Annotated in this window: 51 protein-coding genes and 3 pseudogenes (1 of these 54 cut by a window edge); 24 read left to right on the top strand and 30 right to left on the bottom strand. The window is 67.1% G+C overall.

What is annotated here, in order from left to right:
- Positions 1-93 precede the first annotated feature (93 nt).
- Both DVR07_RS21030 and DVR07_RS21025 read right to left on the bottom strand, forming a co-directional pair.
- Positions 94-1,059 carry an amidohydrolase family protein gene (locus DVR07_RS21030; RefSeq protein WP_115799288.1) on the bottom strand — a complete coding sequence of 322 codons (966 nt, stop codon included), beginning with the start codon at positions 1,057-1,059 and terminating at the stop codon, positions 94-96.
- Between the two features lie 963 nt (positions 1,060-2,022).
- Positions 2,023-3,258 (bottom strand): FAD-dependent monooxygenase, encoded by a 1,236-nt coding sequence (locus DVR07_RS21025; protein ID WP_115799287.1) that lies wholly within the window; start codon positions 3,256-3,258, stop codon positions 2,023-2,025.
- A gap of 143 nt (positions 3,259-3,401) precedes the next feature.
- Between DVR07_RS21025 and DVR07_RS21020 the strand changes: the two genes are divergently transcribed.
- Positions 3,402-3,866 (top strand): pyridoxamine 5'-phosphate oxidase family protein, encoded by a 465-nt coding sequence (locus tag DVR07_RS21020; RefSeq protein WP_205254586.1) that lies wholly within the window; start codon positions 3,402-3,404, stop codon positions 3,864-3,866.
- A gap of 185 nt (positions 3,867-4,051) precedes the next feature.
- Positions 4,052-4,948, top strand: coding sequence for an SDR family oxidoreductase (locus DVR07_RS21015; RefSeq protein ID WP_115799286.1), 897 nt, complete (start codon positions 4,052-4,054; stop codon positions 4,946-4,948).
- A 39-nt stretch (positions 4,949-4,987) separates the two neighbouring features.
- Here DVR07_RS21015 and DVR07_RS21010 read toward each other — a convergent pair whose 3' ends face one another.
- Complete coding sequence (locus DVR07_RS21010; RefSeq protein ID WP_115799285.1) at positions 4,988-6,352, bottom strand: methyl-accepting chemotaxis protein; 1,365 nt, start codon at positions 6,350-6,352, stop codon at positions 4,988-4,990.
- Positions 6,353-6,511: 159 nt separating this feature from the next.
- On the opposite strand from DVR07_RS21010, the gene DVR07_RS21005 reads away from it, so the two are divergent.
- Positions 6,512-7,390: a fumarylacetoacetate hydrolase family protein gene (locus DVR07_RS21005; protein WP_115799284.1), complete on the top strand. Its 879-nt coding sequence runs from the start codon at positions 6,512-6,514 to the stop codon at positions 7,388-7,390.
- A gap of 15 nt (positions 7,391-7,405) precedes the next feature.
- Here the strand turns inward: DVR07_RS21005 and DVR07_RS21000 are convergent, their stop codons facing one another.
- A complete protein-coding gene (locus tag DVR07_RS21000; protein WP_115799283.1) occupies positions 7,406-8,869 on the bottom strand; it encodes a DUF3179 domain-containing (seleno)protein in 1,464 nt (487 codons plus the stop codon).
- Between the two features lie 173 nt (positions 8,870-9,042).
- On the opposite strand from DVR07_RS21000, the gene DVR07_RS20995 reads away from it, so the two are divergent.
- Positions 9,043-9,747 (top strand): ABC transporter ATP-binding protein, encoded by a 705-nt coding sequence (locus DVR07_RS20995; RefSeq protein WP_115799282.1) that lies wholly within the window; start codon positions 9,043-9,045, stop codon positions 9,745-9,747.
- Between the two features lie 88 nt (positions 9,748-9,835).
- Here DVR07_RS20995 and DVR07_RS20990 read toward each other — a convergent pair whose 3' ends face one another.
- The 8 genes from DVR07_RS20990 to DVR07_RS20960 form a co-directional block, all read right to left on the bottom strand.
- The gene (locus DVR07_RS20990) at positions 9,836-10,885 is read right to left on the bottom strand and encodes a branched-chain amino acid ABC transporter permease (protein ID WP_115799281.1); all 1,050 of its coding nucleotides are present in this window, start codon (positions 10,883-10,885) and stop codon (positions 9,836-9,838) included.
- Complete coding sequence (locus tag DVR07_RS20985; RefSeq protein WP_115799280.1) at positions 10,885-11,766, bottom strand: branched-chain amino acid ABC transporter permease; 882 nt, start codon at positions 11,764-11,766, stop codon at positions 10,885-10,887. The genes DVR07_RS20990 and DVR07_RS20985 overlap by 1 nt, the downstream gene beginning before the upstream one ends.
- Positions 11,767-11,811: 45 nt before the next feature.
- Positions 11,812-13,071 carry an amino acid ABC transporter substrate-binding protein gene (locus tag DVR07_RS20980; RefSeq protein WP_115799279.1) on the bottom strand — a complete coding sequence of 420 codons (1,260 nt, stop codon included), beginning with the start codon at positions 13,069-13,071 and terminating at the stop codon, positions 11,812-11,814.
- Between the two features lie 205 nt (positions 13,072-13,276).
- Positions 13,277-14,383 carry a cupin domain-containing protein gene (locus tag DVR07_RS20975; RefSeq protein WP_193570298.1) on the bottom strand — a complete coding sequence of 369 codons (1,107 nt, stop codon included), beginning with the start codon at positions 14,381-14,383 and terminating at the stop codon, positions 13,277-13,279.
- Between the two features lie 109 nt (positions 14,384-14,492).
- Positions 14,493-14,663, bottom strand: coding sequence for a hypothetical protein (locus DVR07_RS22275; RefSeq protein WP_165881779.1), 171 nt, complete (start codon positions 14,661-14,663; stop codon positions 14,493-14,495).
- Positions 14,664-14,757: 94 nt separating this feature from the next.
- Positions 14,758-15,159: an acyl-CoA thioesterase gene (locus tag DVR07_RS20970; RefSeq protein WP_115799278.1), complete on the bottom strand. Its 402-nt coding sequence runs from the start codon at positions 15,157-15,159 to the stop codon at positions 14,758-14,760.
- Positions 15,159-15,866 carry an acetate--CoA ligase family protein gene (locus DVR07_RS20965; protein WP_115799277.1) on the bottom strand — a complete coding sequence of 236 codons (708 nt, stop codon included), beginning with the start codon at positions 15,864-15,866 and terminating at the stop codon, positions 15,159-15,161. Before DVR07_RS20965 ends, DVR07_RS20970 begins: the two co-directional genes overlap by 1 nt.
- Positions 15,859-17,229, bottom strand: coding sequence for a CoA-binding protein (locus DVR07_RS20960; RefSeq protein WP_115799276.1), 1,371 nt, complete (start codon positions 17,227-17,229; stop codon positions 15,859-15,861). The genes DVR07_RS20965 and DVR07_RS20960 overlap by 8 nt, the downstream gene beginning before the upstream one ends.
- Before the next feature lie 183 nt (positions 17,230-17,412).
- Between DVR07_RS20960 and DVR07_RS20955 the strand changes: the two genes are divergently transcribed.
- Positions 17,413-18,150: an ABC transporter ATP-binding protein gene (locus DVR07_RS20955; RefSeq protein ID WP_115799275.1), complete on the top strand. Its 738-nt coding sequence runs from the start codon at positions 17,413-17,415 to the stop codon at positions 18,148-18,150.
- A gap of 5 nt (positions 18,151-18,155) precedes the next feature.
- Here DVR07_RS20955 and DVR07_RS20950 read toward each other — a convergent pair whose 3' ends face one another.
- A complete protein-coding gene (locus DVR07_RS20950) occupies positions 18,156-18,785 on the bottom strand; it encodes an MBL fold metallo-hydrolase (RefSeq protein ID WP_193570296.1) in 630 nt (209 codons plus the stop codon).
- Between the two features lie 121 nt (positions 18,786-18,906).
- On the opposite strand from DVR07_RS20950, the gene DVR07_RS20945 reads away from it, so the two are divergent.
- The gene (locus tag DVR07_RS20945; protein ID WP_240147654.1) at positions 18,907-20,418 is read left to right on the top strand and encodes an SLC13 family permease; all 1,512 of its coding nucleotides are present in this window, start codon (positions 18,907-18,909) and stop codon (positions 20,416-20,418) included.
- Between the two features lie 54 nt (positions 20,419-20,472).
- Here DVR07_RS20945 and DVR07_RS20940 read toward each other — a convergent pair whose 3' ends face one another.
- A complete protein-coding gene (locus DVR07_RS20940; protein WP_115799273.1) occupies positions 20,473-22,014 on the bottom strand; it encodes a class I adenylate-forming enzyme family protein in 1,542 nt (513 codons plus the stop codon).
- Between the two features lie 187 nt (positions 22,015-22,201).
- Here DVR07_RS20940 and DVR07_RS20935 point away from each other — a divergent pair, with 187 nt between their 5' ends.
- Entirely contained in the window at positions 22,202-23,071 is an 870-nt protein-coding gene (locus tag DVR07_RS20935; RefSeq protein ID WP_115799272.1) for a UbiA family prenyltransferase, read from the top strand.
- A 38-nt stretch (positions 23,072-23,109) separates the two neighbouring features.
- On the opposite strand, the gene DVR07_RS20930 is transcribed toward DVR07_RS20935, so the two are convergent.
- Positions 23,110-23,877 carry an IclR family transcriptional regulator gene (locus tag DVR07_RS20930; protein WP_115799271.1) on the bottom strand — a complete coding sequence of 256 codons (768 nt, stop codon included), beginning with the start codon at positions 23,875-23,877 and terminating at the stop codon, positions 23,110-23,112.
- Between the two features lie 170 nt (positions 23,878-24,047).
- Between DVR07_RS20930 and DVR07_RS20925 the strand changes: the two genes are divergently transcribed.
- Positions 24,048-27,170 (top strand): FAD-binding and (Fe-S)-binding domain-containing protein, encoded by a 3,123-nt coding sequence (locus tag DVR07_RS20925; protein WP_115799270.1) that lies wholly within the window; start codon positions 24,048-24,050, stop codon positions 27,168-27,170.
- 64 nt (positions 27,171-27,234) lie between these two features.
- Here the strand turns inward: DVR07_RS20925 and DVR07_RS20920 are convergent, their stop codons facing one another.
- Complete coding sequence (locus DVR07_RS20920) at positions 27,235-27,792, bottom strand: helix-turn-helix domain-containing protein (RefSeq protein ID WP_115799269.1); 558 nt, start codon at positions 27,790-27,792, stop codon at positions 27,235-27,237.
- A 147-nt stretch (positions 27,793-27,939) separates the two neighbouring features.
- The gene (locus DVR07_RS20915) at positions 27,940-29,430 is read right to left on the bottom strand and encodes an aldehyde dehydrogenase family protein (protein ID WP_115799268.1); all 1,491 of its coding nucleotides are present in this window, start codon (positions 29,428-29,430) and stop codon (positions 27,940-27,942) included.
- A 1,374-nt stretch (positions 29,431-30,804) separates the two neighbouring features.
- Here DVR07_RS20915 and DVR07_RS20910 point away from each other — a divergent pair.
- A complete protein-coding gene (locus DVR07_RS20910) occupies positions 30,805-32,052 on the top strand; it encodes an orc1/cdc6 family replication initiation protein (protein ID WP_115799267.1) in 1,248 nt (415 codons plus the stop codon).
- A 132-nt stretch (positions 32,053-32,184) separates the two neighbouring features.
- On the opposite strand, the gene DVR07_RS20905 is transcribed toward DVR07_RS20910, so the two are convergent.
- The 3 genes from DVR07_RS20905 to DVR07_RS20895 all read right to left on the bottom strand — a co-directional run bounded on the left by DVR07_RS20905 (position 32,185) and on the right by DVR07_RS20895 (position 34,383).
- Entirely contained in the window at positions 32,185-32,553 is a 369-nt protein-coding gene (locus tag DVR07_RS20905; RefSeq protein WP_115799266.1) for a hypothetical protein, read from the bottom strand.
- Positions 32,554-32,678: 125 nt separating this feature from the next.
- Positions 32,679-33,515, bottom strand: a complete 837-nt coding sequence (locus DVR07_RS20900) for a universal stress protein (RefSeq protein ID WP_162829663.1) — start codon at positions 33,513-33,515, stop codon at positions 32,679-32,681.
- Between the two features lie 103 nt (positions 33,516-33,618).
- Entirely contained in the window at positions 33,619-34,383 is a 765-nt protein-coding gene (locus DVR07_RS20895; RefSeq protein WP_115799264.1) for an IclR family transcriptional regulator, read from the bottom strand.
- Between the two features lie 270 nt (positions 34,384-34,653).
- Between DVR07_RS20895 and DVR07_RS20890 the strand changes: the two genes are divergently transcribed.
- The 9 genes from DVR07_RS20890 to DVR07_RS20850 all read left to right on the top strand — a co-directional run bounded on the left by DVR07_RS20890 (position 34,654) and on the right by DVR07_RS20850 (position 44,624).
- A complete protein-coding gene (locus DVR07_RS20890; protein WP_115799263.1) occupies positions 34,654-36,297 on the top strand; it encodes an ABC transporter substrate-binding protein in 1,644 nt (547 codons plus the stop codon).
- Positions 36,298-36,323: 26 nt separating this feature from the next.
- Entirely contained in the window at positions 36,324-37,325 is a 1,002-nt protein-coding gene (locus DVR07_RS20885; RefSeq protein ID WP_115799262.1) for an ABC transporter permease, read from the top strand.
- Positions 37,325-38,269, top strand: a complete 945-nt coding sequence (locus tag DVR07_RS20880; RefSeq protein ID WP_115799261.1) for an ABC transporter permease — start codon at positions 37,325-37,327, stop codon at positions 38,267-38,269. Before DVR07_RS20885 ends, DVR07_RS20880 begins: the two co-directional genes overlap by 1 nt.
- A gap of 51 nt (positions 38,270-38,320) precedes the next feature.
- Positions 38,321-39,448, top strand: a complete 1,128-nt coding sequence (locus DVR07_RS20875) for an ABC transporter ATP-binding protein (protein WP_115799260.1) — start codon at positions 38,321-38,323, stop codon at positions 39,446-39,448.
- Positions 39,441-40,760, top strand: a complete 1,320-nt coding sequence (locus DVR07_RS20870) for an ABC transporter ATP-binding protein (protein ID WP_240147653.1) — start codon at positions 39,441-39,443, stop codon at positions 40,758-40,760. The genes DVR07_RS20875 and DVR07_RS20870 overlap by 8 nt, the downstream gene beginning before the upstream one ends.
- A gap of 64 nt (positions 40,761-40,824) precedes the next feature.
- Positions 40,825-42,237, top strand: coding sequence for an amidohydrolase (locus DVR07_RS20865; RefSeq protein ID WP_115799258.1), 1,413 nt, complete (start codon positions 40,825-40,827; stop codon positions 42,235-42,237).
- A gap of 73 nt (positions 42,238-42,310) precedes the next feature.
- Positions 42,311-43,054, top strand: a complete 744-nt coding sequence (locus tag DVR07_RS20860; protein WP_115799257.1) for a creatininase family protein — start codon at positions 42,311-42,313, stop codon at positions 43,052-43,054.
- The gene (locus tag DVR07_RS20855) at positions 43,051-43,884 is read left to right on the top strand and encodes a polysaccharide deacetylase family protein (protein WP_115799256.1); all 834 of its coding nucleotides are present in this window, start codon (positions 43,051-43,053) and stop codon (positions 43,882-43,884) included. The genes DVR07_RS20860 and DVR07_RS20855 overlap by 4 nt, the downstream gene beginning before the upstream one ends.
- 2 nt (positions 43,885-43,886) lie before the next feature.
- Complete coding sequence (locus tag DVR07_RS20850) at positions 43,887-44,624, top strand: SDR family NAD(P)-dependent oxidoreductase (RefSeq protein ID WP_115799255.1); 738 nt, start codon at positions 43,887-43,889, stop codon at positions 44,622-44,624.
- 325 nt (positions 44,625-44,949) lie between these two features.
- Here the strand turns inward: DVR07_RS20850 and DVR07_RS20845 are convergent, their stop codons facing one another.
- Complete coding sequence (locus DVR07_RS20845) at positions 44,950-46,101, bottom strand: cobalamin-independent methionine synthase II family protein (RefSeq protein WP_115799254.1); 1,152 nt, start codon at positions 46,099-46,101, stop codon at positions 44,950-44,952.
- Between the two features lie 398 nt (positions 46,102-46,499).
- Here DVR07_RS20845 and DVR07_RS20840 point away from each other — a divergent pair, with 398 nt between their 5' ends.
- Positions 46,500-46,697, top strand: a complete 198-nt coding sequence (locus DVR07_RS20840) for a hypothetical protein (protein ID WP_115799253.1) — start codon at positions 46,500-46,502, stop codon at positions 46,695-46,697.
- Here the strand turns inward: DVR07_RS20840 and DVR07_RS20835 are convergent.
- From DVR07_RS20835 to DVR07_RS20815, 6 genes and pseudogenes are all read right to left on the bottom strand, one after another.
- Positions 46,698-46,823, bottom strand: a pseudogene (locus tag DVR07_RS20835) (SDR family oxidoreductase); the annotation flags it as partial.
- Positions 46,824-47,041: 218 nt separating this feature from the next.
- Positions 47,042-47,905: pseudogene (locus tag DVR07_RS20830) on the bottom strand (ATP-binding protein); the annotation flags it as partial.
- 4 nt (positions 47,906-47,909) lie between these two features.
- Positions 47,910-48,512, bottom strand: a complete 603-nt coding sequence (locus DVR07_RS22445; protein WP_240318914.1) for a Vms1/Ankzf1 family peptidyl-tRNA hydrolase — start codon at positions 48,510-48,512, stop codon at positions 47,910-47,912.
- 161 nt (positions 48,513-48,673) lie between these two features.
- Positions 48,674-48,898: pseudogene (locus DVR07_RS22680) on the bottom strand (peptide chain release factor aRF-1); the annotation flags it as partial.
- Between the two features lie 242 nt (positions 48,899-49,140).
- Positions 49,141-49,341, bottom strand: coding sequence for a hypothetical protein (locus tag DVR07_RS22720; protein WP_115799252.1), 201 nt, complete (start codon positions 49,339-49,341; stop codon positions 49,141-49,143).
- Positions 49,342-49,492: 151 nt separating this feature from the next.
- Positions 49,493-50,704 (bottom strand): MFS transporter, encoded by a 1,212-nt coding sequence (locus tag DVR07_RS20815; protein ID WP_115799251.1) that lies wholly within the window; start codon positions 50,702-50,704, stop codon positions 49,493-49,495.
- A gap of 380 nt (positions 50,705-51,084) precedes the next feature.
- Between DVR07_RS20815 and DVR07_RS20810 the strand changes: the two genes are divergently transcribed.
- From DVR07_RS20810 to DVR07_RS20790, 5 genes are all read left to right on the top strand, one after another.
- The gene (locus DVR07_RS20810; protein WP_240147651.1) at positions 51,085-51,450 is read left to right on the top strand and encodes a nucleotidyltransferase domain-containing protein; all 366 of its coding nucleotides are present in this window, start codon (positions 51,085-51,087) and stop codon (positions 51,448-51,450) included.
- Positions 51,443-51,877 carry a HEPN domain-containing protein gene (locus DVR07_RS20805; RefSeq protein WP_115799249.1) on the top strand — a complete coding sequence of 145 codons (435 nt, stop codon included), beginning with the start codon at positions 51,443-51,445 and terminating at the stop codon, positions 51,875-51,877. The genes DVR07_RS20810 and DVR07_RS20805 overlap by 8 nt, the downstream gene beginning before the upstream one ends.
- Before the next feature lie 2 nt (positions 51,878-51,879).
- Complete coding sequence (locus tag DVR07_RS20800; protein ID WP_115799248.1) at positions 51,880-53,142, top strand: tyrosine-type recombinase/integrase; 1,263 nt, start codon at positions 51,880-51,882, stop codon at positions 53,140-53,142.
- A 440-nt stretch (positions 53,143-53,582) separates the two neighbouring features.
- A complete protein-coding gene (locus DVR07_RS20795; RefSeq protein WP_115799247.1) occupies positions 53,583-54,479 on the top strand; it encodes a ParA family protein in 897 nt (298 codons plus the stop codon).
- Positions 54,476-55,084 (top strand): hypothetical protein, encoded by a 609-nt coding sequence (locus DVR07_RS20790; protein WP_115799246.1) that lies wholly within the window; start codon positions 54,476-54,478, stop codon positions 55,082-55,084. The genes DVR07_RS20795 and DVR07_RS20790 overlap by 4 nt, the downstream gene beginning before the upstream one ends.
- A gap of 54 nt (positions 55,085-55,138) precedes the next feature.
- On the opposite strand, the gene DVR07_RS20785 is transcribed toward DVR07_RS20790, so the two are convergent.
- From DVR07_RS20785 to DVR07_RS20775, 3 genes are all read right to left on the bottom strand, one after another.
- Positions 55,139-55,321, bottom strand: coding sequence for a DUF7331 family protein (locus DVR07_RS20785; RefSeq protein ID WP_115799245.1), 183 nt, complete (start codon positions 55,319-55,321; stop codon positions 55,139-55,141).
- A 137-nt stretch (positions 55,322-55,458) separates the two neighbouring features.
- Complete coding sequence (locus DVR07_RS20780) at positions 55,459-56,583, bottom strand: sensor histidine kinase (RefSeq protein ID WP_115799316.1); 1,125 nt, start codon at positions 56,581-56,583, stop codon at positions 55,459-55,461.
- Positions 56,580-56,664 carry the final stretch of a bacterio-opsin activator domain-containing protein gene (locus DVR07_RS20775; RefSeq protein WP_115799244.1) on the bottom strand. Its footprint extends 1,520 nt past the window's final position, so 85 of the gene's 1,605 nt are visible here — the last part of the coding sequence; its start codon lies off the right edge, out of view; it ends in the stop codon at positions 56,580-56,582. Before DVR07_RS20775 ends, DVR07_RS20780 begins: the two co-directional genes overlap by 4 nt.

Raw genomic sequence — 56,664 nt, 5'->3', positions numbered from 1 at the left:
GTCACGATAGAATATGGCACAACACGTAACTTAAGTTTATGGGAGATTCCCGGAACGCGGCGCCGGCGGTCCGACCGGTCGGCGAGCGAACCGTTAGCCGAAGAGGTCCTCGAGGTTCCCCCCGAGGATGCGCTCGCGGGTCTCCTCGCTCGCGTCCATCTCCTCGACGGCGTCGAGCCCCTGCTCGATCCACGCCCGGCCACGGCCCGGCCCGAACGGGTAGTCGGTCCCGAAGACCACCTTCTCGTCGCCGAAGAAGCCGGTCGCGCACTCTTGGGCGAGCACGGACCCGCTGACCGCGGTGTCGACGTGGAACTCCCGGAAGTAGTCGCTCACCGGCTGGTCGAGGTCGGGGAGGTCGGTGTCGGCGTAGTTCTCGGGGTAGTCGAGCCGGGTCTGGTAGAAGGAGTCGATGCGGCCGCCGTAGAACGGGACCATCCCGCCGCCGTGGTGGGCGACGAGGTCGAAGTCGTACTCGTCGACGACGCCGCCGAACACGAGCCGCGAGAGCGCCAGCGTCGTGTCGAACGGCCAGCCGAACAGCCGGTGCTCCATGTACTCGCTCGCCCAGTCGTACCACTCGTGGAGCTGGGGGTGCATCCACAGCGGGGCGTCGTGGCGCTCGGCCCGCTCGAACAGCGGGCGGAACCGCGGACGGTCGATGGGCTCGCCCTCGATGTTCGAGAACATCTGGACGCCGGCCATGTCGAGGTCCTCGACGCACCGGTCGAACTCGGCCATGAACTCGTCGGAGACCCGCGGGATCGTCCCGACCGGGACGAACCGGTCGGGATGCTCGTCCGCGATGCTCCGGACCTCGTCGTTGGCCAACTGGGTGAGTTCGAGCGCGGTCTCGTCGTCCATCCCCCGCCACAGCGGCGGAAGCGCCAGGGTCAGCACCTGCTTGTCCACGCCGAACTCGTCCATGTCGTCGAGCCGGCGGTCGAGGTCCCAGAGGAACGACGGGTCGCCGCTCAGCCCCTGGAAGTCGTACTCCGCCACCAGCGTGTCGTAGAACTCCTCGGTCAGAACGTGGGTGTACGCGTCGATTGTTGTCATGAGAGCTTATCGGCCACTCCGTGGTTGTGCCGGTTCTTTATTAAAGATGCAGGTCGCTCGGCCGACGTCGTCCGGGTAGCAGTTCTCTCTGCGGTCGGAACCGACCGGGATTCCGACGCCTCCGGAACCACAAGTTTACGGACCACTCGATTCGCTCCGAATTGTCGGTAGTTGTACGATAATAGCCGGGCGAGAAATTACAGAGAGGGGCGTTCGTCATCACCGAACACGCCGGATATAGATATCTCGTTTGTATTTTAATAATATTTTTCGTGTTTTCTTTTAATAATTGTCGGTGGTATCCCCAGACCCGTGACAGAGATAGTGCTGTAACGCCCCCGTGAAAGTAGAACGGGCAGTAGAGTTGTGAATGAACTCCAGAACAAGGGACGAGAAATGGGAGATCGGCGCACTGGAGGGCCGTCCGAGCTGTCTCTAGGGAAGGAGGCAGCTGACGAACCGTGCGACGGCGTCCGGCTGCAAGGCGAGCTCCAAACCGGAAACCGATAGAGGGCGCCGGGGTAAAGTGGACTGTTCGTCGACAACGAACACATTCGGTCCAGAGATAAAAGGTAGACAGTCAGGGTCGGTACGCTTCCGCCCGAGCAGCTAATTGCCACGCGAACCGTCCGCAATCAACACGCCGGCCGAGGGCATGGACCAATACGTTCGTCATCACCGAATATTGGCTCTCAAAAACCAGAAACCGATAGATACCCATTTTGCGGTCGCTTCTCGGAACGGCTACCGAACGCGACCCGGACCGAAATGGAAGTTTCGTCCGCCGCGTGGGCTGAAGCGCGGTCTACGCCGCGCGTCGGTCCGACCGGTCGCCGAACGGTGAGTCAGTTCGACCGGCACGGATAACGGCGGAGGAACGGCGTCGAGCAGCGGGTCGACTGGTGCGGAGAACAGCGGGAAGATAGAGAAATCCGGGGTGCGCGGGTCGCGAGAGCGGCCGCGTCAGTACTGCCCGATGGTCACCGGCGGCCCCTCGTGGGGGCCGTACGGCGCGTCGTCGAGCCACTCGCCGGCCGGCTCGTAGTACTCGGCGAGCTCGGCGGCCAGCCGCTTCTTGGTCTTGGTGACGATGCTGTCGCCCTGGAGGTACTCGAGGGCCTGCCCGGCGGCGGCCCGGTTGTACTCGGCGGCCTTCTGGCGCCGGATGCCGTACTCGGCGATCTCGCCGGTCGCAGTCTCCGCGACGCCGGCATTGAGCGCGACGCTGATGGCCGAGGCGGCATCGTCGGCGTCCGCGACGCCCGAGTTCATCCCGCGGGCGCCGAACGGGGCGAACAGGTGGCCGGACTCGCCCGCGAGCAGCACCCGGTTGTGCTCGTCGACCATCCGGTCTGCGGTGACCTGCTTGAACTTGTACTCCGAGACCCAGGTGACCCGGTCGCGGTAGCGCTCGCCCAGGATGGTCGCCACCATCTCGCCGATGTTGCGGTCCTCGGCCATCCGCTCGGGGTCGTCGGACTCGCGGCACTGGATGTCGACGCGCCACCCGCCCTGGAACGGGACGAACAGCACGTTGCGCCCGCCGAGTTCGGGGTGGTCGTAGTGGAAGACCCGCTCCTGCCGCCGGGGGTCGTCCGGGTCCTCGTCGACGTCGGCGATGATGAAGGAGTTGGGCGATTCCGTGCCGTCGAACTCGGCGCCGATCTCCTTGCGGACCGTCGAGCCCGCGCCGTCGGCGCCGACGACGTACTCGGCGTTCCAGACGTCGCCGCCTTCAGTCTCGACCGTGACGCCGTCGTCGTCGGCGTCGACCGTCTCGACCGGCGAGTCCCAGTGGAGGTCGATGCCGTCGGACTCCGCGATGGCGTCGAGCATGTACTCCTCGGTCCAGACCTGCGGGAGGCTCGTGAAGTGGGGTAGGCCACCGTCACCGCCGCGGTCGGGGTAGGTCCGCTCGAACACCTCCTCGCCGCGGAACAGCGTGCGCCGGGTCGACCACGTGATGCCGTTGTCGACCAGCCGCTGACCGAGCCCGGGAGAGGACTGCTCCAGCGTCCGGAGCGTGTCCTTGTGGACGTAGATGGCCCGGCTCCCCGGCCGGTCCCGGTCCTCGGGGTCGGCCTCGAGGATCGTCGACTCGATTCCGCGGGCGTCCAGCGCCAGCGCCGCGGTCATCCCGACCGGCCCGGCCCCGGCCACCACGACTGGCGCGTCGGCTTGCTGCTCGGAGTCGCTCATCGTATTACAACGTAATGTTCTTCCGGGTATAGATATTTTTTCATTCGACTATTTCTGTCGAGGCCGACCAACAGCCGATAATCCGGAGGCGGGACGAACATGTTCGCGATTCGAATTAGGAGTCCGAAGGCCGACCTGTCAGTATGGACGTCTCAGACGCAGACAGTTCCGAGATCCGGGGTGAACCGATGGACGAGGCGACCGTCGACGCGTTCCTGCGCGACCAGGGCGTCGGCGTCCTGTCGCTGGCCGACGGGGGCGACGCCTACGGCTGTCCGGTGTCGTTCGGCTACGACGGCGACCGGCTCTACTTCGTCCTCCTGCGGTTCGGCGAGGACAGCGAGAAGCTCGACTTCGCCGCGGCGACCGAGACTGCGACGTTCGCGGCGTACGACTTCGAGGACGAGCACCGCTGGCGGAGCGTCCTCGTGCGCGGGCCGATCGAGCCGGTCCCCGACGAGCGCGTCGAGGCGGTCGACGAGGCGCTGTTCGACAACGCGCAGTTCGCCAGCCTCTACCCGCAGGGCGAACCGATGACCGAGCGGACGCGGTACCAGTTGCTACCCGAGGAGGTGACCGGCCAGCAGGGGCAGGGTCGGACCCTCTGAGCCGACACCGTCGCTCCGGGTCGACGCCGCCAGGGCTGCGGCCAAACATTTGAATACCGCGTCGCCGAACCCCGAGTCATGAGTTCAGAGATAGCGAGCGAACCGACTGCTACCGAGCGCGGCCGAGTCTGCCGGCACGGCGGCAGCGCGGCGACGACGACCGCGACCGATCCGCGGGGCGACCGATGACCGGCCTCGACGGGAAGGTGTGCATCGTCGGCGGGGGCGGCAACGGTCTCGGCGCGGCGACCGCCCGGGAACTGGCCGACCACGGCGCCAGCGTGGTCGTCAACGACCTCGGGACGTCGGTCCGTGGCAAGGGGAGCGACCCCGCGGTGGCCGAGGCGGTCGCCGAGGACATCCGCGACGAGGGCGGCGAGGCGACCGCTCACGCCGGCGACCTGACCGACTTCGAGTACGCCCGCGAACTGATCGCGGACGCGGTCGCGGAGTACGGGCGCGTCGGCTTCGTCGCGAACTTCGCGGGCATCCTCCGGGACGACTTCGCCACGAACCTGAGCGAGGAGGACTGGCGCGCGGTCATCGAGACGAACCTCACCGGCCAGTTCACCCTGCTGCAGGCGGCCTGCAGACACTGGCGCGAGGCGGCCGGCGAGGACGGGTTCGACGGCGAGCGATCGTACCTCGCGGTGTCGGCCCGCTCGGCCCGTGGCAACGCCGGGCAGGTCAACTACGCCGCCGCGAAGGCCGGAATCCTCGGGATGGTCCGAACGGTCTCGTCGGAGGTGCACCGCTCGGGCGTCCGGGTCAACGCGCTCGTTCCGAGCGGCTACACGCGGATGACCGAGACCGTACCCGAGGAGCACCGACCCTACACCCGCGAGGAGATGCCGCCAGAGCGGGTCGCCCCGCTGGCGGCGTACCTCGCGAGCGACGAGGCGTCCGACGTGACCGGCTGTACGCTCTACGCGGGCGGCGACCGCGTAGGTGTCTTCTCGGAACCGTCGCTCGACCGGGTCGGCGTCCGCCCCGGCGGCTGGACGCTCGACGAACTGGCCGAGCACTTCCGGGAGGACGTCGCCGGCGACGTCGACCTCACGAGGACGGACAGTTTCTTCTGATCGTCCGCAATCCGTGAGAAGCGAGTAGAACAGCGCGGTTCAGTCGTCTATCGTCGCCTCGAGGTCGGCCTCGACCTCGCGGATGCGCTCGCGGACGTGCCGGGCCGACTCGGCCTGGCGCTCGTTCTCGTCGCCGAGCTCGTCGATCCGCTCGACCACCTCCCGGAGGCTGTCGAGGACCTCGTCGAGCATCGTCGTGACCTCCTCCGTCGCGGAGGCCTGCTCGTCGGTCGCCTCGGCGATCTCGCGGGTGCCGACGGAGGCGTCCTCGGCGGCGTCGTGGATGTCGGCCTGGCGCTCGCGGACCGTCTCGATGTGGTCGGCGGTCTCCGAAATACCGCCGGTGGTGCGCTCGACCGCGTCGGTGGTCCGCGCGACGGTGTCGGTGACCTCCTCGATGGTCTGCTCGATGGCGTCGACCTCGTCCTGGGACTGGTCGGCGAGCGCCTTGATCTCGTCGGCGACCACCGCGAAGCCGCCGTTTTCGGCCCCGCTGCGCGCGGCCTCGATGTTGGCGTTGAGCGCCAGCAGGTTGATCTGGGAGACGATGTCGCTGATGACGTCGATGACCGACTCGATCTCCTCGACCTGCTCGTCGAGCTCCTCGCTCGTCCGGTCGAGGTCGCCGGCCGCGTCCTCGACGTCGCCGAGCACCCCGACGGCCTCGTCGGTCGCGTCGAGCGACTCGGCGGCGTTGTCGGCGACCGCGGTCGCCCGCGCGTCGACCTCGTCGGCCTGCGCGGCGATCTCCTCGACGGTCGCGCTCAGCGATTCGACCTCGCCGTGGATGGTCGCCAGCGCGTCGACCTGCTCGCTGGCGGTCTCGCCGATGAACTGGCTCTCGTCGGCGACCGACTGCGAGGAGTCGAGCAGTTCCTCGACGGTGGCGTCGACCTCCTCGCTGACCTGCTCCTGGGCCTCCCTGACCGCGCGGCGCTGCTCGACGAGCTCGGTCACGCGCGAGACGAACTCGAAGGAGCCGACAACCTCGCCGTCCGGGCCGTACATCGGCTGGGCCGCCGCCCGGACGTGCCAGCGCTCGCCGTCGTCGTCGACCCCCGACCGGACCTCGTCCTCCTTGACCGTCTCCTCGGTCCGGACGACCTCCTCGGCCAGCGTCTCGGTGACCGCCTCGGTCCCGACGACGTCGTGGGCGGCCTGCCCGACCGCCTCGTCGGCCGGCGTGCCGAGCATCTCGGCCTGCTCGGTGTTCCAGTGGGTGACCCGACCGTCGTCGTTGACGACCAGGACGGGCTCGGGGAACCGCTCGGCGAGGTCGTCGAAGAGGTGGCGCCAGAAGTCCCGTTCGTGCCTGAGCCGTTCGATCTCGTCGGCGTCGTCCGGCGGGTCGTACAGCCCGGCGCGTTCGCCGCCGGGTTCGGCGGTCGGAGGTTGTGATGTCATTGACAGACGCGTTTCCCCCCAACGGTATTAATAGTTCGGCTCGTTCTCGGAAATGAAATTCGCGCTCGTGCGAATCAAAGCGAGACGCGGCAATCCTTGCCCGACGGCGCCGGTCGCGGAAGGCGATGTTTTATGGGTACGCTGGTCGCAGGAACGACCATGCGATTCGTCCGCTACAACGAGGACCGACTGGGACTCCTGACCGACGACGGCAGCGGCGTCGTCGACCTGACCGACCGACTCGGCATCGACGCCCGCGACCCGCTGCGCGAGTACATCCGGGGCGACTACGACGCGAGCGAGTACGAAGACGCCGACCCCGACCACGACCGCGCGGACGTCGAACTCGGCGCGCCGGTCCGCCGGCCGGGGAAGGTCATCGCCGCGCCGCTCAACTACGAGAACCACATCGAGGAGGCGCTCTCGGACCGCGACATCACCACCGACGAGTGGTTCACCATCGAGGACAAGGGCTACTTCCTCAAGGCGCCCTCGAGCGTCGTCGGCCCGGACCACGGCGTCGAGCTCCCGTTCTCGGACCGCCGGACCGACCACGAGATCGAGCTCGCGTTCGTGATGGACGACGACGTCAAGGACGTCTCCGCCGACGAGGCGTGGGACCACATCTTCGGCTACACCATCCTGCTCGACATCTCGGTCCGCGGCGACCAGGACCGCTCGAACCGGAAGTCCTACGACACGTTCACGGTGGTCGGCCCGTGCGTGGTCACGCCCGACGAGGTCGGCGAGCCCCAGGACCTCGAGATGGAGCTCCAGCTCAACGGCGAGACCCGCCAGCAGGAGAACACCGGCGACATGGTGTACACCTGCGCGGACGTCGTCCAGTACGCCTCCATCGGCGCCACCATCGAGGCCGGCGACGTCATCACCACGGGCACGCCCGAGGGCGTCAGCGAGCTCTCGGACGGCGACAGCATCGACGCCGAGATCGAGAACGTCGGCTCGATGACCGTCGACGTGACCGAGCGGGACGTCCGCTTCGACGACGTCGACGTCCAGAAGGGCGGCCAGGAGTAATCGGCCGCGCGCCGCTTACTCCCCCGATTCTTCGCCGGTGACGACCCTGGCGTCGTCGTACTGCGACCGGAAGGCGAACCAGAGGCCGTGACGGCCCGCCACGCGTTCGAGCCGGTCGTCGCCGTCGTCGCCGACCAGCGCATCGCGGGTCACGGTCCACCGCCGACCCTCGGCGTCGACGAGGTCGCCGCCGTCCTCTGCCGCCGTCTCTACGGGCGCGGGCGGCGCCTCGTAGACGGCCACGTCGTCGGTCTCGTCGGCCAGCGCGACGACTGCGCGGCCGTCGAGGTCGGCGACGACGGGAGCCTTCTCGCGGACCGTCTCGACCGGGAAGACGTAGACCGCGTCCGGGTCCGCGCCGGTGACGCCGTACACAGACTCCTTCTCGGGCAGGTCGCCGTCCGCGACCTCCACGCCGGGCTGGACGGCGCTCTCGTCCTCCCAGTAGTGGCGGAAGAATCCGATGTTGCCGTCGTAGAACCGGTAGTCGTAGTCGTACCCGGTGTCGACGTCGAGCGCGAGCGTTTCGGGGTGCGAGTCCTTCCACTCGGCCCAGTCGGTCTGGGTGACCGGCAGGACGTCGAGGCGGAGGTCGTCCTCTTCGGCGAACTCGCCGGCGATGGGGACGCCGCGGTGCTGGCTCCAGAGACTCTCGGTCTCCTCGTCGAACATCACCTTGTTGCCCGCCAGCAGCATGCCCGTGCTCCCGAACGTCAGGTCGCGGTCGCCGACCCGACAGTCGTAGAGGATGGGCGCGTTGCAGAGCGTGCAGAAGGTGAGGCTGAGCTGCACCCCGTCGAGTTCGACGTTCAGCATCTCGTGGGGGAACAGCACCCAGCGCGGGACGGCGTAGGCCTGTCCGTCGAACTCGAACCCGAAGACGCGGTCGTCGGCTTCGAGGTAGCGCTCGGACTCCCCGCCCGACCCGGCCGCGTCGACGGCGTCGCCGGGGACGAAGTCGGGGCCGTTGAGCGCCGCCAGGAACGACGAGTCGCAGTTGCCCCACCGGACGTCCTGGAGGTCGAACTCGCGGGGTTCGACGTCGAGCAGTCGACCCACGGGCGGCAGGAACGACCGGTAGAGCTGGAGCTTCCAGTCGTCGAAGCCGGCGAGCGGTTCGCTATCCTGCTGCGAGTACCAGGTCTCCCACTCGACCCACGCGTACCGCGAGTCGAAGTTCGGCTCCGCGATCGCCGCCAGCGCCGCCTCGACGCCGGGCCACGACGCCTCGGGGAGTTCGAGGTACCGGGGCGGCGCGCGGTCCCGGAGCACTTCGGGGAACCCGAACTCCGACCAGTCGTTGGCGATGGAGTCGATCATCTCGACCTCGACCAGGTGGGGAATCACGCGCTCGTCGCCGACCTCGGCGAGGCGCTCGAGGGCCCGGGCGTGGGCGTCGGCGTCCCGGGTCAGCAGGCGGTCGACCAGATCGCGGAGCTCGCGCTCCGTCGCGGCGTCGTCGGTGTCACCCGATGGCATGGACGACTGTTTCGCGAGCGGCGTTAAACAAGTAGCGACGTGGCGCGGGACCCGAGAGGCGATCGAGCGCGGGTCCGGTCCGTCCGGGCGCCCATTCGGGGTCGGCTCTCCCCGGCCCGACGCCGAATCAGGGGTAGGCTTTTGTCGGAGTGGTCTGTACTCCGCGATAACCGATGACACTACTCGAAGTCGACGGAATCGACGTGGCGTACGGGAACGTGCAGGTCATCTGGGACGCCAGCCTCTCGGTCACAGAGGGCGAGACGGTCGCGCTGCTCGGCGCGAACGGCGCGGGCAAGACCACCATCCTGAAGACGATCTGCGGCCCGCTGACGCCGACAAGCGGCAGCATCCGATTCGAGGGCGAGGAGATCGGAGAACTCGACCAGGACGAGGTCGTCCCGAAGGGCATCGTCCACGTCCCCGAGGGCCGGGAGATATTCGGCGAGAGCACGGTCAAGGAGAACCTGCGGCTGGGCGCGTACGCCAACCGGACCGGGATGAGCGAGCGGATGGACCGGATCTTCGACATCTTCCCCCGACTCGAGGAGCGGACCGGCCAGCAGGCCGGCACCCTGTCGGGCGGGGAACAGCAGATGCTCGCCATCGGGCGCGGGCTGATGAGCGACCCCGACCTGCTGCTGCTCGACGAGGCCAGCCTCGGGCTCGCGCCGGTGCTGGTCGAGGACGTGTTCGACGCCATCCAGCGCATCAACGAGGAGGGGACCACCGTGCTGCTGGTCGAGCAGGACGTCAACCACGCGCTCCGGATCGCCGACAGGGGGTACGTCCTCGAGTCGGGCCGCATCTCGCTGTCGGGCACCGCCGAGGAACTGGCCGACGACGAGCGCGTGGCGGCCTCGTACCTGGGCGGCTGAGGAGTCGGGGAGGAAGACCTTCGTCAATCGAGCCCGGGAACGGAAGACTGTCGCGGATTGGGCGCTCGGAGAAGAGAGCGGAACGGCGCTACTCGTTGTGCTCGGGCGTCGAGCCGTCGAGGCTCGCCGCCTCGGGGTCGGTCGCGGCCGGCGGCTCCTCCTCGTCGCCGTACCGCTCGGTGAAGTACCCATAGACGCCCTGCGGGGCGAACAGCATGAACAGGATGATGAGCGCGCCCTCGATGGTCGTCGCGAACTCGCCCGCGAACGACCGGAGCAGCGTGTCGAGCCCCACGAACAGGCCGGCGCCGAACAGCGGCCCGAGCACCGTCCCCATCCCGCCGAGGATGACGACGACCAGCGTGTCGACCATCCAGACGACGTTGAGCGTCGCGTCGGGGTTGACGTACAGCGTGAACTGGGAGTAGAGCGAGCCCGCGAGGCCGGCCATCCCCGACGAGATCACGAAGGCGTACAGCTTGTACTTCAGGGGGTTGACGCCGAGGCTGCTGGCGGCCTCCTCGTCGTCGTGGATGGCCCGCATCCCGAGTCCGGACCGGCTGTCGACGATGCGGTAGACGACCGCCACCATCCCGAGCGTCGCGGCCAGCGTCAGGAGGAACATGCCGGCGTCCCCGAGGTACTCGTTGACGTAGTAGCCGGTCGAGCCGCCGGTCAGTTGGCGCTGGTCGAGCATCACCAGCTGGATGATGGAGGCCAGCGCCAGCGTGCCGATGGCGAAGTAGTGGCCCGTCAGCCGGAACATTATCGGCCCGGTGACGGCGGCGAGCAGCGCGGCTACCGCAGTCCCGACGACCAGCGCGAACAGCACCGTGACTATCGCGGGGGCACCCGGCAGCGAGAGCGCCTCGGGGAGGTTCGCCCGGGCCGGCGTCGTCACCCACGCCGCGACGAACGCGCCGACGCCGAAGAAGGCGGCGTGACCGAGCGACACCTGCCCCGCGTAGCCCGCGAGCAGGTTCCACGAGACGCCCAGCATCACGAACACCAGCCCGGTGAAGAAGATCTCGGTGACGTAGGCGGTGGTGATGAACGGGACGGCCAGCAGGTACAGCACGACGACGGCCGCCACCGCCATCCGGCGCCGGGAGGTGAAGATGTCCTCGACCTCCGACATCACTCGCCACCTCCGGAGTTGCCGAACAGGCCCTGGGGCCGAATCAGCAGCACGCCCAGGAAGATGCTGAAGCTGATGATGTCGCGGAAGCCGCCGCCCAGCCAGAGCACGCCGACGTTCTCGGAGACCCCGAGGATGAGCCCGCCGACGAGCGTGCCCGCGACGCTCCCGACGCCGCCCAGTACGACGACCGCGAACGCCTTCAGCAGGTACGACCAGCCGACGAACGGCGTGATGGGGAACAGCATCGAGAGCAGCGCGCCGGCCGCGCCGGCCAGCGCCGTCCCGATGCCCAGCGTGAGCACGTAGATGTTGTCGGTGTCGATGCCCATGTACTGGGCCGCCGAGGTGCTCTGGGCGGTCGCCCGGATGGCCAGCCCGGTCGTGGTGTACTTCAGGAACGCCCAGGTCCCGAGGATGAGCACGAGCGCGACGACGAACGTGACCATCCGCGGGAACGACAGCGTCGCCGATCCGATCGCGATGGCGTCGCCGGGGATGCCGATGTCGGCCGCCTGGGCGTCGCTACCGAGCACGATGCGGCCGAGGCTCTGTAACACGAGCGCGAGCCCGAACAGCACGATGATCGGCTGTTCGATGCCCTCGCCGACGACGTTCTTGAGGACGAACCGCTGGAGCAGCATGCCGAAGCCGAACAGCACGACCGCGGCCAGCACCATCCCGACCAGCGGCGTGATGCCGGTGGCCGTGAACAGCAGGATGGAGACGTAGGCGCCGACCATGAGCATGTGCCCGTGGGCGAGGTTGACGATGTCCATGATGCCGAACACGAGCGAGAGACCGAGCGCCGCGACGGCGTAGATTCCGCCGAGCAGGAGCCCGTTTAACAGCGACTCGAACACGAGGTCAGTTGCTACCATGTGTGAAACGGATATACGAGTGTAGTGGGGAGCCGCGACAAGTAATTACCGCTCGCCCCACGCCGGGATGGGGTACTTGAAGTCGATCGCGGCCTCGCCGTCGACGTCCGGGAAGACGGTGTGCTGGTTGCCGTTCCACCACTGGCCGGTCGGCGCGGTCAGCTCGCCCTCGGCGGGCAGTCCGTTGTTCTCGAAGCTGAAGCTCCCGATGACGGTCTCGAACGACTCGGAGCGGAGCGCGCTCTGGAGGTCGCTCGGGTCGGTCGAGTCGGCGGCCTGGACGGTCTGGCTCGCCACCTGCGCGACGTTGTAGGCGCCGCCGACAGCGGTGTTGATGAGCTGACCCTCGTCAAGGCCGTACTCCTCCTCGTAGGCCGACCGCATCTGGTCGTTGCCGCCGCCGGTGAGCCCGGGCACCCACCCGGGACACATGCAGGCGTAGGCGCCCTTCTCGCCGAGCGCGGACCACCAGGCGCTGGGGTCGGCCCCGCGGACGTACTTCAGCACCTTCGGGGTCCAGTTGTTGGACTGCATCTGGTTGACCGACGTGATGCCGCCCGGGGGCGAGGGGTTCGACAGCAGGATCTCCACGTCGGCGCTGTCGGACTGGGAGATGAGCGTCGAGAAGTCCTCGGAGCCGATCTGGAACGTCTCGCGCAGCACGATGTCGTAGCCGGCGCCGCTCAGCGTCTCCTCCCAGGCGTCGGCCTGCTCGCTGCCCCAGCCGGTGTTGGGCTCCCAGATGCCGACGTTCGTCGGGCGCTCGCCCTCCGGGATCAGCTCGAGCAGCCCCTTCGTCGAGCGGGCGACGTCGCGGGACTTCGGGAACGGCGAGTAAGTCCACTCGTAGCCCTCGTTGCGGTGGGGCTGTTCGTAGGCGAAGAACGCCCCGAGGAACGGCAGGTCGTTGTTCTCGGCGAACGCGCTCCCGGCGGTCACCAGCAGACTGGAGAAGCTCCCCCAGATCATGTCGACGTCGTTGTTGCTGACCATCTGCTGGAGGTTCTGCCGGACGACGTCCGCGCTGCTCTCGTCGTCCTGGATGAGGAGCTCGACCTCCTGGTCGAGCTGTTCGTTCATCTTGCTGACACCGAGCTCGTAGCCGCGCTTGACGTCCGTCCCGAGCGACGAGAACCGCCCCGACTCGGGGACGGTTGCTGCGACGGTGATCGTCGAATCCCCGCCGCCCCCGCCGCCCATGCCGAGCCGGGTGCATCCCGCGAGCCCCGTCGTTCCGACCGCCCCGAGCGCGCCGACTGTCTTGAGATACGTGCGTCTATTGTGGGAACTGTTACTGTCCACCATGTTCTACACGTTTACAGTTGCACGTCCATGATAAATGATGCGGTAGTTGTAATTTTTGTTACATTAAATCCGACGCACGACGGCCCGTCGCGTCGGGGAATCATCGAACGCCCTACCCGGACGGGTCGCCCGCGAAACCAGTATCGATGTCGAAGACGGAGCGGTCGAGGCGATCCGCAATTCTATCGGCGCGCTCCCCCGGCGATTACGACGACGGCTCGGCCTCGGCGTAGAAGTTGAACGCCTCGAACACCGGCCGGTCAGTCATGCCGAGCAGGATGGCCTCGTCGTCGGGCTCGTGGTGGTGGGTCGCGTCCGGCGGCACCACGAAGATGTCCCACTGGCTCCACTCCAGGGCCTCGTCGTCGACGTGGGTCGCGCCCTCGCCCTCGATGACGAAGTACACCTCCACCGCGTTGTGGAAGTGCGGGTCGGTCGCCTCCTGGAGGAGCTGGGCCCGGAACGACATCGTGGGGAACAGCGGCGGCTTCCCGGCCGCCGGGTTGACGTACGAGAGGCTGTAGCCGTCGTGGGGGTCGGGGTTGTCGTTGTCGGCGCGCTGGCGGAGCGTCTCCAGGGTGTCCTCCCACCGGAACCGGTACGGCGGCGTCGCCTCCCGGATGCCCTCGAACGGGCCCGGGATGCCGTCCTGCTTCGCATCGTCGGCGTCGCGCGCGCGGCCGTACTGGGAGTCCCAGTAGCCCTGGGTCTTCGTGACGGGCTGGCGCTCGAGTTCGTGGTTCTCGAAGGTATTGCGGGCGTTCAGCGAGTCGAGCACGAGCGGGAGGTCCAGCACGTCGAGCCAGGCGGCGGTCTCGTCGGAGTCGTTGACGTGGTCGTGCCACTCCCACTGGGGCGTGGTGACGAGGTCGTTGTCCTTCATCGGGAACTCCTCGCCCGCGACGACGGTCTTCATGTCCTCGTGGCCGTCGATGGTGAACCGCAGGGCGTTGGCGCCGTGGCGGTGCGAGGGCGCGGTCTCGCCCGGCGAGACCGTCTGGACGCCGACGTAGATGGTGTTCGAGACGGCGTTGCCCAGCGCGGTGTTGATTGGGACCGCGACCCGGCGCTGGAACCCCGGCGGCAGGTCGGCGATGGGGACGTCGTCCTCGATGCCGTCGATGGCGGCCTGGATGTCCTCCCACTTCCAGATGTCCGCCTCGAGGTCGTCGTAGACGTGGCCCATGTCGTCCTCGACCTCCCAGAGCGGCCGGAGGCTGTTCCGCTCGAGGAGCCCCCGCGTGTCGTCGCTCAGTTCGAGGAGGTCCTCGGGGTCCTGTGACTCCTGGTCGTCTGGCTCTTGCTGCGCCATAGGTAGCTAGTGGCACAGATTCGGCATAAGTGTACTGGACGGCCGAACCCGGCCGTCGACGCTCGGGCGCCGCGCAACTTCTCAGTCGACGGTCACATCGCGGGGAGCGCTACGCCTGAGCGTCGAAAATCTCGGCGGAGGTGAAGACCGCCCGGCAGTCCTCGCAGACCATCTGTCGCTGGATGGCGTACTCCCAGAGCTTCCCGCCGCAGTCCAGGCAGTCGAAGTGCGCCTCGACGAACGGACTCTCCTCGGCGTAGGGGTTCTCGAACTCGGCCATGTCAGTACATGGCGATGGAATCCCCAAAAGCGTATCGACCCCCGCGGCGGGCGTCCGAGGTCGAGAATCGGCGTTCACCGCCCGGAATCGGGCGTCACTCCTCGACGTACGGCTCCATCGCCGCCCGGAGGTCGTCGGGGAGTTCGATGGCGCCCTCTCCGCCCGTGCGGGCGCAGACCCGCTGCTCGTACCCCGAGAACGCGACCTCGCCGTCGCAGCGGGCCTCGTAGTCGAACCGGACGCTCCGGCCGCCCGGATCCGGCGTCAGCCCGACCGTCACCTCGTCGCCGGCCTCGACCGGGTTCTCGAACTCGAAGTCCATCTTCACGAGCGGGAGCCCGTACCCGTGCTCCTGGGAGATCTCCCAGAACGGGAAGCCGATCTCCTCCATGAACATGTCGGAGGTCTCGTGGACGGCGTCGACGATGCGCGGGTAGTGGGCGATGCCGAACGGGTCGGTGTCCGAGAACCGGACGGTCCAAACGCGCTCGTACATCACTCGCCCTCCAGGACGACCAGCGCGTCCAGCGCGACGGCGCCGTCGCCGGTCGCCAGCACGGGGTTGACGTCGACCTCCGCGATGGCTTCGTGCTCGACCACGAGGTCGCCGACCGCTACGACGACGTCCGCCAGCGCGTCGACGTCGGCGGGCTCGCGGCCACGGAACCCCTCAAGGAGGCGGGCCGCGGTCAGTTCCTCGACGGCCTCGCGCGCCTCGGCCCGGTCGACGGGCGCGATGCGGTGGCTGGTGTCCTCGTACACCTCGGTGAACACGCCGCCGAGGCCGGTGAGGACGACCGGACCGAACGAGGGGTCCCGAAGGCCGCCGACGATGACCTCCGTCCCCGCCTCAACGTCGCGGGCCTCCTCGACGAGCACGTCGGCGTCAATCTCCCGTTCGTCGGCCGCCGCGAAGATGCGGTCGGCGGCCTCCCGGACCGCCTCCCGGGAGTCGAGGCCGACCGCCACGCCCGCGCCGTCGGCCCACTCGCTCTTGTGGGTGACCGCGGGCGACGAGACCTTGACCACGACCGGGAGGCCGAGGTCCGCGGCCGCGTCGGCCGCCTCGTCGGCGTCCGTCGCAACTCGGAACGCCGGGGTCTCGACGCCCGCGCCGGCGAGCAGCGACTTCGCCTCGGCCTCGGTCAGCGTCGTCCGGCCGTCCGCGCGGGCGGCCGCGATGGGGTCGTCGGCATCAGACATCGGGGCTCACCTCCCGGTCCCCGTCGGCGAGGTCGGCGTATCTGGCCAGCAGCGCGGTGGCGTCGGCGCCGCGCTCGGGCGAGGTGAACGTCGGCACGCCGGCCGCCCGGAGGTCGGCGAGGTCGTCGGCCATCGACTCGGCCGGCCCCTCGGTGGCGAACAGCACCGGCTTGTCCACCCGGTCGGCCAGTCCCGCGACCGTGTCGAGCGGGAAGCCCAGCGCCTCCTCGTACAGTTCGTACACCAGCACGATGTCGACGTTGTCGTCCTCGGCCACCGCCGCGACCACATCGCCGAACTCGGGCATCGGTCGCCCGGTGTCGACCGGGTTGTCGGCGTACGTGATGCCCGGCAGGATCTCGCCGACCCGGTCCTGGGTGGCCTCGGTCAGCTCCGGAAGTCGACCGCCCATCCGCTGGAGGCGGTCGGCGATGATGATGCCCGGGCCGGCCTGGGCGGTGACGACGCCGACGTTCGGCCCGTCGGGGGTCGGCGACGCCGCGAGCGCCTGGCCCGCGTCGAACAGCTCGGTCGTCGACTCGACGGTCGGAACGCCGTACTGGGCGAATCCCGCGGTGTAGAGCTCGTGGTCGCCGGTGAGCGCGCCGGTGTGGGACTCGGCGAACGCGCCGACGTCGGACTGGCCCACCTTGTAGGCGACCACGGGCGTGTCGGCGTCGCGGCAGACCTCCAGCAGCGCCCGGCCGTCGTCGGTCCCCTCGACGTGGAGGACGATAGCCCCGGTGTCGGGGTCGGCGTCGAAGTACGGGATGGCCTCCTCGAAGCCGACGTTCGCCCGGTTGCCCAGCCCGACCATCGTCGCGACGCCCCGGCCCTCCCGGAGCGCGTGGAACGCGAGTTGGTGGGCCACCCCGCCGCTCTGGGCGAGGATAGTCACCTCGCCCGGCTCGAACCGCTCGACGCCGCCGGCGAACGACGCCAGCAGGTTCTGCCCCGGGGCGACGAACCCGCTGGTGTTCGGGCCGAGCAGCGCGAGGTCGTGGTCGTCGGCGATGTCGACGATCTCCCGCTGGAGCTGCTCGCCCTCCTCGCCGGCCTCGGCGAAGCCGCCGGCGTAGATGACGGCGCCGCCGACGTCGGCCTCGCCGCACTCCTCGACGACGTCCGGGACGACCGGCGCGGGGACCGCCAGCAGCGCGAGGTCCACCGCCTCGTCTATCTCGGCGACCGATTCGACGAACTCCTCGCCGAAGACGGTCCCCTCCGCCGACGGGTTCACCGGGTAGACCCGGCCGTCGAACGCCACGGCGTTCGCCATCGCTTCGTAGCCGATCTTGCCTTCTGTCTTCGAGGCGCCGACGACGGCGACACTCTCGGGCCGGAAGAGTCGCTGTAGGTTCACGGCGGCTACTACAGCTATCGCCACCAAAATGGTTTGCTTTGACTCAATCGCGGTCCGAAGACGCGCCGAGTGGGTCTGTGCCGGCCCGAGCGACGGGTCGTCCCGGTTTCCGCCCCGACGCGCGACCGGAACCGCCGGTTCGAGGACCACCTTTATGCTGGCGGGCCCGAAACCAACGGGAAAATGCCGCTATTGGAAGGCGAGCGACTCACCAAGAACTTCGGCGGTATCGTCGCCGTCAGCGACGTCTCGTTCTCGGTCGACCGCGGAGAGACCGTCGGCCTCATCGGTCCCAACGGGGCCGGGAAGTCGACGCTGTTCCGGCTCATCACGGGCGTCCACGAACCCACGGAGGGCCGCGTGCTCCTCGACGGCGAGGAGATCACCGGACTCGCGCCCCACGAGATCTGCCATCGAGGGCTGGTCAAGACCCACCAGATCGTCCGGCCGTTCGAGAACCTGACGCTGCTCGAGAACGCCGCGGTCGGCGCGGAGTTCGGCGGGAATGCCGACGACCCCGAGGCCCGCGCCGCCGAGGCCCTGGAGTTCGTCGGCCTCGACCACCTCGCGGAGAGCGAGCCCGACGAACTCAGCGTCGGAGCGCTCAAGCGACTCGAGATCGCCCGCGTGCTCGCGACCGACCCCGAGGTCCTGCTGTTCGACGAGGTGGCCGGCGGGCTCGACACCGACGAGACCGAGGAGATAATCGAGCTCATCAACGACATCAGCGACCGCGGGAAGACGGTCTTCCTCATCGACCACGTGATGCGGGCGCTGATGTCGGTCAGCGACAGCGTGTTCGTCCTCGACAACGGGGAGCTCATCGCCACCGGAACCCCCGAGGAGATACAGAACGACCAGCGGGTCATCGAGGCGTACCTCGGCGAGCAGCCCGACGGCGGCGTCGCGGCCGGCGACTGACCGATTTACTCGGGCTTGCCCGCGAACTCGACGAACCGCGTCAGCGTCTCGGCGGCGTCGTCGGTGACGCTCGACCCGTGGTACACCAGCCCTACGTCGAAGTCGTACTCGACCAGTCGCCCGAGCGACTCGTCGGCCCGGTTCAGGTCCGCGCAGAAGTAGCCGGGCGGGAGCACGAAGTACCCCGCCGGGAGGCCCCGCGAGTCGGCGCCGAACACCGCGTCGCCCAGCACCGCGACGCCGGCGTCCTCGTCGACCAGCGCGTGGTGTTCCGGCGTGTGGCCGGGGACGTGGACCGCCTCGAACGGACCGACGGCGTCGCCGTCGCCGTACCTGTTGTCCGGGTCCGGCGCGTCGTCGAGCGCGAGCCCCTCGGGCACCCAGGTCTCGACGTCGTAGCGCTCGACCAACCCAGGCAGGCCCCCGACGTGGTCGCCGTCGCCGTGGGTGATTATCAGTCGTTCGGGGTCGACGCCGAGTTCGTCGAGTCGGTCGGCGAGGACGTCGACCGTGTCGGGCAGGCCGGCGTCGACAAGCGCGGGCGTCTCGCCGTCGAACAGGAACGCGCGGTAGCGACCGCCGTTGCGCTCGGCGAGCGTCAGGTCGTAGACGTCGGTGGCGATCTCGTCTATCATCACGTGGAGTTCGAACCGAGTCGCCCTTAGCGTTTTCCGCGGCGACGCCCTCGAGAGGCCGACCCCTTGGTTCGTCCCCCGAACGCTACCGCCAACCGTGTATTTATCACCGGCCCGCTCCTTGGAACAGCCGACACGGTACATGTCGGGCTTCGAGCGACTCACCGGCCGGATCGGCGACGAGTACGACAGCGCGTGGCTCTCGGTTCCGGCGGGACTGCTCGCGGGTGCCGGCGTCCTCCGCTACGCGCCCGTCGGGTCCGAGATGGCGACGATGCTCGCCATCACGGTCTTCTGCATCAGCCTCTGGGTCGGCGGGCCGGTCGACCCGTGGTTCACGGGCCTGCTCGGGGTGGGACTCATCGGCGCGGCGGTCTCGACCGACCTCGCGCTGGTCGGGTTCCGGTCGCCGGCCACCTGGCTGGTGGTCCTGGGCATCCTCATCGGCGAGGCGACCGACCGGAGCGGGCTGGGGACCGCGGTCGAGCGCCGGGTGCTCGACGCGCTCCCCGGCGCGGCCGCGACCGACGCGACGGTCGCCTACCGCTACATGCTGGTCGCGTTCTCGGCCGCCGCGCTCGGGCTCATCGTTGTCGTCCCCTCGTCGCTGGTCCGGGTGCTCATCCTCGGGCCCATCCTCATCTCCGCGGGCGAGCGGTTCGCCGACCGGCGGCCCCGGGTCGGGCTCTTCCTCGGCCCGCTGTTCGTCACCTACTACGCGGGGACCGGGGTGCTGACGGGGTCGCTGGCCAACATCATCATCACGGGACTCATCGAGTCGAACGCCGGCGTCTCCATCGGCTGGGTCGAGTGGGCGGTCTGGCTCGGCCCGGTCATGGGCCTCGGTCGGGCGCTGGTCATCGCGGTCATCGCGTACGTCCTCTACCGGCCGCGGGACGCTGACGCTATCGAGCCCTCGCGCGCGAGCGAAACGGAGAATGCGGTCGCGACCGATGGAGCGACGGATGCGACCGACGGGGCGGCATCGGGGACCGACGAACCGACGTCCGCGCCCGAGATCGACCGGTCGGCGGTCCGGCGGATGCTCGGGTTCCTGCTGGTCGGCGTCGCCATCTGGGCCACCGACGTGATCCACGGGCTCCACCCGCTGTACGGCGCGCTCGTCGTGGTCCTGCTCGCGTTCACTCCCGGCGTCGGCGTCGTCGACGCGGACGCGCTCGCGGACGCGGACTTCTCCATCGTGTTCTTCCTCGGGGCCATCTTCGCCATCGCCGAGGGGCTCCAGCGGACCGGATTCACCGACGCCGCGGCACAGCAGATCCTCTCGTACCTCCCGGCCGACGCCTCGCTGCCGGTCGTGCTCGCGTTCGTCGTGGTCGCCTCCATGTCGCTGACGTTCCTGATGGAGGGGCTGGCGGTGGCGAGCGTGCTCACTCCCGTCTTCGTCTCGTTCGCCGCGGGCGCCGGGGCGCCGCTCGTGCCGGTGGCGATGACCGAGGCGGTCGCGCTCAACACCTACTTCTTCCCGTACCAGTCGGCGGTGCTGGTGGCCATCCTCGGGCTCGACGTGGTGGAACCGCTCGAGCTCGTCAAGATGGCGGCCGTCTGCTCGCTCGCGACGCTGCTCGTGCTGCTGCCGATCCAGATCGGCGTGTTCGCGGTGCTGTTCTGACGGCAGTACAGCGGACGAGAGGAGAAGAAAACGGAGGCGGAGTGCTCGCCGGCGTTACTCGAAGTGTTCCTCGACGACCGTCTCGCGCTCGACCGTCCCGGTGTCGGTCCGCGGCAGCGGGTCTTTCCGGACCGCGTACTTCCGGGGGCGCTTGTAGTTGGCCAGCGAGTCGTGGTCCTTGCAGAACTCGTCGAGGTCGTCGTGGGCGAGGTCCTCGTCGCAGACGACGACCGCGGTGACCCGGTTGCCCCAGGTGTCGTCCTCCAGGCCGAACACGAGCGCGTCCGCGACCGCGTCGTGGTCCTGGAGGGTGCGCTCGACCTCGGCGGGGTAGATGTTCTCGCCGCCGGAGGTGAACATGTTGTCGACGCGGTCGACGATGTAGAGGAAGCCGTCCTCGTCGACCCGGGCGACGTCGCGGGTCCGGAGCCACTCGTCGAAGAAGCTCTTCTCCTCGGCCTCGGGGTTGTCGATGTAGCCGTCCGGGACGCCCGGCCCGCGCGCGATGATCTCGCCCTGCTCGCCGGGGTCGACGGTCGCCTCGGGGTCGGGATGCTCGTCGACGGGGACCGACTCGACGACCCGCAGCTCCCAGGAGAACGACTCCTTGCCGATGGTGCCGGGGTGCTCGTCCTGGACGCTCGGGTGGGCGAACGTGAGGTCCGGGCCGGCCTCGGTCATCCCGTAGGTGTTGTACAGCTGGTCCGACAGCAGCTCCGTGGTGCGCTCGACCAGCTCCTCGGTCACGACCGCGCCGCCGGTCCGGATGTACTCCAGCGTGTCGGTGTCGTACCGGGCCTCCTCCTGGACCTCGTTGAGGGTGGTGAGCTGGGTCGGGACGGCGAGCAGGCCGGTCGCCTCGTGGCCCTCGATGAGTTCGAGCACCTCGTCGGGCTCGAAGCTCGAGTGCAGGATGGTGGTGGCGCCCGCGAGCCAGTGGGGGTAGAGCCACGCGTCGGAGGTGACCATGTGGTACCACGGCGACGTGACGATGGCCCGGTCGGTCTGGTCGATGCCGTGCTCCATCACCACCTGGTAGGCGCCGACCCACATCTGCTCGCCGTCGAACGGGACGGCCTTCGGCCGGGAGGTGGTCCCGCTCGTGTAGAAGACGTTGGTCTTCCCGTCGGCCGGCAGGTCGGCCGGCATCCGGGAGGGCGCGTCGGCGAGCACCGAGTCGTAGGACTCGACGCCCTCGGCGTCGAGCTCCTTCGAGCCCGCGTGGAACCCGACATCGAAGTCGGCGTCCTCGAGCACCGCGAGCGCGGTCTCGGCGTTGGCGTCGTCGAACACCAGCGCCTCCGCGCCGGCCGTCTCGATCATCTCGAGGAGCTCGCCCGGCTTCCCGCGGAACGGCAGCTGGACGGTGGGCGACCCGCGCTTGTGGCCGGCGATCATCGCCTCGGCCGCCGCGGGGCAGTTCAGGGTGAGCACCGCGCACGGGGCGTCCCCCACCCGTTCGGTCAACGCGTTCGTCAGCTCGGTGCTCCGGCGGTCGAACTCGCGGTAGGTGAACGTCCGCCCGTCGTCGGTGACGATAGCCCGGTCGTCGCCGTGGACGCGGACGGTCCGCTCGAACGCTTCCAAGTACTCCATAGTGGTTGCTGTGTGTTAGAAAGCTGGTTGGCACTTATTAACTATGTCGGTTATTCATACGACCGCTCCGGCCTCCCGGGGTGTGTGACTGCGACCCCCACGTCACCACGGGCGCCGACCGCCGAGAACCCGCGACCCCGCCGTCGACCGGCGAGATTTATCACCCGGGTCGCCCAACGCGGAGACGATGACCGACGCTCTCGGGCGCTCCCGCGGTCTCCTCACGCAGGTCAAGCCGACGTTCATGGCGCCGGCGGTGGCGACGTCGGTCGCGGGCGGGCTGCTCGCGCCGGCGGTCGCCCCCTTGCCGGCCGCAGGCCACGCGCTCGCGGTCGGCGCCGCGCTCTACGTCGCCCACCTCGTCGACGAGTACGTCGACGCCCACGTCCGCGGGGAGGACGACCCCTCGGTCCCGCGGGGGACGCTGACCCGCGCAGTCGCGGCGACCAGCGTGCTGTTCTGGTTGCTCGTCGCGCTGCTGTGGGCCGGCGGCGCCCGCGCCGGCGCCCTCGCGGCCGTCCCGCTGTGGGCGCTCGCGGTGGCCCACGCGCCGGCGCTGGACCGCCACCCGGTTCCGGTCACGGTCGACTACCCGGTCGGCATCGGCCTCGCGCTGGCGGGCGGCTACCTGACCCAGACCGGGGCGCTCCCGGTCGGCGTGGTCGGGATGGCCGCCGTCCTCGCGGTCGCGCTGTCCGGCGTGAAGGTGTCGGTCGACCGGCTCGACTTCGACGCCGACCGCGCCGTCGGGAAGCGCACCGTTCCGGTGCTGGTCGGCGACCGGCGGGCCGCGGTCGTCTCCGCCGGTGTCCACGTCCTCGCGGGGGCGACCGCGGCGGGGTTCGTGGCCACCGGCGTCCTGCCGTCCCCGGCGCTGTGGGCCGTTCCATTCCCGCTCGCCGCAGGGGCGGCCGGCCTCGCCGCGAGCAGGCGGCGGACAGTCGGGGTCCAGATAGCCGCGGTCTATCCGCTCGCGGGCGTACTGGTGCTCGCCCGGTGCGGGGCGTCGGGATGCGCGCTGGGCAGTTACGCGACCGACGCGCTGGCCGCGCTGTAGTGCGGTCGAGGAATCCGGGTCGAGGGATTTGCGTCCGGTCAGGCGTACGCCAGGTTCAGCTCCACGTCGTCGGTCGACGCGAACAGTCGCTCCACGATGTCGGTCTCGCAGCGCTCGCGGCTGACGCGGTGGGTCGGCCCGGCGACCGCCAGCGACCCGAGGACCTCGTCCTCGAAGACGATCGGGACCGCGACGGCGTGGATGCCCTCGAGGTCCTCGCCGAGGTTCAGCGCGTACCCCCGCTCGCGGATGCCACCGAGCTCTTCGAACAGCGCCTCGGCGTCGGTTATCGTGTTCGTCGTCCGCGCGGGGAGGCCGTGGCGCTCGACGACGGCCTCGACAGCGGCGTCGTCGTAGTGGGCGAGGATCGCCTTCCCGCCGGCGGTGCAGTGCATGTACTCCCAGGTGCCCAGGATGGTGCTCACGTTGAGGTCGGTCTGGCCGGCGCGGCCGTAGAGCGCCATCACGCGGCCGTTCTCGGGGACGAACAGCCAGACCATCTCGTCGATGGCCTCGACCAGATCGTCGACGACGGGCCTGGCCGCCTCGTAGACGTCGAACTCCGTCCGGACGTGGTGGCCGTACCGGAACAGCTCCAGGCCGAGCCGGTACTTCCCGTCGCGCTTGACGACGAAGCCGTGGTCGGCCATTGTCGCGAGGTGGTTGTGGACCGTGCTCTTGGCCAGGTCGAGCTGGGTCGCGAGCTCGGTGACGCCCGCCCCGTCGGCGTCCCGGAGGTACGCGAAGATGGAGACCAGCGTCTCGTCCGACTTCACCCCCCGTCCCGACGTGTGGTCCTTCGGCATACTCACACCTGTCCCCCGGAGACACAAAACGTTTTCAGGGTGAGCGTCGGCGGACGGGCGGAACCTCCGCTCGGACAGTCCCGGCCGTCCCGTCGCGACCGAGCGACGGTCGGACATCTCGCCCCTTCCGAAAACCACACGTAACTCCCCCCGAAGGCACTACGTAGCTAATGGCATCCAACGGCGAGACGGGACGCGCCGCCGCAGGCCGCGCCCCGGCGACCGACGAGCGCTCGGAGTACGACTACGCCGGCGAGGACGTCGAGCGGCCCGGCCTCGTGGCCGACCTGCGCGGGAGAGTCGACGGCGACGTCCGGTTCGACACGTACACGCGCCAGCTGTACGCGACCGACGCCTCGGCCTTCGAGGTGACGCCGGTCGGCGTCGTCTTCCCGACGTCGACGGCGGACGTCGCGGCCGTCGTCTCCTACTGCGCCGAGCGGGAGATTCCGGTGCTCCCCCGGGGCGGCGGCACCAGCCTCGCGGGGCAGGCCGTCAACGAGGCGGTCGTCCTCGACTTCACCCGGTACATGGACGGGGTCGTGGACGTGGAACTCGGCGCAGAGACCCCGACCGCCCGCGTGGAAGCCGGGACCACGCTGGCGGACCTGAACGACCGGCTCGCGCCCCACGATCTGAAGTTCGCGCCCGACCCCGCGGCCGGCGACCGCAGTGCCATCGGCGGTGCAATCGGCAACAACTCGACGGGCGCCCACTCGCTGCAGTACGGCAAGACCGACGCCTACGTCGAGGAGTGCGAGGTCGTGCTCGCCGACGGGAGCGTGGCGACGCTCGGCGAGATGACCGTCGACGAACTCCGAGCGGCGGCGGACAGCGAGGCCGAAGAACTCCTTCCGCGCGTGTACGCGGGCGTCGTCTCGATTCTCGACGACCACGCCGACGAGGTCGAAGAGCGCTATCCCGACCTGAAGCGGAACGTCTCGGGCTACAACCTCGACAGGCTCGTCGACGAGGCCAGCGAGGCGCGGAGCGCCTCGGATGCGAGCGGTGAAACTGCGAGCGAGTCAGGGACGGTCAACGTCGCCCGGCTCCTCGCCGGCAGCGAGGGCACGCTGGCAATCGTCACCGAGGCGACGGTGTCGCTGGAGCCGGTGCCCGAGACCAAGTCGGTCGCACTGCTGACCTACGGGAGCGTCTACGACGCGGTCTCGGACGTCCAGTACGTGCTGGACCACGACCCCGCGGCGGTCGAGCTCATCGACGACACGCTCATCGACCTGGCGGCCGACACCGCGGAGTTCGAGGACGTCGTCGCGCTGCTCCCCGACGGGACCCGGGCGGCGCTCCTGGTCGAGTTCTACGCCGAGGACGACGAAGACGGCCGCGAGCAGACCGCCGGGCTGCTGGCCGACCGGGTCGACGGTGGAGAGTCCGAGGGTGCAGGTGGGAGCAGCGAGCAGTACGCCTTCGACGGGATGGAGGCCCACGACGCCGACGAGCGGGCCCGGTTCTGGAAGCTCCGGAAGTCGGGGATGCCCATCCTGATGTCCCGCACCAGCGACGCCAAGCACATCAGCTTCCTCGAGGACTGCGCCGTCCCGCCCGAGCACCTCCCCGAGTTCGTCGAGGGGTTCCAGGAGGTGCTCGAAGAGCACGACACGTTCGCCAGCTTCTACGCCCACGCCGGCCCGGGCGTGCTCCACGTCCGCCCGCTCGTGAACACCAAGTCCGAGGTCGACCTGGCGGCGATGGAGGCCATCGGCGAGGCGGTGACCGACATGGTCGTGGAGTTCGGCGGGAGCGTCTCCGGCGAGCACGGCGACGGCCGGGCCCGGACCCAGTGGAACCGCAAGCTCTACGGCGACGAGCTCTGGGAGGCGTTCCGGGACCTGAAATCGGCGTTCGACCCCGACTGGCTGCTCAACCCCGGCCAGGTCTGCGGCGACGTCTCGCTGACCGAGAATCTGCGGTTCGACCCCGACTACGAGTTCGACGCGGGCTTTGACCCCGAACTCGAGTGGGAGAACGAGAACGGCTTCCAGGGGATGGTCGAGCTCTGTCACGGCTGCGGCGGGTGTCGCGGCGGCCAGGAGACGACCGGCGGGGTGATGTGCCCGACCTACCGGGCGGCCGACGAGGAGATCACCAGCACCCGGGGCCGGGCCAACATGCTCCGGCAGGCCATGTCCGGCGATCTCCCGGACGACCCCACCGACGACGAGTTCGCCACCGAGGTACTGGACCTCTGCATCGGCTGCAAGGGCTGCGCGAAGGACTGCCCGAGCGAGGTCGACATGGCCAAGCTCAAGGCCGAGGTCGTCCACGAGCGCCACCAGCGCGAGGGCGCGAGCCTCCGCGACCGGCTGTTCGCCAACGTCGATTCGCTGGCCCGCGTCGGGAGCGCGCTCGCGCCGGTGTCGAACCTGCTACCGGAACTGCCGGGCGCCCGGGCGGTGATGGAGAAGACCGTCGGCATCGCGAGCGAGCGGTCGCTTCCCGCGTTCGAGCGCGAGACCCTGCGGGACTGGTTCGAGGCCCGCGGCGGCCCGCGGGTCCCCGAGAGCGAGGCCGAGCGCCGCGCGGTGCTGTTCCCCGACACCTACACCAACTACAGCCACCCCGAGATCGGCCGGGCGGCCGTCCGCGTCCTGGAGGCCGCGGGCGTCCGCGTCATCCTGGCCGACCGGACCGACAGCGGTCGGCCGGCCCACTCGAAGGGGTTCCTCGACGAGGCCCGCGAGACCGCGCGCGGGAACGTCGACGCGCTCGCCCCGCGCGTCCGCGACGGCTGGGACGTCATCCTGGTCGAGCCATCGGACGCCGTGATGTTCCAGTCGGACTACCTGGACCTGCTCGGTGGGGGATCGCGCGAGACCGACGCCGAGACGCTGGCCGCGAGCACCTACGGCGTCTGCGAGTACCTCGACGTCTTCGGCCTCGACGAGCGCGCGGAGTTCGACGGTGCCGAGGCGTCGGTGGCGTACCACGGCCACTGCCACCAGAAGGCCACCAAGAAGGACCACCACGCCGTGGGCGTCCTCCGTCGGGCCGGCTACGCGGTCGACCCGCTCGACTCGACCTGCTGCGGGATGGCGGGGTCGTTCGGCTACGAGGCCGAGCACCACGCCATGAGCACTGCCATCGGCGACATCCTGGTCGGGCAGGTCGAGGAGAGCGCGGCGGAGTACGTCGCGGCGCCCGGGGCGTCCTGCCGGACGCAGCTCGGGGACCTCCTCGACGACGGCGCCGTCGAGCACGAGAGCCATCCGTCGGTCGAGCGCGAGGGACCGCCGACGCCGGTGGAGCTGCTGGCCGCTGCGTTAGAGGCGTAGTCTTCCAATCGTCGGCGGAACTAGCGCGGAGGTACTAATCGTCGGCGGAACTGGCGCGGAGGTACTAATCGTCGGCGGAGCTGGCGCCGAGGTACCGGCGTCCCTCCTCGGTCTCGCGGAGCATGCCGTCGAACACCTCGGCGTCGGTCTGGAACTTGTGGACCTGGTGGAGGACGGTGTTGTGGAACCCGGAGATGAACGGGCCGTACTCCTTGAAGAACTCGTGGATCCACCGCTGCATCCTGTCGGTGGACCGGAACTGGGTGATGAACTGCCAGTGGTACTCCGAGTCGGCGTTGAAGAACATCAGCACGTGGGGGTCCTCCCGGAGAGCCCAGTAGCACTCCTCCCAGTACTCCTCAAAGTTGGGGTAGTAGAACGCCACCCGGAAGAGGTAGTGGTCGAAGATGCTCTGGTCGGGGATGACCGTCTCGCGGTAGAGCCCCTCCTCGGCCATCTCCCGGAGGATCTCGCTGACCCGGTTGTGCGACAGTTCGATGCCGTACTCGGCCGCGAGGATGTCGCTCAGCTCGCGGGTCGAGGCGGTCGGGTTCGCGACGCGAACCTTCAGAATCGCGATGTTCCGGGGGGACACGTCCTGCTTACTCCCGAACTCTGACATGGACGGACAGTCACGGTCGGTGGTGAAATTCCTATTGGTCGGGTGCGTCCGTCGAGATTTATGTGTCCGTCGCGTTTGCGACCAGCGAGGAATAAGGATGCGTCGCGTTTGCGGCCTGCGAGGAAAGGAATCCGCCTCGCTCCCGGTTCAGAAGGGGAATTCCCGGGGCTCGTGCTGGAGCGAGATCCACTTCTTCTCGGTGACCTCGTCGAGGAAGTCCTCGGCGTTGTACCCGCCGACGCCGGAGGCGCCGGTGCCGCTGAACGGGACGTGGGCCTCGTCGTTGATGGGCTGGTCGTTCACGTGGATCATCCCGGTCTCGATGCGCTCGGCGATGCGCTTGCCCGCGCCGACGTCGCCGGCATGGACCGACCCCGAGAGGCCGTACTCGGTGTCGTTCGCCATCTCGACCGCCTCGTCGACGTCCGAGAACGGGATGACCGGCGCGATGGGGCCGAAGTGCTCGTTGCACGCGGCGGCCATGTCGTTGGTCGCGTCCGAGAGGACGGTCGGTGCGACGACCAGCGAGTCGTCCAATCCGTCGATGTCGACCGTGTCTCCGCCGGTCTCCAGGGTGGCGCCGGCGTCGACGGTGCGCTCGACGTAGTCGAGCATCTCGTCGCGCTGGGACTCGTCGATGATGGGCCCGACGACGGTGTCGGGGTCGTGGACGCTCCCGGCGGGGAGGTTCTCGGCGCGGTCGGTCAGCTTCTGGACGTACTCGTCGTAGACGTCCTCGTGGACCAGGTGGCGGTTGATGGAGATGCAGACCTGGCCCTGGTGGACGAACGAGCCGAAGACCGCGGCGTCGACCGCCGCGTCGACGTCGGCGTCCGCAGTCACGATGTGGGCGTTGTTCCCGCCCAGTTCCATCGCCGGCACCGCGAGGTTCTCGCCGGCCGCGGCCGCGACGCGCCGGCCGACCTCGGTCGAGCCCGTGAAGGCGACGACGTCGCTCTCGGGGTGGCTCGCGACCCGGTCGCCGATCTCCGAGCCTCGGCCGGTGACGACGTTCAGGACGCCGTCGGGCAGGCCCGCTTCCTCGAACAGTTTGGCGATGAGGAGGCCGCCGACGATGGGCGTGTTGGTCGCGGGCTTGAGGACGACGCTGTTGCCGGCGGCGATGGCCGGCGCGACCGCCCGCATCGAGAGGTTCAACGGGAAGTTCCACGGCGAGATGACGGTCACGACACCCTCGGGCTCCCGCTGGACGATGTTCTCCTTGCCGGGGATGTTGGACTCGGCGTGTTCGCCCTTCATCCGGCGGGGAAGCGTCTGGGCCTCGGCGGTCTGGTCCGAAGCGAGGTGGACCGACGTCTCGCCCATGATGCGCGACCCGCCGGCCTCGTGGACCAGCAGGTCGACGATCTCGTCGCCGTGTTCCTCCAGGCCCTGCAGCACGCCCTGGATGACCTCGCTCCGCGCGGCGGGCGGCTGTTGAGCCCACTCCGTCTGGGCTTCCGCGGCGGCCGCGTACGCGGCGTCGACGTCTGCCTCCACGCCGGCCGGCACGCGGGCGATCTCCTCGCGCGTGGACGGGTCCTCGACGGCGATCTCCTCGCCGCTCTCCGAGGGTACCCACTCGCCGTCCAGGTACAGTGCACTCCAGTCTGCCTCGATTGAGAGGTCGGGTGACATCCTTTTTCAGATGACCCACAGTAGCAATAAAACTTGGCGTTGGTTTGAGCCTTGCAGTTCAAATCCGTAAAGCGATACGCGAACGAGAATTTTGTCGAGAGCAGTGACGGGCCCGTGGAGGGCAGTGATGGGCCCGTAGAGGGCAGTGACGAGCCCTCGCCGAAGGAGTTCTCGAACGAGGCAGGGGTTCTGCCGAGGCAGTCGTTCTCATGGAGACAGGGGGTAATTTCGAACGGGGGAGAGAGACCCCGCTGTTCCAGTGCTTTCGTCCAGGACCGACAATCTACTGGGGAGAGACAGCGTCTCGTGCTTCACCACGGTTCCGTGGTCCACCACGAGACCGATTCGACCTTCCACTGGGTCTTCACTCGTCGCCGTCTTATCACTGGGTTCTTCACTCACCGTCTCTGATTTTCTCGTCATTTCCGAAGCTCTCGGGATAGTTCGCGGGAATCGGCCCTCTCAACTCGGACAACCGGATGAAATCCCACGACTCCGGCCTCCCTCCCACACACCCCGTCGTTCCAGTGCTATCGTTTACGGACGGAAACCGACCACCGGTAGACGGTCGGACACTCTCACCCCGTCGTTCCAGTGCTATCGTTGCCGGAAAGTCAGGCGGATAGATTCGTTCATCGGAGGGGTTCGTCGGCTGAACGGATACTCGACTCCCTCCCACACACCCCGTCGTTCCAGTGCTATCGCGTTACGAACGCGTACATTCACGGGAGAGAGACCCCGCTGTTCCAGTGCTTTCTCTGGACAGAGTGTCACGGGTGGTTCGCTCCCTGACCGAATTAGTCGTCCTCTCACCGCACCGCCATCCCCTCGCTCAGTTGATCGCCCAGCTGTGCCAGTCACCCTTCGCTGAGTGAGCCGTTATCCGTTCTGCTTTCGCGGTGGCTATCTCCTCGAAACCACGGACCCTCACACCCCGTCGTTCCAGTGCTATCGGAAGAAACAGTGGTGAACTCGGAGCGAGAGGTGTCATAGTTACTGGGCCGAACTGGGAGTATATTATTGAGAATGGTTTGCGACATTTCGCCGCATTTCTCCCGCGGTTCCCACCAAAAACCCCAATAATACCAGACAGAACTCATCTATTTGCTCCTTCTAACCCTAATAGCTAACTGAAATAACCTTAAAAACGGCAGTGCGGATATTGTTTTCGCTATTAGAACATAAATCTGTCGCTACATAGAACCCGGTTAGGCGCCCACCCACCCACCCTCCCAACCAAAAGCACTGGAACGACGGGGTGTGGGGGTGATTTAAACGAACCCGAGCAATGGAAGCACTGGAACGGGTGGTGCGGTGGATTTATGATAGTGGATTCGAACACATGGAGTAGAAACCCCGACGGTGTCACACGTCATGAACGGATACGAATTCAGTCCGCAGGCCTTCCCGTACGAGAACCGCGAGGCGCTTCTGGACGACTACACGCCGGACACCCTCGTCGGCCGCGACGACGAACTCGAGGAGTACCACGCCGCCCTGCTGCCCGCGATCAACGGGGAACAACCAGACAACATCTTCCTCTACGGGAAGGCGGGCGTCGGCAAGACCGCCAGCACCAAGTTCCTGCTCAACAGGCTCACCGCCGACGCCGACGAACACGACGTCCCCATCCACACCGAGTTCCTGAACTGCGACGGACTGAACACCTCCTACCGCGTCGGGGTCGAACTCGTCAACAACTACCGGTCGGCCGACGAACAGATCAGCGAGTCGGGCTATCCGCGCTCGCAGGTCTACGACATGCTCTGGAACGAGCTCGACGGCCGCGCGGGCCTCCACATCATCGTCCTCGACGAGGTCGACCACCTCAACGACGACTCCATCCTCTACCAGCTCTCGCGCGCCCGCGAGAACGACAACATCGCGTCGGCCCGGGTCGCCGTCATCGGCATCAGCAACGACCTCACGTTCCGCGATTCGCTGTCGCCCAAGGTCCGGTCGTCGCTGTGCGAACGTCAGATCTCGTTCTCGACCTACGACGCCAGCGAACTGCAGGCGGTCCTCGAACAACGCCACGAGGTCGCGTTCCAGGACGATGCGCTCACCGACGACGTCATCCCGCTGTGCGCGGCCTACGGCGCCCAGGAGTCGGGCGACGCACGGAAGGCGCTCGACCTCCTGCTGAAGGCCGGCGACAAGGCTCGCGAGGAGCGCGACCAGCGTCCCGACGACGACCACCCGGAGAACGTGACCGAACACCACGTCAGGGAGGGCCGGAAGATGCTCGAACGCGAGGAGGTCCACCGCGGCATCACGGACCTGAGCGAGAACGAACAGATCGCGCTCTACGCGCTCGCCACGCTCCACGCCGAGGGCGAGACGCCCATCCGGTCGCGCCGTCACTACCAGCGATACAAGAAGCTCTCCGAGCGTGCGAAGGACGACTCGTTCACCAGTCGCTGGATGCGCGACCAGATGGACGACCTCGCGATGCTGGGCCTCGTCAGCGTCGAGAAGAAGAACGAGGGCCTCGACGGCGGGCAGTACCGCGAACACGACTTGGCCCAGGACCTCCCGGTCGTTATCGACGCGCTCTCTGACGTGATCGGCTTCGTCGGCGTCCACGACTCCGTCGAGAAGTACGTGGACATCTCGGAGTGATTACCTCTTCCGGATCGACGGAGTGTCCGCGTGAATCTGTTCTAGAACTGTTCTTGTCGTCGAATCGGACAGTTTTCTGGAATATTCCGACTCGCATCCGGGGAGCCAGAGTCGCTCCTCATCGCGGACCCTCTATCCGTCAGAATCGACCGGTCCTTTGTATTTGGAGGTCACCGTGTCGCCTTCCCTCCACTGCCAGTAGTAGTAGCGATTGTCGTTGATCTCCTTGATCGTGATCGTCGCTCTCGATGGGACGTCGTCAGGGAGGTCTTCTGGCTCCTCTCCGACCTCGTCTGCTTCGGCCTCGTCTGCTCCGGCCTCGTCTGCTCCGGCCTCGTCTGCTCCGGCCTCCGCAGCGAGACGGGCTTCACGCTCACGGTGTTCGGCGAGTTCCTCGGCGTAGCTGGCGATGTGACGAAGATGCTCGGGGGAGTAGCCGTCGAGTCTCTCGACGACGTCGGCGGGGAGTTCCGAAGGGGGCGTCGGTGGCTCGTCGGACATAGTTATCCGATTCGAGTTTAACCAACATAGAGCTCACGGTCCGTAGTTTCGTTGGTTAAGATCGTCTCGGACTATTCGGACGATTTGTCCGACTTCCACCTGGAACGAGTGGCGCTGTACCCACGTCAGCGTCGATTTCGCACGACGACGACCGGGACATTGGTGCGCTCGGTGATGCGTTCGTAGACTGGTCCGAGGAACCGATCCGCGCGCTGTCGTCCCTCGGTCTCCCCGATTACGACGACGTTGTGCCGGCTCGCCCGTTCGATGATCGCTGCCTCCGGGTCAGGCGAAACCTCCACGGTGACGTCGACGTCGCTCTCGGTGAACCCGCGGTCAAGCAACATTCGTTCCACACCACCGAGCATCTCGTTTGCGGTCTCGACGTCACTCGCGTCGGCCGCGACGTGGAACAACTCCAGCGCGAAAATCGTCTCCGGGTCGAACGCTTCCAGAAATTCCACGATTCGATCGGCGTTCCGGTCGTCACGCAGCGGGACGAGGATGTTGCTCCAGTGGGTGATTCGGCTCGGAACGACCACCGCGTCGGCGTTGGCCTCTTCGGCGATCCGAGTCTGGAGGGCGGCCATCTGCTCGCCCGACGGGCCGAAGTGCAATTGGACCTCCGTCGGCGCACCGGCACGACTGAACTGGGCCGCCAACTCGTAGAGCTCGGCTTGAGCGTCGGCCTCGTGTTCCTCCCGGACGACCGCTGGATCCACTCCCTCGGGGGTCTTCCAGTAGCCGAACAACACGATATCGAAACCGGTCAACCCCTGCACGTTCGTGTCCGTCAGGCCGTATTCCCCGGGAAAAACCACGGGAATCAGTAGCGACATTCGGCTCATCGGGTACCTCTTGCCTACCTCCGAGGGCACCAAGTGATTGACGGTTAAGCCGACAGCACTCGCCACTGTGTGGCTGGTTCGCACGCTCGTTTCTACGTGGTCCTCGGCGTCCACCCGACCGTCCTCCCGTCATTTGCGGCAAGCAGAGTTCCAACGGGGAATGTGAACGAGTACTGCGGCCAAGGCTGCCCGTTCCGTACAATCGACCGACCGGCGACTACGAGAGGGTCAGGCGGAGTTCGAACTCGCTGGTCAGTCCCAGTACGATGCTCGGCAGTTCCTCGCGGAACCAGTCCTCGGTCAGACGATTCGCCGGCCCGGAGACGCTGAACGCACCGATGACCTCCCCGTCCCGGTTCTCGACCGGCGCACCGACCGCGATAACGCCCGCTATCTGCTCCTCGTCGTTGAAGGCGTACCCGTTCTCCCGGACCCTCGCTAGCTCCTCGTGCAGTTCGTCTTCGTCGGTGATGCTGTGTTCGGTCTCGCGGGTCAACCCGTGTTCGTCCACGATCTCCACGACCCGCTCGTCCGGAAGGAACGCGAGTATCGACTTGCCGGCGGCGGTGACGTGTAGCGGAACGCGCTTTCCGATGGTGGATCTGGTCCACACGCCGTGGTCGCCGGGCGAGGTGTAGAGGTACACGCCCCGGCCGTGTTCCTCGACGACGAAACTCGACCGACAGCCGCTCTCGTCCGACAGCATCCGCGTGTAATCCTTGGCGTTGGTGTACACGTCCTTGCGTGTGCGGGCCTGCTCGCCGAGGGTCAGGAAGTTGAGCGAGAGGTGGTAGACCCCGCCCTCCTTCACGAGATACCCCTCGGAGTGCAGCGAGTCGAGATACCGGTGGACGGTGCTCGTACTCATGTCGAGGGCCGCGGCCACCTCCGCGACCTCTCCGCCGTCGTTCTCGCGTATCCACTCCAGTATCGAAAACCCTCTTTCTATGGTTTTTAACTTCTCTTTATCAGGACCATCCATAGAAAGCAAAACGGTACCGCTCTCCATAAGTTCTCGTTTTCCGGAATTGTTAAGCAAGACCGATTTTCGTCTGTTCCACTGCTGTCGGGTGATTTCCGTCTCATTCTCTAATAACCGTCGAAAATCGGTCCCGCATATCGTAATGAATATGTCCCGCTTATCGGGATAAACCCGGTACTATCCCGGATATTCGTCGATCATCACCTGTGTGAACTTATTGTTATTAATATAAACCTTCTTGTCACTCGGGTTCTTCGCTAACAAGTGACAATGGGAGACAGACAGATTCCGCGACGACAGATACTGCAAGCGACCGGCGCTACCGGTATCGTCGCGCTCGCAGGCTGTGCCGGCGGTAATTCCTCGGACCAGGCGACCACCACCGGGGAGACGACGACAACCGATAACTCGAGCGGGGAATCGGGCCAGACCAACTCCGGGGGTACGCTGAACGTGGCCCAGCACCTCCAGCCGTCGCGGTTCGACCCGATCCTCCAGTACTCGAACCCCGACGCGCTCATCGGGAACCGGGTGTTCAGCAAGCTGTACACCTACAACGAGGGGACCGAGACGGTGCCCAACGTCGCGAAGTCCGATCCGGAGATCTCGAACAACAACACCCGGTACGTCATTCCGCTGCGCGAGGACGTCACGTTCCACAACGGCGATCCGCTGACCGCGGAGGACGTGGCGTACTCGTTCATGGCGCCCATCGAGGAGGAGACCCCGCTTAGCGGTATCTTCCAGGTCATCGACAGCGCCACCGTCGTCGACGAGCACACGGTCCAGTTCGACCTCAAGTACCCGTTCGCCATGTTCGACGACGTGCTGACCCACCACATCGTCCCCAAGTCGGTTCGCGAGGACGACAAGGAGGCGTTTAACACCGAGCAACCGGTCGGTTCGGGACCGTTCCAGTTCGTCGACTGGGAGGAGAGTTCGTACGTCAGCCTCGAACGGTGGGACGACTACTGGGGCGACGAACTTCCCAACCTGTCGGGCGTCAGATTCGAGCCCATCACCGAGTCGACGACCCGTGTGACGGAACTCCGAACCGGCGACCAGGACCTCATCGAGACCATCCCGCCGAAGCTGTGGAACACGGTCGGGAGCATGCAGGACGCGAGTATCGACGCGGTCGAGAGCATCGGCTACTTCTACGTCGCCTTCAACCTGAACGAGGGACCGACCCAGAACCTGAAGGTGCGAGAGGCCATCGACTACACCTTCTCGATGGACGACGCGGTTCAGCAGTTCATCGAGCCGGCCGGCGTCCGCCAGTACTGCCCGATGCCCGGTCCCATCGTCGAGGACTGGGGTTTCCCGGCCGAACAGTGGCAGGACATTCCCAACGACAAGGACGTCGCCCAGGCCAAGCAGCTGTTCGCGGAGGCCGACGTCCCCTCCGACTGGAACTGCAAGATAATCGTCCCGCCGGACGACAACCGCGAGAACATCGGCATCAGCATCGCCAACGGCATCAAGGAGGCCGGCTACAACGCCAACGTCCAGCGGCTCGACTGGGGGACGCTGCTGAGTCAGGCGTACACCGGTAACGCCGACGACTACAACATCTACGTCCTCGGCTGGGTCCGGTACCCCGACCCCGACGACTTCATGTTCAACCTCTTCCATCCCGACGCCGAGGGCGCGAACCAGGGCGTCTACTACCGGAACGAGGAGGTCGCCCAGCAGATATCGCAGGCCCGCAAGTCCATCGACCGGGAGGAGCGCAAGCAGCTGTACACCCAGGCCATCACCACGATACTGGAGGACAAGGTCCACCTCCCGGCGTTCAACTACAAGAACTCCTTCGGCGTCCGCTCGTCGGTCCAGGACTTCGGGGTCCACGCGGTCGCGCCCATCAATCCCCGTTTGCTCACCGACTACGCGAACGTCTCCGTCGACCGATAGCGGTCACCCACCCCCATCACAATCTAATGAGTTTAGTTCGGTACGTCGTTCGTCGGCTGACGCAGTCGGTCTTCGTGCTGTGGGGCGTAGCCACCATCACGTTCCTGTTGGTGTACGCCGCACCGGGCGACCCGATTCGGATCCTGATCGGGCCGAGCGCGGACGCCTCGACCATCGAGGCCGTCCGCGCCAAATACGGCCTCAATCAGCCGCTGTACGTCCAGTACGCCAAGTACCTGCTCAACGTCGCGGGCGGCGACCTCGGTCGCAGCATCCACTACGGGGTACCGGTGGTCGAGAAGATACTCGAACGGTTCCCGACCACCCTGCTGTTGGTGGCGTCCAGCTTCGCGTTCGCCATCGCCACCGCCGTCCCCATCGGGATCTTGTCCGCCAAGCGCCGCAACGAGGCCGTCGATCACGTGTTCCGCGTGCTCGGTCTGGTCGGGGTCAGCACGCCCAGCTTCTGGATCGGCCTCCTGCTCATCATCGTGTTCGCGTATCACCTCGGAATGTTCCCGGCGACCGAGCTCATCCTACCGTGGGAATCGCCCGGCGACGTCGAGGGAGCGTCGACGCGGTTCGAGGTCCTTCGGACGGCCGCGACCCACCTGGTGCTCCCGACGCTGACGCTGGGCACGCTCCAGATGGCGGCCATCATGCGCATCGAGCGGTCGTCGATGCTGGAGGTGCTCAACCAGGAGTACGTGAAGCTCGCGCGGGCGTTCGGCGTCCCCGAGCGTACCATCCTCCGGAAGCACGCCTTTCGGAACGCCCAACTGCCGGTGTTGACGGTGGTCGGACTGCAGTTGACGACGGCGCTGGGCGGCTCGGTGCTGACAGAGACGGTGTTCGACATCGGCGGGATGGGGACGCTGATAATCACCGCCGTGCGGGCGCGGGACTACCCGCTGGTGCTCGGGACGACGCTGTTCTTCGCCAGCATGTTCGTCGTCGGCGTCCTCGTGACCGACCTGCTGTACGCGTATCTCGATCCGCGCATCTCCTACGGGGAGGCTGATGTCTGATGAGCGAGACCGATGCCGACTCCTCGGCACGCACGCCGCGGTCGAGCTGGGACGAGGTCACGACCCAGCTACGACGGAACCCCACCTCGCGATGGGGGCTGTACATCATCACGGTGGTCGTCGCTGTTTCGCTGTGGGCGTTCGTCGACGGCGTCCTGTTGGACTACCACTTCGCGCGGACCTACTGGCACAACCCGATCAGCGCCGAACCCGGCTCGCGGTCGCTGCTCCCGCCGGTCGGTGTCACCAACGAGTTCGGCACCGGGACGTGGGAGCACCCGCTCGGGACCGACGACCGGGGTCGGGACATCCTCGTCCGGCTGGTCTACGGCACGCGCATCGCCATCCAGGTCGGCGTCATCGCGACGGGCGTGGGCGCGACCGTCGGCACCGTCGTCGGGGCGGTCTCGGGCTACTACGGCGGCTGGGTCGACGACCTCCTGCAGCGGATGGTCGAGACCCTCTACGCGATCCCGTTCCTCGTGCTGATGATCGCCATCATGTCGACGTTCGGGCGCGACCTCTGGATCGCCATCGTCGGGGTGAGCATCATCACGGTGCCGGTGTTCACCCGGCTCATCCGCTCGGAGGTGCTCAGCGTGCGCGAGGAGGAGTACGTCGAGGCCGCGAAGGCCGCCGGCGTCCGCGACCGCAACATCATCCGGCGCCACGTCATCCCGAACAGCTTCACGCCCGTACTGGTGCAGGCCACTCTCCAGGTCGGGGTGAATATTCTCATCGTCGCGGCCCTGTCGTTCCTCGGGTTCGGCGCACAGCCGCCCACCCCGTCGTGGGGGGCCATGCTGGCCCAGTCGCGGACGTACATGCTCCCCGACCCGTGGTTCAGCGTCTGGCCCGGGATAGCCATCCTCGTGACGGTGGTCGGGTTCAACCTGCTCGGCGACGGCCTGCGCGACGCCTTCGACCCTCGACTCGACGACTGAGATGAATACTGATATGATACGGACTACGACCGACGACCCCCTGTTCAATCCATGACTAACGAGCCACTGTTACGCGTCGAGAACCTGCGGACGCAGTTCCCCACCAGGACCGGTGCGGTCCGGGCTGTCGACGGAGTGTCGTTCACCGTCGAGCGCGGCGAGATCGTCGGCCTCGTCGGCGAGTCCGGCGCCGGCAAGAGCGTCGCCGTCCAGAGCTTGCTCCGGCTGGTCGACTCGCCCGGCCGCATCGTGGGTGGCGAGGTGACCTTCGACGGCGAGACCATCGTGGGGTTCGAAGACGACGAGGCCGACGAGGCCGACGAGCCGACGCCGCGCGAGGAGATGCTCTCCGAGCGGGCGATGCGCTCGCAGATCCGAGGCAACCAGATCGCCATCATCTTCCAGGACCCGATGGAGAGCCTCAACCCCGTGTTCACCGTCGGCGACCAGCTCCGCGAGTTTATCGAGCTGAACCGCGACCTCACGGGGGCTGCGGCCCGCGAACGCTCCATCGAGATCCTCCGGGAGGTCGGCATCCCGAAGCCGGACGAGCGGCTCGACGATTACCCCCACGAGTTCTCGGGCGGGATGCGCCAGCGCGTGCTCATCGCGATGGCGCTGGCGTGCGAGCCGAAGCTCGTCATCGCCGACGAGCCCACCACCGCGCTCGACGTGACCGTCGAGGGCCAGATACTCGACCTCGTGGACGACCTCCAGGCGCGGTACGACACCAGTTTCCTGTGGGTGACCCACGACATGGGCGTCGTCGCCGAGATCTGCGACCGGGTCAACGTGATGTACCTCGGCGAGGTGATCGAACGGGCCGACGTCGAGCGCCTGTTCTACGACCCCCAACACCCCTACACGGCGGCGCTGCTCGACTCGGTCCCGCGCCCCGACGAGACGGTCGACGAGCTCCGGCCGCTCCGGGGGACGATGCCCGAGCCCATCGATCCGCCGTCTGGCTGCCGGTTCCACGACCGGTGCCCGGACGCTCGCGAGGTCTGCACGCAGGTGCACCCGGACCTCCGGACGGTGACCGACGACGGCCAGCGGGCAGCGTGCCTGAAACACGATACCTTCGAAGCCGACTACGACGTGAGCCCGCCGCTGGACGGCGCGGGCGAGGGGGACGCCGAACGGGTCGCGGCCCTCGGAGCGGGTGATGACGATGAGTGACGACGCCGCAGACCCGCTGGTCAGCATCGACGGGCTGACCAAGTACTTCGAGAACTCCGATGGGCTACTGGCGGACCTCGAACTCGACTTCGAGGGCGGCGGCTTCCCGGTGCGGTACGATCGGAGTCGGGTCCAGGCGGTCGAGGACGTATCCTTCGATATCCGGCAGGGCGAGACGCTCGGGCTGGTCGGCGAGTCGGGCTGCGGGAAGTCGACGCTGGCGCGGGTCCTTCTCCGGTTGCTGGAGCCCACCGACGGCGCGGTCTACTTCGACGGGGAGAACCTCGCGGAGATGGGCCGCGAGCGGTTGCGCCAGCGCCGCAGGGACGTCCAGATGATATTCCAGGACCCCCAGTCGAGTCTCGACCCCCGGATGAAGATCGGGTCCATCATCGAGGAGCCGATGAAGGCCCACGACGTGCTCGACGAGGCGGGCCGCCGCGAACGCGCGGAGGAACTGCTGGAGGCCGTGGGGCTCGAACCCCAGTACTACGACCGCCGCCCGCACGAGTTCTCGGGCGGCCAGCGCCAGCGCATCAACCTCGCGCGGGCGCTATCGGTCGAGCCGGAGTTCGTGGTGCTCGACGAGCCCACCAGCGCGCTCGACGTCTCGATACAGGCCCAGATACTCGAACTCCTCGAGGAGCTCCAGGACGAGTTCGACCTCACGTACCTGTTCATCTCCCACGACCTCTCGGTCATCAGGTACGTCAGCGACCGCATCGCGGTGATGTATCTCGGGGAACTCGTCGAGATCGGCGACAAGGAGACCGTGTTCGCCGACCCGAGCCACCCGTACACGGAGTCGTTACTCTCCTCGATTCCCGTCCCGGACCCGAAGCACCGCGGCGAGCGCAGCGTCCTCAAGGGCGACGTACCCAGCCCCATCGACCCGCCGTCGGGCTGTCGATTCCGAACCCGATGCCGGAAACTCATCGCGCCCGCCGAGTACGACCTCGGCGACGAGGAATGGGACGGCGTCCGCCGGCTCATGCGGGCGGTCGAGCGGCGGGAGTTCGCCGCGGACGATCCCGCCGAGATACGTGAGCGCTTCTTCGACGGCCCGTTGACCGACGAGACGTGCGAGGAGGTGGTCGGGCGAGCGCTCGACCTGGTAGCAAACGACGAGTGGCCGCGGGCGACCGAGCTCTTGGTGGAGACGTTCGCCGAGCCGAGCGTCTGTGCGAAGCGAAGTCCGGCCCTCGAATCGCCGGACGGCGACGAGGCCGACCGCCGGGTGGCCTGCCACCGCCACAACCCGCCGGACGGCCGCCCCGAGGACGAGGTCCTCCGAGGTGACGCGAACGTGTAGCTCCTGTCTTCTCTCGCGGAACCGCTTACCGACCAACTTCGACGCGAAAACCGACGAAACACGCATGACGAAAGCCAAACTGCTCGAACGAATCGAGGACCAACGAGACGAACTCGTCGACCTGACCCGTCGACTGTGGGAGAGCCCGGAACTCGGCCTGCACGAGACCGAGTCGGCCGCCCTGCTGGCCGACAGGCTCGAGGCGGCGGGCTTCGAGGTCGAGCGCGGCGTCGGCGGTATGCCGACCGCGTTCGTGGCCTCCTACGGGTCGGGATCGCCCCGGATCGGCATTCTCGGGGAGTACGACGCCCTGCCGGACCTCTCTCAGGCGGTGACCGCCGAGCGCGAACCGGTCGAGGAGGGCGCGCCCGGCCACGGCTGCGGGCACAATCTGTTCGGAGTCGGGAGCCTCGGCGCGGCGCTCGCGCTCAAGGAGGAACTCGACGACGGACTCGACGGCACGGTCCGGTACTACGGCTGTCCGGCCGAGGAGACGCTGGTCGGGAAAGTGTACATGGCTCGCGACGGCGTCTTCGACGATCTCGACGCCGCGCTGACGTGGCACCCCAGCCACCTCACGGCTCCGTGGAAGTCGCGGTCGCTGGCGATGAACTCCCTGCGCTACGAGTTCTCTGGCCGGTCGGCCCACGCCGCCGACTCCCCGGAATCGGGCCGGAGCGCACTCGACGGCGTCGAACTCATGAACACGGGCGTCGAGTTCATGCGCGAGCACGTCTCCGACGACGCTCGCCTCCACTACACCATCCCCAACGGCGGCGGCGCACCCAACGTCGTGCCGGCGAGCGCGTCGGTCTGGTACTTCGTCCGGGCACCGACCCGCGAGGAGGTCGACCGCATCACGGAGTGGCTCGACGACGTCGCCGATGGCGCGGCGCAGATGACCCGGACCTCGGTCGAGCGCCGCTTTCTGACCGGCTGTTACGACTACCTCGCCAACGACGTGCTCTCGGACCGGCTGCTGGCGAACATGCGGGAACTCGGCCCGGTCGACTACTCCGACGACGACCGGGAGTTCGCTGCGGAGTTACAGGCGACCCTCGACGGGGAGACGATACGCGACCGGACCGACCAGCTCCCGCCGGACGCCCGCGAGGTAGCCCGCGGGCAGAGTCTCTACGCGGAGCCGCTCGAGTCGTACGACGAGGGAACCGTGCTGAGCGGGTCGACCGACGTGGGCGACGTGAGCTGGCTCGCGCCGACGGCCCAGTTCTGGTGTGCGTCGTGGCCGGTCGGGACGCCCTCCCACTCGTGGCAGGCCGTGGCCGCCAACGGCGACTTCGGCGCGAAGGCCGCCGTCTACGCGGCGAAGGCGCTCGCGATGACCGGGTTCGACCTGCTCGCGGACCCGTCCCTGGTCGAGGCGGCCGCGGAGGAGTTCCAGCGGACCCGGCCCCGCGACTACGAAACCCCGCTCCCGCCCGACGCCGAACCGCCGTTCGACGTGAACCCGGGGTGATCTATCGACGAACCGCTCGCCGACGACCGACGACGATTCGACTACCCGACGACCGACGACGACTCCACCACACATGACAGACAACACCGACGACTACCGACTCGCTACCAAGACGTGGGAAGAGGCCGAAGCGAAGTTCGAGACCGCCGACTTCGTGGTCCTTCCCTGCGGAAGCACCGAACAACACTCCACACACCTGCCGACCTCCGTCGACACGTTGCGTTCGAAGCACCTCACCCACGAACTCGCCGAGGCCGCGCCCGCACACGACCTCGAACTGCTCGTGCTACCGCCGCTGCCGTACGGCTACTCCGAGCACCATTTGCCGTTCTCGGGAACGATCACGCTCGACGCCGACACGTACCAGGACGTGATAGTCGACATCGGCCGATCGGTGAAGGAACACGGCGGCGAGCGGTTACTCATCACCAACTTCCACGCCGGCAACGTGGAGCCCCACAAGCTCGCCATCGACCGGCTCCAGCGCGACCACGGCCTCAGGACCCACTACGTCAACTGGACGGACTTCGCGCGCGACGAACTCGAGGCGGAGTTCGGCGACGACTGGGGTCACGCGGGAGAACACGAGACCAGTGTCATCGAGCACTACCGCCCGGAACTCGTCCGGACCGAGAACAAGCGACCCCAGACGATGAAGGAGAACGGCGACACCACCCAGCAACGCTACTTCACCGACCTCACGGTCGAGGGCGGACTGGGCGACCCCACCGACTCGGACCCCGAGTTCGTGGCATCGGTCATCGAGCGAACTACCGACAGGATACTCCGGAAACTCGCGGCCGACCTGGACCGATGACCGGGGCCGACTCCGGCGCCACGGTCTGCCTGACCGTCGACTTCGACGCCGTCTCGGCGTGGATCCACTCGTTCGACGAGGCCGACAGTCCCACGAACCTCTCGCGGGGGCTGTTCGGCGCGGACGTGGGCGCGCCGCGACTGCTCGCACTGCTCGACGAGTACGACCTCTCGACGACGTGGTTCGTCCCGGGCCACACCGTCGAGAGCTTCCCCGAGGTCGTCGAGGAGGTGTGGGCCGGCGGCCACGAGATCGAACACCACGGCTGGTCGCACACCCGTCCGTCGAACTACGCTGACCGGGCCAGCGAGCGCGCCGATATCGAGCGCGGCATAGACGCCATCGAGTCGCTGACCGGGCGACGACCGGCGGGGTACCGCTCGCCGTCGTGGGACTTCTCGCCGAACACGCTCGGGATACTCCGGGAACTGGGCTTCGCGTGGGACTCGAGCCAGATGGCGCACGACTTCGAGCCGTACCGGCTCCGGGAGGGCTGGCGGGCCCCCGCGGACGCGCCCTACGAGCGGGGCGAGCCGACCGACGTGGTCGAGGTCCCCGTGTCGTGGCAGCGCGACGACTTCCCGGCGCTGGCGTTCAGCCGGCAGCGGGGGTTCGCCGTCGAGACGGCCGTGTTCGACATGTGGCGGCGACAGTTCGACTGGATACGCGAGCACGTCGACGGCGGGGTGTACGTGCTCACGGTCCATCCGCAGGTCGTCGGCCAGAGCCACCGGCTGGCCAACCTCGAATCGCTGTTAGATCACATGGTGGCGGCCGACGACGTCGCGTTCGAAACCGTCGACTCGGTCGTCGCTGGGTACTCCGACTGACCATGTCCGACGACCCACTGGCGGCTATCGTGACGGGCGCCGGTAGCGGTATCGGCCGGGCGATCGCGTCGGCGCTCGCGACGGACTCGCGGTACGGGTACGTGGCGTGCGCCGACGTCGACCCGCCCGAGGGTTCCGACGCGCCCGACAACCGTCTCGCCTCGTTCGAACTCGACGTGCGCGACGAGGCCGCGTTGCGGGAGATGGTCGAGACGGTGGCCGGAGAGGCCCGCATCGGCGCGGTCGTAAACAACGTCGGCGTCTCCAGGGACGTCTCGATAGCCGACCTCACCGCCGACGAGTGGGACAGGCTGTTCGACGTCAACCTCAAGAGCTACTTCACGCTCGTCCGCGAGGCTGCACCCCACCTCCGCGAGCGCGACCGCGCGTTCGTCGTCAACGTCTCCAGCACGGCCGGACTCGTCGGGAGCGCGTCGGCCGGCGTCCACTACTCGGCGTCGAAGGCCGGGGTTCTCGGTCTCACGAAGGGGCTGGCCAAGGAACTAGGGCCGGCGGTGAACGTGAACTGCGTCGTCCCGGGCGTGGTGGACACGCCGCTCCTGACCGACTCGGGGCTCTGGACGGAATCGGACCTCGAAGCGTTCGCGGGTGACCTCCCGCTCGAACGCGTCGGCGACCCCGAAGAGGTAGCGGAGGTCGTCCGTTTCCTCTGCAGTCCGGCGGCCTCCTACGTGACCGGGAGTGTGCTGTCCGTCGACGGCGGGCTCACGATGCGGTGACGCGACCCGTCACAACCCAGTCCGCCAAATCACCGCCTCTGGACGTTGCTCACGAGCAGAACGCGATCTTCCATGACGTCTTTCTCGACCAGTCTCCCCGCTGACAGCTACCGGTGAGTTCGGAGTTTGAAAAGCCGCGCGGGCCGGCCGGCCGGGGAAAACCGCCCGCGCGGGGAATGGGGACCGCTGCGGTGAAACGCTTGTCGCGTTTCGGGAAGGGCTCGACGCTAGCCCTTAGCCGCCCATAATCACCAGGGGCATATATGTCTTCCCGTCATCGAAGCGTCAGCGTTCGCCCCGTTTCGATACACGATTTCCGCGAAGCTTACCGGATTCGCCGGGTAGCGATCTCGGCGCCCTCGACGAGCGCGTCCAGCTTCGCCCACGCGATCTCGGGGTCGACCATCCCGAGTCCGGCCTGCGTCCCGAAGCCGCAGTCCGGCGCGGCGACCAGCGGCGTCGAGTCGTCGACCGCGTCGTCGACCCGCTCCAGGCGGTCGGCGATCGTCTCGGGGTGGTCGATGACGTTCGTCTTCACGTCGACGACGCCCGGCATCAGCGTCCAGCCGTCCGGGAGCGGGTGCTCGGCGAACGCCCGGTACTCGTGCTGGTGACGGGGATTGGCCTGCTCGATGCTGAGTCCCGAGATGTCGGCCTCGTAGATCTCCGGGAGCATCTCGACCAGGTCCGTGTCGAGGTGATGGGGCCCCTCGTAGCTCCCCCAGCAGGTGTGGAGTCGGACCTGTTCCGCCGGGACGCCCGACAGCGCCTCGTTGAGCGCCTCGACGTTGAGGCGCGTCGCCTCCTTGACCGCCTCGAGGGGTTCGTCAGCGTAGGCTGCCGTCTGGCCGATGGTGAGCAGTTCCGGTGCGTCGATCTGGAGGGTCGCTCCGGCCTCGGCGACGAGCTCGTACTCCTCGGCCATCGCGTCCGCGACGGCGAACAGGAACTCCTTGTAGGAGTCGTAGTAGTCGTTGACGTGGGTCGCGGCCACGACGCTGGGCGACGCCGAGGTCACGAACGTCTCCTCGAAGTCGGCGTCGACGGCCGCCAGCGCGTCGTGGAACTGTGCGAGTTCGGCCTCGGCCTCGTCGTGGCCGGTGTACTCGACGGGGCCGGTGACGACGGGCTGCATCGAGAGGTCGATGACGTCCGTCTTGAACGTCTCCTCCGCGTAGTCGGGGAACTCCTGGAGGTCCGCCCAGAGCTCCTGCTCGCGCTCGCCCTCGATACCGCTGAGGCGGTCCGCGACGTACCAGTTGAACGAGACCCGGGACTGCTCGCCGTTGTTGGCGACGTCGAGGCCGACGTCGGCCTGGCGCTCGACGACTCTGCGCGTGGCGTCGGCGACGGTGGCGTCCCACTCTTCGGGGTCGACGTCCTCGCCGTCCTGCCGCTGTTTGAGGAGGTCGAGCAGTTCCGGCGGTCGCGGGAGACTTCCGACGTGCGTCGTGCGAATCCGGTCGTTCGTGGACATCGATTACTCGTGCGAGTAATAGTTTTCGGCCCCAATATAACCAACGGTAGTCACTTCGGCGCGGTCCGATGCGTGACGAGAACGGTACGGTGTCGTCGGCGTTCTACTACCGCGGGGCTGGCGTTCAGCGGCGCGGCGACCCGGGTCCCGGGTCGGCGTCCCACCGACCGAACAGCGCCGGCAGGACGTCGCCGGCGACGAACTCGGCCGCCTCGGTGCCGCCATCATCCGGTCGGCGCCACCGTCGAGGGTTCGGCGGTAGAAACGGGGTCCGAGACGACAAACAAAACGACGACCGCCACGGAGACGGAGACCGTGACCGAAATCGAGCCGTCGCCGGCGACAGCGAACCCTCGCCGGTCCGGTACGCCTAATTCCTCGAACGTCCTACGCCCGGTATGGCTGAGGATTCGGCGTTCACCGGCGAGGGACTGGCGCTCGGGCTGAGTATCGGACTCTCCATCGGCGTCGGCCTCAGTGTCTCGCTCGACAGCTTCGCGTACCTCGGAGTCGGCGTCGCCCTCGGCATCGCGTTCGCAGTCGCCTTCTCCGAGGACGAGCGCGAGGAGGGAGACGGCGGGGAGGTCGCCAAGTAGTCAGACCGTGTGGTAGCCGCCGTCCACGTACAGCATGTGGCCGGTGACGTACGACGCGTCGTCGCCAGCCAGGAGGAGGTACGCGCCGGCGGGGTCTTCGGGAGTCCCAAGTCGGTCTATCGGGCTGTTCCAGTCGAGCGCCTCCGGGTCGGGCTCGGGCGGGACGCCTCGCCGACGATGAACGTCTCCTCGCGGTCGGCGTCTCTAGAGGGGTTCTCCTCTCCGAACGTGGTCCCGATGATGCCCGGAGCGACCGCGTTCACTCGGATGCCGACTGCGCCAGCTCCGCGGGGGCGACCCGCAGTATCATGATTCGACGAAAAACTGCGGAGTGTTTGATTTTGCTACGTACTCAACGCGGTCACGATGTCTTCGACCGTGAAGAGCCGAAGATCGTCTCGCTCTGCGGCCGCCTCCTCGACGGACTGTTTGAATCCGCTCCGCGAGAACAGCGCGTACTTCTCGACCCGACCCCTACCGTCGCTTGGCGTCCACCGGAGTTCCTCGACGTGTCGTTCGAGTTTCGAGAGTGCGTCGTAGCCGAGCGGCGACTGCCGGAATTTACACTCGCCGGCGATGAGGGTTTCGCCCGCAGTGAGGCCCACGACGTCGACCTCGTGTTCACCGTACCACCACTGCCCGGTCTTCGTGATCGTGTACTCCGGGTAGAGTGACCGGAGCGCCGAACAGCATACCTCCTCGAACGACCGGCTCCCGAAATCGGCCAGTTCCGGCTCGACGAGCGCGTCGTACGCGTCCGCTCCGAGTTCGTCGTACTGCTCGCCGGTCCCGTAGACGAAGTGGAACCGGAAGCGGAAGAACGGGTCCCGAATGCGGTATCGGCTCCGCTTGCTCCGTTCTTTCCGTTCGGTGATCGGCACGTGCTGATCGACGAGGCGGAGTCGGGAGAGTCGATTGAGGTACTTCGAGAGTTGATTGTAGTCGATACCCGTCGTCCCTGCGATCTCGTTCCGACTGGTGCTTCCCCCGGCGATGGCCTCCAGGATCGAGAAGTACCGCGTCGGTTCCGTAAGCTCCATCCGAAGCACGTAGTCCGGTTCGTCGTGGAGGGTCCCGTGGCGCGAGAGAATCGTCTGCCGGACGTTCTCCGGGAGGGTCGCGTCGGGCGAGAGCTCTTCGAGGTAGTACGGGACGCCGCCGAACACGCCCCAGGTGAGGACTTGCTCGTCCGCGGTGTACGCATCGTCGTTCTCACTTAATCGGGAAACGGAGTAGAGCGCCGATGCCGCCGAAGTTGTCGGCCAACTGCGCCCCACGCTCAGTGTCGGTCGAAGTCACGCACAACTCACCACCTTGTTGGGAGACTTCGGTTTCGAGTTCCTCTCGTTCATCTCGCGGAACGGAAGACGCTACTAATGCTGTTTCCACGGCTCCGTATTCGATCGCCTGCTCAACCTCTGTGCTCCCGTATGCGACTGTACCCCCGCCACGGAGGCGGGAATAGAACTTGTCGAGGTGCTCGCGAGCCTCTTGCTGTTCGGCATCGAGGAGACGGCTCTCTGCTTTGTCTACGAGTTGGTGGAGTCCCTGCGTATTCCCATACTCCACGGGATACGTTCCGAGAAGTCGGTCTTTCAATCGATGGTCGAGGTAGTCACCGGAGACGAACTTCTTAGCGGTTGCGAGTGTTCCGCCGATAACCAAGCCAGTCACTGCGTCGTCTCCGATGAGTGCTTCGTTGGCGATGTCCCCGACTTTCTGGAAGAACTCGTGGGCTTGCCGCTCCCGTTCACGTTCGAACCGCTGGGCGGATTGACCGCCTGCTCGGACTTCCCCATGACTTGGCTCTCGAATGAACGGATGGGGATAATGCGCTCACCGACGAGTCGTCCGATGGCGGCTCGCCCTCGTTCAATTACTACGAGTCCGAACGTGTCGCTCGGTGCGACAACGTCGATTAACGGCGTCAAATCAAAGTGGTCGTCGCACCGGTACGTAGATTCCGTGACGGGTCGCGGGAGATCGTCGAAGACGTGGGACGTGAGTTCTCCGTCTACCACACCCGCGTACACGACGAGACCGTTTTCTGGGGTCTCCTGGTATCGTTGGAGGATGCGCTGGATGCGTTTGAGTGCTTGCTGTACACGGTTTCGTATCTGGTCGGACTTGATGTTCTCGGCACCTGCGTGTTCTTGTGCGATACGCTCACGGATGGAACTGATCGACTTCGAGGACGGCATCGTGATCGTGACGAGTTCGGTTCCTTCCCCTTCGAGCGGTTCAAGCTGGTCGATCTTGTCCCGGAGGTCGTATGCTTCTGACATTAGCTGCTGGTGGTTGATGGTAGTCGACGGACAGTGCCCTGAGGCCAATCTCGGCCCCAGCCACCAGCTACGAGAACACGAAGATGCCACTCCCCGTCCGCACTGCGCTACCAAGACGGGAACAGAGGTGGCACATGACGGGAGAAACGCCGTCTACGTTAAAAAATCTTTGTGGGGCGGGATGCTTCTAAGTCCGTCAGCCTCCCCACATCGACTTCCATGAGCGGTTGACCGGCAAAGCCCTCAAGGTGTTCTATTACCTCGATGAGCCGTGTACCGTCTTCGAGATCGTTGAGCAAAACGAAGAGGAGGATGAGAGGGACGTAGAGGAGTTCATCAAGGAGATCAAGACCTCCCAAGAGTACATCAGGATCCGCCCCATTCGGGACAAAATCAACTCCGAGACAGTCCCCGACAGCCCGAGCGGCTCTTCGCTATTGAGCGAACGTGCGCTGGTACACTCGACGAAGATAAGCTCTTCCTCGGGATCGTCGGTAGCCAGCGAATCCCTCAGTCCGTCATGGCCGCTTCGGTTTCGGTGGCGGACTGGTTCGGCGTCCGAATCGGCGATGTGGACAACCAGAGTAGCGCCGCGAGCGCCATGATACCTACTCCGGACACCATCAGCATATCGATGACCCCGGTGTGCGTGACAATTTCTCCGGCAAGGAACTGCGCGGTCCCGCCCGCAAGCGACATCGTCATCGAAATACCTGAGAGCGCCGTCGCTCGGCCAGTAGACTCCAATCGGTCGTTGAGGTATTGATTCCGGAGCGGACCAGTTATCGAGCGGGAGCCCCGCAACATGAAGAACACGACGATTATCATCTGCGGGAGGAAATAGACGGTCGCGTACGCCACCACGACGAGCGGCACGAGTAGCACGAACGCCGTCCGGATGCCCAGGCGCTCTTCGACCGTCCCGGCGAGCGAGGCGGCCCCCGCCGACAGCAGTTTGAAGACGCCGTACATGATGCCGATGAGTGTTACGGGCATGCCGACCTCGACCGCCGCGGGTTGCTCGTAGGAGCGCGCGATTTCCAGAACCGCGAAGAACAGCGAGACGTACAGAACGAACCACCGGATTTTCGGTTCGCTGACTTGGACGTGAAGCGCTGCCACCGCGTCCTGAAGACCGAAGGGGTCCTCGTCCTCGTCTTCAACTTTGACTTTCGGAAGCGATAGCAAGACGGGAATACCGAGGGCACTCAGCGCCGCGTTAGCGAAGAACGGAATCACCGGGTTGATAGCGAAAAGCGCGCCCGCCGAAGCGGCCGCGAGCGCCGACGTACCGAGCGTGAACGACCTTCCGCGGCCGTTAATTCGGGCGAATTGGGATTCGTCCAACCGCCGTTCGAGCATCTCGTAGAGCCACGCCTCGGACGTGCCGGACTTGAACGACGTACCGAACGCCCAGACGACGTACAGCACGACGAATCCGGGGAACGAATCCGCAAACGGATAGATTCCCATTACCAGCGCGACGAGCGAGTTTCCGAGTATGAGGCTCTGGCGTCTCCCGATCCGGTCTCCGAGATAGCCCGTCGGGATCTCGGCCGCGACCACTGCGAACAGAAAGGCCCCCTGCGTGAACCCGATAACGTCGAGTCCGAGACCCCGATGCTGCATATAGAGGATACCGACCGGAATGAAGAACCCGTTGTTGAGAGAGATACGATACAGGTAATAGCGCCATATCGTCAGTCGTTCGCTCGATGTCATATCTACCGACTCAAATCGCTGTTACGACGGAGCAGTTGCGGAGTCCGGTTCATCAGACAGTAAACATTTCTACTACAGTTTCAGTTAATAGTTACTTATTACAATTTTAAAATGCTGACTTCCGGACAGCGCCCGTCCAGATTTTATATCGCATATTTTGATTTATGGTTCTCGGAGCGTTTTCTCTTTGTATTCTGTGTTGTATGGTTGTCCAGAGCAGACAACCACGCACCACAAACACTAAACCAACTGACTGTATTGCTCTACCCAGCGAAATCCATGCCCTTCGAATCACCCCTACACCGAGCGACCGGCCTTCTCGGCCGTCCCAGCACAGCGTCGGGGAAATATAAATGACGCCGACAGACGTACCGACGCGCATGAACGACGAGTCTACGGCCGATCCTCCCCCGGAGGATGCCCACGCCGACGCGGCAGCGGCGTTCGTCGACCGGGAGCGGTCTCGGCACGGCGACGAGATCACCGGACTGTACGTCTTCGGGTCGACCGTCCGCGGCGGAGCGAGCGGTCGGTCGAGCGACGTCGACGTCCTCGTCGTCCTCTCGGACGGCCCTGACGGAGACGATATCGCCGACTCTCTCCGCGACACCGCGTACGACGCGATGCTCGAACACGGTCCCGTCGTCGAACTCCACATCCTCACCGAGTCTCCGTTCACCTGGTACCGAGAGGAGGGGAACCCGTTCGTCCGCAACGCCGTCGCCGAGGATCGGTCGTATGCCTGACGGCGAACCACGGGACGGTGACTCCCGGGACAGTGACGACTGCCCAGGCGGTCCGACGGTCGAACGGGAACTCGGGCAGGCCCGGCAGGCGCTCCCCGACGCCGACGCGGGTCGCGACGCCGGCCTCTCGGACGCGGCAGTCGTCAACCGCCTCTACTACGCGACCTTCCACGCCGTTCAGGCCGCGCTCTACGACCGCGGGTGCGAACCCACCTCGCACGGCGGCGTGCTGTCGCTGTTCGGTACGGAGATCGTCGCCACCGGCGACGCGCCGCGCGAGCGCGGCCGGTTCCTGTACGAGTTGTCCGAGTTCCGCCAGCAGGCCGACTACGGCTACGGAACTATCGACGAGGACGTCGGGGAGTTCCTTCGACGGACCCGACGGTTCGTCTCCGAGAAGGAATCCCTCTGCGACTCGACCGAGTGACCATGCCGAACTACGCACGCTTCGACACCCTCGACGACTTCGAGCGGTTCTACCGCGAGGAGATCGCGCCCGCGCTCCGCGACGACCCGGACGCCGACGTCGACCCCGACCGCGAGACCCCGACCTACGCCTGGCTCAAGCGCAACTACTCGGGGTTCGTCGAACGCCTCCGCCGCGATTACGACCTCTCGCCCGGCGACTTCTACGACGCGGTGGGTCTTCCGCCGAGCGGGGACGACGACGATGAAGGCGATTGGGGTATCGACCACGAGCCCACGGCTCAAGCGCTCGACGATTACCTCGAAGAGCTCGAACGCGACCGCGGGCGGGCCGAGACCACGGTCGGCCCCCGCCGTTCCCGTCTCCGGACCTACGTCACGACCTACTGCGAGACGACCGGTACCGACGACCTGCTCACGCCGCTGCTGGACGAGACCGCCAAGCCAGACGAGATCGCGCGCGTGCGCGATACCTTCCGCGTGCTCGACGACGAGCTTGGGACGCTCGCCTCGAAGAAGAAGTACGTCTCCGCCGTCCAGAACTGGTACACGTTCCTCGAGGAGATGGGCCGCGGACTCTACAATCCCGCGTCGAATCTCCTGAACCGGTTCGGGTGGGACGAGGACCCCCGTTACGACCACCCGGCGCTCGGCCGCGACGACCTCGCCGCCCTCCTGGCGGCGGCGGACGGAGACGAGCGGTTCCTCCTGCTCGCGCTCGCCGGCTGGGGACTGCGACCCGTGGAGACCTGCGAACTCCACGTCGACCAGCTCGTGCTCGACCCCGGCGACGGGGACGTCCCCTACGTCGAGTTCGCTGCGGGCGAGCGAAAGAACGCACGCCGCACGCGGAACACGGTCGAACTCCTGGTTGGCGTCGACGCGGTCCGCAACCGCATCGACGCACTCGACGAAAACGACGCGTGGACCGGCTACCTCCTCCCCGGGCAGTCAGACGGCCGACCCATGACGACGGAGACCGCGCGGCGGTGGTTCCGCGAACTGGGCGAGCGGGCGGACGTTCAGGTCGCGGGCGGCCCGCCGCTGCCGAAGATGGGTCGGCGGACGTGGTACCGGCTCTACCGCCGCCAGCGCCCGTCCATCAGGGCGGGTACCGCTGCGGTCGCGTCGGCCCAGGGCAGCCGGGACGCCTCGGTCTCCGAGCGCAACTACCTCGACGAGCGCACGCGTCGGCTGGCGCGCGCCGACGCCATGCGCGACCTCGTTCGATCGGAGCTCGCGGACATCTTCGACCGGTATCTCTGACGGACACTTGTCTTCCCGTCGAGCTTCTTCTCGCCCGGCCTTACTTACACTGTTTGTTACAAGTGCCCGTTACAAACGGTTAGTTGTAACATTGGTATTAGTTCCAACAGGTGGGTGTCGATTACTGGTCGGCACCCACTAACCGGTTGCGGCAAACGATTCCTGGAACCAGTTACTCCGAGTGATTCATCCGAATGTTCGCTCAGTCCGGTTGCTAGAACTGCTAGTTTCGGCCGTCCGAACGAACTCGTTGACGCAAACACTTGTTAGAATCTGTTGTTGCATGTGGGTGCCACAAACGTCTGCTTCAAGATGGCGTTACAAATGGTTGTTCCAAATACGAGTTACAATTGTTGATTACAAATGAAGCAAGCAAACGAGTGGTGCAAACGAAACGTCTGACGAAAACTTATAATCCAAGTCTCCGATGGCACCCGTACATGCTATCGTACGCGGTCTACAGCGAAGCGGGCGGCGTCGGCAAGACGACGCTCACCGCGAACTTGGCGGTCGCGCACGCCAGAGCCGGTCTCGACGTCCTCGCGGTCCCGCTCGACCCCCAGGACGGCGACCTGAGCTACCTCTTCGACGTCGACCACGACCGCGCGGACGGCGAGGTCGACACGCTCGTCCACCACCTCGTGGGTCGCGGGAAGGGGGAGTTCGTGGACCTGATCGAGTCCACTGCGGAGGGTGTCGACGTCGTCCCCGAGCACAACCGCCTCGAGGACCTGGGCGAGACGCTGCGCAAGGAACAGGAGGCCCGGAGCGACTTCGGCGAGTCGTTCCCGATGTGGACACAGCTCCAGCGGGTCCTCCGGGAAGCGGAGGTACACAAGCAGTACGACGTCCTCATCGTCGACCCGCCGGCGAGTTCGGGGCCCCACCTCTACAACGCGCTCGACGCGACCCGGAACCTCGTCATGCCAGTCGAGCCGTCGGGGAAGGGCCAGGCCTCGATGAGCGGGCTCAACGACCTCGTGACCAACCTCGAAGCGCAGCTGGAGATCAACATCGGCGTCCTCGCGGCGGTGCCGAACCGCGTCAAGGGGACGCGCGACCAGGGCGCCGTCATCGAGGAGGTCGAAGATCAGGGGTTCGACGTCCCGGTCGTCCTCCGGGACCGCACCTCGCTGCTCGAAGGGTGCTGGCGCGAGAACTGTAGCGCGTACGCGTACGTGCGCGAGCACCGCGACCGAGAGCGCGACTACGAACTGGAGACCCTCGCGAAGTTCGACGAGCTCGCCCGGCACCTCGAATCGGAGGGCGGCGTCGAGGCGCCGGACCCGCCGGAACCGGGCAGTCTCGACCGCGACCGCGCGGAGGTCCGGGCATGACCGGACTCAAGTCGGGGTCGGGCGACGACCTCTGGAGCGACGACGCCGACGAGACGGACGACGGTGACGAGGCAGACGACGCCGGCGACACCGCCGCGGAAGCCCAAGCGGGCGACGCCGGCGCGGACAGTGCCGCCGAGGAGGCGGACTCGACCGCTCGGACGGCGGAGGGCCGAGCGGCGACAGCCGAGGGCGAGTCGACGACGAGCACTGCGTCCGAGACCGACACCTCCTCCTCCCCCTCGACTGCCGGCTCTTCGGCGCCCGCGTCGTCGTCTTCTCGGCCGGATTCCTCGGCGTCGTCCTCGTCACGGTCCCCGTCGTCCGCGGGCGACTCGTCGGGCCACCAGCGGCCGTACATCGTCCGCCGGGCGGTGCAGGACAAGTCCGTCCAGTTCGAGCGCGACGAGCGCCTGACGTTCTTCGTCCACGACGACGTCGTCGAGGGCGAGCGCGACCTCGTTACGGAACTCGAATCGGACCTGGGCCGGTCGATCCCGAAGTTCGACGTCCGGGAAGCCGTGTACCGCGCCGCGCTCCGCAACCGCGCGGACGTCCTCGACGAACTGCTCGAGATGGGGTACTCGACCGACGACGGACAGTAAACCGTCGAGCGATATACCATCGTTCGGTCCTGGGGAAAGAGGCTCCGGGACTGCTCAGCGGCACTTCTCCAGTTGGACGGCCGCGTCGGACCAGAGCCACCGGTCCGCGTCGGTTCGGTCGTACACGACGACCGCGTGGTCGGTCAGTTCGATGCTGTCGTGGGTCTCGGGGATCGACGGCTCGCGGGCGGGGTACCGCGCGATCCGGTCGTCCGATTCGTGGCGCTCGTCTATCATCTGTCTCCCTCGATCGTCGTTTTGGCCCCGACTCCGGTAGAACGGGGCTCTAATTGCTTGCGACGTCGGCGCGGGAACCGCCTCTAGATAGTTCGTAACTCTGCCCGGTACGACGGTACCGATTGGTGGAAGCGTCGTCAGTCGGGGCCGTCCGTCCGCACCCCGGTGAACTCGAAGCGCGCTCCCCCGGACTCGGACTCGGTGAGCGAGACGCTCCACCCGTGGTCCTCGACGGTCTGCTGGACGATGACCAGTCCGAGCCCGGTGTTGCCGTCCGCGGTCGAGTAGCCCGGGTCGAACACGCGCTCGCGTTCCGCAGGCGGGACGCCGCGGCCGTCGTCGGCGACGTAGAAGCCGTCCGGCAGGTCGCCGACCCGCACGGTCACGTCGCCGTCGCCGTGTTCGACCGCGTCCTCGCGAGCCTGCGAGCGAGGGCTCGTGGAGCCGTGCTCCACTGCGTTCCGGAACAGGTTCTCGAAGAGGTGCTGGAGGAGGTCCGCATCCGCCACCGCGGTCGGAAGGTCGTCGTCGAGCACGAGCGTCGCCGCGTCGGTGTCGACGGTCGACCAGGCGGCCTCCGCGACCCCTTCCAGCGCCGTCTCCTCGTCGAGGTCCGGTTCCGCGCTTCCGACCGAAAGCACGTCCCGGACGATGCGTTGGATCCGATCGAGCGCGGCTTCGGCCCGCTCGAAGTGGACGTCCTCGGGCGAATCGCGGGCCGCCTCGACGCGTATCTTGGCGACGTCGAGCGGATTCCGGAGGTCGTGGGCCGCGACGTCGACGAACCGCTCGAGCCGCTCGACCCGGGCCTCGAGGTCGCGCGCCCGCCTTTCGGTGTCGGTGACGTCCGTGTAGACCACGACGGTCGCCGCCTCGTCGGAGTCGTCGACGGTCCGGAGTCGGAAGTGGCACCGCTCGTCCCCCTCTCCGCACCGGGTTTCGACCGTGACTGCGTCGCCGTCCTCGAGGCGGGACCGGACGTCCTCCGCGGTCGCCGCCTCGGCGTCGACCGGCAGGTGGTCGGCCAGCGGGTCGCCGGCGACCGCCGACCCGCCGACGGCGAACGTCCGCTCGAACGCGGGGTTGACCGCCCGGACGACCGCCGCCTCCCCCTCGCGCTCGTAGCGGAGCAGCGGGTCGGGGAACGCGCGAAAGAGTTCTGCGTCCGACGAGGCGTCGGCGACCGGCGCGGAGTCGGCAGATTCGGTGTCGCCGGTCTCCGTGCGCGACTCGTCGTTCCGAGGGGCGCCGTCGCCCGTCATTCGCCGGTCCTCGCGCGCCACTCGTCGACGTCCGAGAGTCGTTCGACCGTCGCCTCGTCGTCGAAGAAGGCATCGAGCAGC

Origin of the sequence: Halorussus rarus (assembly GCF_003369835.1) — an archaeon.
GTDB lineage: Archaea > Halobacteriota > Halobacteria > Halobacteriales > Haladaptataceae > Halorussus > Halorussus rarus.
Note: the sequence above shows the minus strand (reverse complement) of the source record. Positions and strands in the feature narration are given on the sequence as shown.

Excerpts from the sequence above, each read along its gene's own strand:
- DVR07_RS21030 (WP_115799288.1), bottom strand. The coding sequence starts at position 1,059 with ATGACAACAATCGACGCGTACACCCACGTTCTGACCGAGGAGTTCTAC.
- DVR07_RS21025 (WP_115799287.1), bottom strand. The coding sequence starts at position 3,258 with ATGAGCGACTCCGAGCAGCAAGCCGACGCGCCAGTCGTGGTGGCCGGG.
- DVR07_RS21020 (WP_205254586.1), top strand. The coding sequence starts at position 3,402 with ATGGACGTCTCAGACGCAGACAGTTCCGAGATCCGGGGTGAACCGATG.
- DVR07_RS21015 (WP_115799286.1), top strand. The coding sequence starts at position 4,052 with ATGACCGGCCTCGACGGGAAGGTGTGCATCGTCGGCGGGGGCGGCAAC.
- DVR07_RS21010 (WP_115799285.1), bottom strand. The coding sequence starts at position 6,352 with ATGACATCACAACCTCCGACCGCCGAACCCGGCGGCGAACGCGCCGGG.
- DVR07_RS21005 (WP_115799284.1), top strand. The coding sequence starts at position 6,512 with ATGCGATTCGTCCGCTACAACGAGGACCGACTGGGACTCCTGACCGAC.
- DVR07_RS21000 (WP_115799283.1), bottom strand. The coding sequence starts at position 8,869 with ATGCCATCGGGTGACACCGACGACGCCGCGACGGAGCGCGAGCTCCGC.
- DVR07_RS20995 (WP_115799282.1), top strand. The coding sequence starts at position 9,043 with ATGACACTACTCGAAGTCGACGGAATCGACGTGGCGTACGGGAACGTG.
- DVR07_RS20990 (WP_115799281.1), bottom strand. The coding sequence starts at position 10,885 with ATGTCGGAGGTCGAGGACATCTTCACCTCCCGGCGCCGGATGGCGGTG.
- DVR07_RS20985 (WP_115799280.1), bottom strand. The coding sequence starts at position 11,766 with ATGGTAGCAACTGACCTCGTGTTCGAGTCGCTGTTAAACGGGCTCCTG.
- DVR07_RS20980 (WP_115799279.1), bottom strand. The coding sequence starts at position 13,071 with ATGGTGGACAGTAACAGTTCCCACAATAGACGCACGTATCTCAAGACA.
- DVR07_RS20975 (WP_193570298.1), bottom strand. The coding sequence starts at position 14,383 with ATGGCGCAGCAAGAGCCAGACGACCAGGAGTCACAGGACCCCGAGGAC.
- DVR07_RS22275 (WP_165881779.1), bottom strand. The coding sequence starts at position 14,663 with ATGGCCGAGTTCGAGAACCCCTACGCCGAGGAGAGTCCGTTCGTCGAG.
- DVR07_RS20970 (WP_115799278.1), bottom strand. The coding sequence starts at position 15,159 with ATGTACGAGCGCGTTTGGACCGTCCGGTTCTCGGACACCGACCCGTTC.
- DVR07_RS20965 (WP_115799277.1), bottom strand. The coding sequence starts at position 15,866 with ATGTCTGATGCCGACGACCCCATCGCGGCCGCCCGCGCGGACGGCCGG.
- DVR07_RS20955 (WP_115799275.1), top strand. The coding sequence starts at position 17,413 with ATGCCGCTATTGGAAGGCGAGCGACTCACCAAGAACTTCGGCGGTATC.
- DVR07_RS20950 (WP_193570296.1), bottom strand. The coding sequence starts at position 18,785 with ATGATAGACGAGATCGCCACCGACGTCTACGACCTGACGCTCGCCGAG.
- DVR07_RS20940 (WP_115799273.1), bottom strand. The coding sequence starts at position 22,014 with ATGGAGTACTTGGAAGCGTTCGAGCGGACCGTCCGCGTCCACGGCGAC.
- DVR07_RS20935 (WP_115799272.1), top strand. The coding sequence starts at position 22,202 with ATGACCGACGCTCTCGGGCGCTCCCGCGGTCTCCTCACGCAGGTCAAG.
- DVR07_RS20930 (WP_115799271.1), bottom strand. The coding sequence starts at position 23,877 with ATGCCGAAGGACCACACGTCGGGACGGGGGGTGAAGTCGGACGAGACG.
- DVR07_RS20925 (WP_115799270.1), top strand. The coding sequence starts at position 24,048 with ATGGCATCCAACGGCGAGACGGGACGCGCCGCCGCAGGCCGCGCCCCG.
- DVR07_RS20920 (WP_115799269.1), bottom strand. The coding sequence starts at position 27,792 with ATGTCAGAGTTCGGGAGTAAGCAGGACGTGTCCCCCCGGAACATCGCG.
- DVR07_RS20915 (WP_115799268.1), bottom strand. The coding sequence starts at position 29,430 with ATGTCACCCGACCTCTCAATCGAGGCAGACTGGAGTGCACTGTACCTG.
- DVR07_RS20910 (WP_115799267.1), top strand. The coding sequence starts at position 30,805 with ATGAACGGATACGAATTCAGTCCGCAGGCCTTCCCGTACGAGAACCGC.
- DVR07_RS20905 (WP_115799266.1), bottom strand. The coding sequence starts at position 32,553 with ATGTCCGACGAGCCACCGACGCCCCCTTCGGAACTCCCCGCCGACGTC.
- DVR07_RS20895 (WP_115799264.1), bottom strand. The coding sequence starts at position 34,383 with ATGGATGGTCCTGATAAAGAGAAGTTAAAAACCATAGAAAGAGGGTTT.
- DVR07_RS20890 (WP_115799263.1), top strand. The coding sequence starts at position 34,654 with ATGGGAGACAGACAGATTCCGCGACGACAGATACTGCAAGCGACCGGC.
- DVR07_RS20885 (WP_115799262.1), top strand. The coding sequence starts at position 36,324 with ATGAGTTTAGTTCGGTACGTCGTTCGTCGGCTGACGCAGTCGGTCTTC.
- DVR07_RS20880 (WP_115799261.1), top strand. The coding sequence starts at position 37,325 with ATGAGCGAGACCGATGCCGACTCCTCGGCACGCACGCCGCGGTCGAGC.
- DVR07_RS20875 (WP_115799260.1), top strand. The coding sequence starts at position 38,321 with ATGACTAACGAGCCACTGTTACGCGTCGAGAACCTGCGGACGCAGTTC.
- DVR07_RS20870 (WP_240147653.1), top strand. The coding sequence starts at position 39,441 with ATGAGTGACGACGCCGCAGACCCGCTGGTCAGCATCGACGGGCTGACC.
- DVR07_RS20865 (WP_115799258.1), top strand. The coding sequence starts at position 40,825 with ATGACGAAAGCCAAACTGCTCGAACGAATCGAGGACCAACGAGACGAA.
- DVR07_RS20860 (WP_115799257.1), top strand. The coding sequence starts at position 42,311 with ATGACAGACAACACCGACGACTACCGACTCGCTACCAAGACGTGGGAA.
- DVR07_RS20855 (WP_115799256.1), top strand. The coding sequence starts at position 43,051 with ATGACCGGGGCCGACTCCGGCGCCACGGTCTGCCTGACCGTCGACTTC.
- DVR07_RS20850 (WP_115799255.1), top strand. The coding sequence starts at position 43,887 with ATGTCCGACGACCCACTGGCGGCTATCGTGACGGGCGCCGGTAGCGGT.
- DVR07_RS20845 (WP_115799254.1), bottom strand. The coding sequence starts at position 46,101 with ATGTCCACGAACGACCGGATTCGCACGACGCACGTCGGAAGTCTCCCG.
- DVR07_RS20840 (WP_115799253.1), top strand. The coding sequence starts at position 46,500 with ATGGCTGAGGATTCGGCGTTCACCGGCGAGGGACTGGCGCTCGGGCTG.
- DVR07_RS20815 (WP_115799251.1), bottom strand. The coding sequence starts at position 50,704 with ATGACATCGAGCGAACGACTGACGATATGGCGCTATTACCTGTATCGT.
- DVR07_RS20810 (WP_240147651.1), top strand. The coding sequence starts at position 51,085 with ATGAACGACGAGTCTACGGCCGATCCTCCCCCGGAGGATGCCCACGCC.
- DVR07_RS20805 (WP_115799249.1), top strand. The coding sequence starts at position 51,443 with ATGCCTGACGGCGAACCACGGGACGGTGACTCCCGGGACAGTGACGAC.
- DVR07_RS20800 (WP_115799248.1), top strand. The coding sequence starts at position 51,880 with ATGCCGAACTACGCACGCTTCGACACCCTCGACGACTTCGAGCGGTTC.
- DVR07_RS20795 (WP_115799247.1), top strand. The coding sequence starts at position 53,583 with ATGCTATCGTACGCGGTCTACAGCGAAGCGGGCGGCGTCGGCAAGACG.
- DVR07_RS20790 (WP_115799246.1), top strand. The coding sequence starts at position 54,476 with ATGACCGGACTCAAGTCGGGGTCGGGCGACGACCTCTGGAGCGACGAC.
- DVR07_RS20785 (WP_115799245.1), bottom strand. The coding sequence starts at position 55,321 with ATGATAGACGAGCGCCACGAATCGGACGACCGGATCGCGCGGTACCCC.
- DVR07_RS20780 (WP_115799316.1), bottom strand. The coding sequence starts at position 56,583 with ATGACGGGCGACGGCGCCCCTCGGAACGACGAGTCGCGCACGGAGACC.